Raw genomic sequence first — 48,194 nt, 5'->3', positions numbered from 1 at the left:
TGATTTATAAATGGGAACAAATCTATGCCGACGGCGCCTGGGCGGTCTTAGATGGCGAAACCAGCATCCAGATTGGTGAGGTCCAACAAAACTTCGACGAGGACAGCGACGAAGCCTGGACCGCCGTCCTATTCAAAATGCAGGAACCAGCCAGCCAATTCTACGAAGATGGCGTGCTCAATGAGGATGCCAGCATCGAAGGCGGAGAATCTGCCGGCTGGTGGGTGGAGATGGTCTACGACGAAGACGACGGCCAGTGGGTCATCGACTGGTTAGACGTCGATTCAGCATTCGATGAATAACCGCCGGGCGGCTACCCAAACTACCGGGTGGGTAGCCGTTCGCGATCATAAGAAATGTCGGTGTACCCGTGCGGTTGTGGTTTCCCATCTTCGCCCAGGGAGACGAACACGATTTTATCAATGCTCAAGATCACCTTGCGGGTAATCATATTGCGGACGACGGCGCGCATCGTCATCGAGGTACGACCAAAATGTGTGGCCTTGAGACCCATTTCGATCATGTCGCCTTGCGAGGCGGAGGCTACGAAGTTAATTTCCGACATCATCTTGGTCACCGCACGATGGTTTCCCATCTGCAGGATCGCATAGATCGCGGCTTCTTCGTCAATCCAGCGCAGCAGCGCACCGCCGAATAGGGTGCCATTGGCATTAAGATCTTCCGGCTTGACCCATTTACGGGTGTGGAAGTTCATGCCATCATCAAGGACACTGAACTGTTGGGTTTGGGGATGAATCGCTGAATCACTCATATGCCAAACTGTAGTTTCAGCCACCGCATATGGCGATAACCCCGCTCACAATTTGCGCTGACAGATGCAGTATTATTCTGCAGGCTTGCCGCCTGCTACCAGAGCCTCAAGCCGAGCCCCCAGACGCAGCAACTGGCCCTCGGTTCCCGCACGCCCGACCGCCTGAATAGACCACGACATACCGTTGTCATCGTCTTTGATCGGAATCGAGATGGCCGGTAGCCCCATCACGTTGATCATCGAAGTATATGGGGTGAACTTGCACTGGTATTCATAATCGTCTTGGCCTTGCATCGCCGAAAATGTTCCGACCGGCGGCGGGGTAAATGCCAACACCGGGGTCAGTACCACGTCATAGGCAGAAAACTGACGACGAGTATCAGCAGCCCAATCCGATAATTCAGCAACTGCGGCCTCATACTGTTCTTGGGTGCGCTCGTGGGCCTGTTTCAAAAAGTCCTGAGCCAGTGCCTCCATCCGGTCTTCGGCGCCCTCGGGGAGGGGAATGCGCGTTAGACCTTGAGTCCAGACCGTTTGGAAATTCTTATGGTAACCGCCGCGGTAAGAAAAGCTCATTTCCTCAATCGATAAGCCCTCTTTACTCAGCAGCGTCACCGCAAGGGTCAACGCTTGGACCGCTGACTGCGACAAAGTAATCTCAAGATCCGGCTGGAACGGGGAAGCCGTGGTGTAACCGATTGACAGGTCACCGGCTGATTCCCGACCCTGCTGGGCGGCGGCCAGATACCGGCCATTGGGCTGGGTCGGATCCACCAGCGCATCCATCAACAGCGCAGCGTCTTCGACAGTGCGAGCCAGCGGACCGGTAACCGACAGGTTTTTGACGCCGTCATTCTGCTCATCGGTTGGAATTGTGCCACGGCCAGGCTTAAGCCCAACAATGCCGGTGGCGGCAGCAGGAATACGAATCGACCCGCCACCATCGGTACCCGGGGCAACCGGCAACATCCCAGCCGCAACTGCGGCAGCAGCCCCACCGGAAGAACCACCCGCGGTCAGTTCCGGGTTTCGTGGATTGCGAGCCGGCTCGGAGATCACATTATCCGAGTGACACGACAGCGCGAACTCAGGCAGTGTGGTCTTACCGACCTGCACCACCCCGGCGGTATTCATATTCAACGAAATAGGATCGTCTTCAAGCTGCGGCTCGGTATCGGCGAATAACCTGGAGCCAAATGTGGTGACCATCCCGGCCACGTTGACCGTGTCCTTAAAAGCTAGTGGCAGCCCGTGCAGTGGCCCGACCACACCGGTGGCCGCATAGGCCTCGTCTAGCTCATCTGCACGAGCCAGCGCGGCGTCGTCATACACGGCCATAAAAGCACCCAGATCGGTGCGCTGGTGAATCACGGAAAGATAATATTCGGTGACTTGACGGGCAGTATAGGTACCGGCGGCAATCGCATCTCGCAACTGGCGTGCGGACAGCGAACCGAAAGCGTGATGTTCAGTCATGGATTCAACTGTATACGCCAACGGGTCGAATCGTGTGGCTTTTACTGGTAGCCAAGCATTTTTCTGGTTTACCATAGGCCCCATGAACGACTTTGAAACCCTCACCGTAGACCAAGTGCCCGACGACGCCAACATCCTCGATGTGCGTGATCCATATGAATTCGACGCCGGCCACATCCCTGGCGCCATCAATATTCCCTTAGACCAACTGCCCTTGCGCATCGAAGAACTGGACCCCGATACCGACTATTACGTCATCTGCCGCACCGGAGGCCGCTCCGCCCGAGCCACCCCGTACATGGAAATGCACGGTTACTCGGCCGTCAACGTTGCCGGTGGGTGCGGCGCCTGGCTGGAAGCCGACAAACCGCTGGTGTCCGAAACCGGGGCAGAACCAATCGTGCGCTAAAAGCACCCACGGTGTTTTCGGGTGGCTAAGATGGGCAGTTATGAAGTCGTTTGCGTATCTTGGCCCCGAGGGCACATTCACCGAAGCCGCCCTGAACCGGGTACCCGAAGCCGACGGGGCCCAACAAGTCCCACTCGGCTCGGTCATTACCGCGTTGAATCAGGTCCGCAGCGGCGAGGTTGACGCCGCCGTCGTCCCGATTGAAAATTCGGTGGAAGGCGGCGTAACCGCAACACTTGATGCGATCGCCTCGGGCGATGAACTGCACATTATCCGCGAAGTGCTCGTGCCCATTTCGTTCATGCTGGTCGGTCGCCCCGACGGGCCGCGAGAACTCACCGAGCTGCACAGCGTTGCCACCCACACCCACGCCTGGGCGCAAGTGCGCATCTGGGCCGAAGCCAATATTCCTAATGCCGCCTACGTGCAAGCCGCCTCCACGGCAGCCGGGGCGCACGGGCTACTGGACCACACGACAACCTATGACGCCGCAGTATGTGCCCCGCACCTGGCCAAGAAACTGGACCTGCCGATTCTGGCCGAGGGCATTGAAGACACCGCAGGCGCGGTAACCCGATTTGTGGTCGTAGCCCGGGCCGGGCGGCTACCCCAACCCACCGGATCCGACAAAACCTCACTGGTGGTTCCACTGCCCGAAGACCGCCCCGGCGCGCTGGTCCAAATTATGAACCAGTTCTCTACCCGCGGGGTCAACCTGTCGCGTATTGAATCTCGGCCCACCGGCGAATACTTAGGCAAATACTTCTTCTCAATCGACCTTGAAGGCCACCTGGCCGATGAACGAGTTTCTGCCGCACTGGCCGCACTGTACCGAATGTTCCCGGGCGTACGATTCTTAGGTTCCTATCCACGCGCCGAAGGCGTACCGTATGTGATTCCGGAATACACCACCGACGAGGCGTATCAGCGCGGCCGGGCCTGGGTGCGCAGCATCCTAGACTGGTCACCTACCGGTGACCAATGAAATTAGTACTGAGCGGTACTGTACTGAGCGGTACTGAACTGATTGGTGCTGTGCTGTTGGCGTTAGTTCTGTTGTCGTGAACTGTCAGTCGGTGGTGGCACGGGCACTCGCACTTGCAATGACCGCGGAATAGTCTCAGCTACGATTTGTTTGGTTTTGGGGATCGGATCCCCATCAATTTGAGCCACCAATGGTTCGTCAAAGACCAGCTTGCACTTCCGGGTGGGAAACGTTGTGACTCGAGCGGCTTTCTGTTTGGGTACAAGCGTTGCTGCAGCTACCTGAATCCAGTCCACCAGATTGCGCGGATCTAACAGGGCGACATCCAAAAGTCCGTCGTCGATAACAGCTTCGGGCACCATATTGATGCCACCGGTCAGAATCCCACAATTGGCAATCATCGCCGACCGAACCCGGTATCGTTTGGCCTCATCATCTTGTGGAACCACGGTCACCGTGTGCCGTTTGCCGCGCAACTTACGAACCCCGGCCTCGGTATAGGCCAGCCAGCCGGCGGCTGCCTTGAGCCGATCCGACGTCGAATGCATAATCTCAGCGTCAAAGCCGGCGCCAGCAATCACCGTGGACACCAAATGATCCTGGGCGCCATCCTCATACAGGATGTCCAAGGAGACAACATCGATCGGGCGCACCTGGCCGTTAAACGCTGTATAGACACATTCCTGAACATCACTAAACGGCAGATCCAAGTTCCGGGCCAATAAATTGCCGGTCCCCGTAGGAATAATCGCCATCTGCACATCCGTGCTGACCAGCACTTTTGCCGCGGCTCGAACCGTGCCGTCACCGCCGGCAATCAACACCAGCTGGGCGCCGTCGTCCACGGCCTGTTGCACAGCCGACAACCCGGAATCCTGGCTGTCAGTCTCATAAAACTTTGGCTCCGGTAACCCAAAGAGCCCGCAGGCTTGGACCACCAGGGGCAACACCTGATCTGAAGCCGCCTTTGACGGGTTATATACCAGCGCAACCCGATTCGGCACGCCCAAAATCGACGCCACCTGGGGTAACTCATAAGCGTGGGACAGCTGCCCGGACAGATCCCGGTTCACCGTCTCAGCCCGCTTGGCCCGGTCCAGGGCCCTTCGCCAGGCCACCAGGGCCACGATTGTGCCAATGACGGCGCACACGGCCACCACGAGCAGCACAATCGTTAACGGAGTCATGTCAACCAGTGTAGGTTACACTCGGCTCGGGTAGGCTAAAGCATGTGATTGACGTAAAGCATCTTGCCGAAAACCCTGAACTGTATCGCGCCTCGCAGCGAGCTCGTGAAGCCGACGAATCGCTGGTGGATCAGATCATCGACGCCGACGCCGCCCGCCGCGCCGCACTGCAGAATTTTGAGAACCTGCGTGCCGAGCAGAAAGTGCTGTCAAAAAAGATTGGCCCTGCCAAAGGCGAAGAAAAACAAGCCCTGCTGGACCAAGCCAAAGAGCTTGCCGCCAACGTCAAAGCTGCCGAGGCCGATGCTGACGCCAAGAACCAGCTGGTCGAAGACCTCAACAACGTATTCCCCAACCTTATTATCGAAGGCATCCCATCGGGCGGGGAGGAGAACTTCGAGGTCCTCAAAACCGTAGGGGAGTTGCCCGAATTTGATTTCGAACCCCGCGATCACCTTGAACTGGGCGAAATGCTGGGCGCCATTGACATGGAACGCGGGGCCAAAGTCTCCGGTTCGCGCTTCTACTTCCTCAAAGGTGTAGGTGCCCAACTTGAAATGGCACTCACCCAGATGGGCATGGCCCAAGCCGTAGAATCCGGGTTCACCCCGATCATCACACCGACCCTGGTGCGCCCAGAAATCATGAACGGCACAGGATTCAACGTCGAACACGATGACGAAATCTACCGCATCGAAAAAGATGACCTATACCTGGTGGGGACCTCCGAGGTCGCCTTAGCCGGCTACTATGCCGATGAAATTCTGGACCTGTCCGATGGGCCAGTACGCTTCGCCGGCTACTCAACCTGCTACCGTCGTGAAGCCGGCTCGGCCGGTAAAGACACCCGCGGCATCATTCGTGTCCACCAGTTCAATAAACTGGAAATGTTCATCTACACCACCCCAGAAGAAGCCGAAGCCGAACACGAGCGCCTGTTAGCCTGGGAAGAAGAAATGCTCGCCAAGATCGAGGTCCCATACCGGGTCATCGACACCGCCGCCGGTGACCTCGGCCCCTCGGCTGCCCGCAAATTTGATTGCGAAGCATGGGTTCCAACCCAAGACGCCTACCGCGAGCTGACCTCAACCTCAAACTGCACAACATTCCAGGCCCGGCGTCATAATGTTCGTCAGCGCATGTTTAACGACGACGGCGCCAAGGCCGGTACCCGCATTGCCGCAACCCTCAATGGCACCCTGGCCACCACCCGCTGGCTGGTCGCGATCCTGGAAAACCACCAGAATAAAGACGGCTCCGTGAACGTACCAACAGCCCTGCAACCATACATGGGCGGCAAAACCATACTGGAGCCCCTCGCCTAACGTTGCTGGCGGGCAGCAAGTCAGCAATCTCACCGCACAGCCCAATTCCCCAGCTGCCGGGAATTGGGCTGTTTGGTACCCAAACGACTCAACGGTCGCGCAAACTTGCCATATTTACCGTCAAGTTCAGCTCAATTCGCCATTGGTTCATCACAGCGTTGCCCAACATGGTTGACTAGAGTGCATGAAGAAAAAGATGGTCTGTTTAGACGTAGACGGCACGATCGTGGACTTCGATGGCCACATGTACCCAGAAGTGCGTGCCGAAATTATCAATGTCATGGAAGCTGGCCACCACGTACTGATCGCCACCGGCCGGGCATTTCACGCCACCTTGCCGATCATTCGGGACATCGGCCTGCACTGCGGGTACTCGGTGTGTTCCAACGGTGGGGTCTCACTGCGCCTCGACTCCGAACTCGAAGAAGGCTACGAGATCGTGGCCCGCAGTACCTTCGACCCGTCGTCCGTTTTAGAAAAACTGCGCGACCGTGTCCCAACCGCCAGATTCGCCATTGAGGACGACGACGGAAATTACTTATCAACCGAACGCTTCCAAGACTTTAGTTTCGGTGTTCAAGCAACCGGTGTGACATTCGAAGAACTGCAAGAAACCACGGCCGTTCGTCTCGTTGTCTTCTCTCAAGGCGACTCAACCCGCGAATTCGCCTCGGCCATCGAGTCGCTGGGCTTGCAAGGTATTACGTACTCCGTTGGCTATAACGCCTGGCTCGATGTGGCGGGTGCTGGCGTTTCGAAAGCTTCCGGGCTTGAATCACTGCGCCAGATTCTGCATGTTGACCCAGCCGACACTGTTGCCATCGGTGACGGTTTCAACGACGTAGAAATGCTGGAGTGGGCCGGCCGCGGAGTTGCCATGGGACAGGCCCCCATGGAAGTCAAACAGGTAGCCGACGAAATTACCGGCACCGTCCATGACGGCGGACTGGCCACGGTGCTCCGCACCCTGTGCTAAGCCGCACGCACCCTGCGCTCAATCGCAAAACGGGCCGACACACAGCAAACCGTGTGGTCGCCGTCATTGTTGTTACATGCCGCTATTGGATTGGATATTGACGGCGGCCTCGGCCTGTTCTAAAAGTAAAATAACTGCGCTGCGGACTTCATGTTCGGTGTTATATAAAGACCGCTTAATGGCTTGTGACACCGCTTGCACGGTCATCCCTAATTCTTGGGCTACACGACGCTGTTGACCGCGAACACCCGGTTCGAGCCGGTCCAAGACCGCCCATTCCGCCGCCGAACGCCGCGACACCACGTGACCAAGTAACTGCAAAACGCTTTGGACATGGTTACCCAACTGGGTTTGTTCGACACCGCGCGGAGGCTTGGCCGCCTCAATGCGCAATGACACCAGCTGACCTTGTTTTGCCGCAAGTGAAACAGCCAAGTCCGCGGCTCGCACACCCGGGCCGACGAGTTCGTCATCGCGCTCGGTTGCAGAACCTACTCCGATACCCACATTCCAGGTGCCCAACCGCATCGCATATAAGGCCATTTCAACCGCCGGAGACGCCGCAGTAAACACCTGGCGATAGACCAGCGGATCCGAGGAACGCGAAGCGGGCAGCTCGTCTCTAAGCAATTGTTTCAGGTCTTGGTGGAAATCTGACACGCGTTGTTCACTGGGTTCCGCGGAACGCTGGGTCATGGTCACAACAAACATGGTTCCATCTTGGCACGTCATAGCGGTCTTGTGCGACATAACTCAAGTGAAAGTGGGTGAGATGGCGAAAAAATTTTGTTGTGGAAAACGACAAAACGCCGCGAGAACGGATTCCCACGGCGTTTGACGTGTTGCAAAGCACACGAAATTTTTTGAATTATCTTGTGGCGAAATTGCTCAAAAACCATCCGATTTCAACAGATGGCAGCAGATTTTGGGCTGTTTTAACCCTTGAAACGATCGATAGAAGCTTGCAGTTCAGCTTCAGCCGCGGCACGGTCCTTCCACCCTTCGGCCTTGACCCATTTACCTGGTTCCAGATCCTTATAGCGGGTAAAGAAGTGTTCGATTTCCTTGATCAGGTATTCATCGATATCGTCAAGTTCCTGAATGTGAGCATAGCGTGGGTCATTTGGTACGCACAGGACCTTATCGTCGCCACCGCCGTCGTCGGTCATTGAAAAAATCCCGATGGGGCGTGCTTCAACGACCACGCCAGGCAACAGATCAAAGCCAGGCAAATAGACCAGCGCGTCCAACGGGTCACCATCTTCGCCCAGGGTGTTCTCAAAGAACCCGTAGTGAGTCGGGTATTCCATGGAAGTAAACAGAATACGATCCAGCTGCAAACGGCCGGTCTGTTCGTTAATCTCATATTTGACGCGCGAACCGGCAGGGATCTCAATGGTGACGTCGTGCTGCATTATTTCTCCATCTGTTGGTGGTAAGACTTGCCGAACCGAATGACTTGGGGCAAGCGTATGCTTGATCTAAGGTTATTACGTCCGCAGGTGAATAACCCAAATGTGCTCAAAGGGTGCAAACATTAAACAGGCTAACGCGAAACCAGTTGTTCAGGTGAAACCATGATGGCATCGAAACCGTCCGGACGGCGTGCCAAAATCGCTAGCTCAGCTCGACGCCGCTGGTTGCCTTGGATCCTGGGCATCGTGCTGGGAGTTGTGGCAGGCGGCGGGATGACCAAGGCCTATGCCCCACCCAATGCCGACGTCATCCGGGTGCAGGCTGCCGACTGGTACCACCACATGCGCGACCTCATCACCCCGGGAACACGCCCGGCACCTACCAAAACCTGGGTTGGCGAGCCAAAAATTTATGCAACCGACCCGATTGCGCTGCCACCTGAAAATACCACCGACCGTGATCAGGTGGCCGACGACGTCGACAAACTCATCAACGTCAACGCGCCAATCCCAGATACCGGCCAGCTCACCACCGCCCTGGACGAGGCTCGCGCCAACCTGGCCTTGAACCACCGAATGCTGGTGGTCGATGCCGCAACCGGCGCCACCTTATACGACGTCGGGGGTCAAGATGCCATCGTGCCAGCATCAACCCTCAAATTATTCACCGCCATCAATACCCTGCATCACCTGGATACCAGCCACCGGTTCACCACTTCAGCAACCTATGATCCAGCCCAAGGCGTCACCCTGATTGGTGGGGGAGACGGACTGCTATCCAACGGTGAAAGCACCGGCGAAACCGTTGGCTACGCGGGCCTTGCCGATCTGGCCAATAAAACCTGGGAAGCCATCCAACAAGACGTTGCCCAAAGCGGTGTCATCGACGTCCGGGTTGACGTCTCACGTTACGCACAGCCATTTACACACCCGACGTGGACCGAAGGCCTCATGACCGGCGGCTGGGTTTCACCCGTCTATCCGCTCAACACCTGGGGCGGATTCGTCACCGACCCACAACTGGCCAGTGAGGCCGTAGAAGACGGCGCCGCCTATGCCACGGCTGCCTTCGCCCAGCGTCTGACCGAAGCCGCCGCACAAGCCGGCTACGACGTCGAATTTTCCAATGCCGGGCGCACAACCCAACCAACCGAAACGGCACCGGTGGCCAGCGTGCAGTCTGCTACCCTGGGCGAACAGCTGCGATTTGCCATGAAACACTCCAATAACATGCTGTTTGAAATATTCGGGCGCGAAGCCGCACTGGCAGCTGGCGCAACCCCCGATTTCACCGGTTCCACCGCGACCACTATCACCACCCTGCAAGAGCTCGGCCTCGACGCCGAACACCTACACTTTGTTGATAACAGCGGACTGTCACCCAATAACCGGGCTACGCTTGATGCCACCGTGCAACTGTTTGACCTGATGCTGACCAATGAACAATTCCGCCCAATATTCCACACCCTCACGATCGCCGGCTTTGACGGAACCATGCGAAACCGCATGACCCAAGCACCATATTCGGGCGTGGTACGTTCCAAAACCGGCACACTGGAAGTGGCAAGCTCAAACGCCGGACTCACCGTGACCGCCGATGGCCGGACCCTCTGGTTTGCCATGAACACCAGTGGAGCCGACGGCGATTACGCGGCAGCCAGGGAAGAACAAGACCGCCTTGCCGAGGTACTAACCGACTGCGGATGCAGCAAGTGAGCAACGACGTCGTTGATCCAGTAGGGTTCAACGTGAAGGGACACAGTCATGCAAATCTTTAACCAAAAGGTGGCAGCATCCACCGGACGCAACCTCGTGCCGCCCGGCCCGCGAGTTCCCGCCACCGACGCCATCATTGAAACCGAAGGCCTCCGCGCCGCAGCCTACACGGCAGCCGAACACGTGGCGACGCTGAGTAAATTATCCGCAATTGAACACTGGGCCACCCTGCCAGTTGACGACGACGTAGAAATCCTGGTGGTGGACCGCCCCGGATGGATCACCGCGAACTCCCATTCACTACAGGTCATGCTCGAACCGGCATTCGACCGACTCAGCCAAGTCAGTGACAGCCTCATGAAGAGTCTCGGCTCAGACGTCACCGCGAGTTTCTCCGGCGCACAAGTGGGTGCGGTGTTAGCGTTTTTGTCCACCAAGATTCTGGGTCAGTTCGAACCCTATGTGGCCCAAGCTTCCGGAGGCGATGCCAAACCCCGGCTCATGCTTGTAGCACCCAATGTCATGATGATCCGGGATGAGCTCAAACTTGATCCCGAAGACTTCCGATTCTGGGTGAGTTTGCACGAGCTAACCCACGTGGCCCAATTTACGCAGGCTCCCTGGCTGGCACAACACATTTTGGACATCGCCACAGATTTTCTGCTCACAAATATCTTGCCGGAATCTGAAAACCAGCTCACTGCCGAGCAGAAGGCTACGAAGACACAAAAACTCGAGTCCCAAATAACCGGGGTCATGTCACTGCTTGAAGGCCACGCAAATGTCATCATGGACGCCGTTGATCGCAAACTTGTGCCCAGCGTACGAGTGATCCGTAAGCGCTTTGATGAACGCTCGACCAATCACAATTGGCTGGCACAATTATTGCGCAAACTCTTTGGCCTCGACGCCAAAGCAAAACAGTATAAGCAAGGTCAAGCCTTTGTTGCGGCAGTGATCGACCGTGTGGGTATTGAACGCTTCAATGTCGTCTGGGATGCACCCGAGAATCTTCCGTCGATGGATGAACTGACCGACGCGGATGCTTGGGTTGCCCGAGTCTTCAACTAGGTCACACTGTGAGTGTCTCACCACATGTTGACCCTCCAATGAGTGGGCCAGATGTTTGGCCACCTCGCACCGGGTGGCCTGCAGCTGTGCATAGGGGAGTTAAAGCCCTAAAAGCTATGGTGGATACGTGGTCTGTCCAGGATCATCAGCCCGTGCTGCTCGCCGTATCGGGGGGCGCAGATTCTATGGCCATGGCCGCGCTGGCGGCTGAAACGCAACGCACCACAGGGATCAGCTTCGGCGCACTCATTGTTGATCACCGCTTGCAGGCCGTTACCGAACAGGTCGCCGTGCAGGCTGCTCGGAGTTGTAAAACAATGGGTTTACAACCCGTGTTGGTTCAAAACCTGACCGTTTCCGCCGGACGTGACGGTATAGAGGCCGCAGCTCGGCAGGCTAGGTACGAAGCGTTTGTTCAGTGCGCTCATGACGTGCAGGCTGCTGGAGTACTCACCGCGCACACCGCGAATGATCAAGCCGAACAGGTGCTTTTAGGGATTGCCCGCGGTTCGGGCTTGCGGTCAATCGCAGGGATTCGCAAACAACGCACTCATGCATTGCCAGGCTACCCGCCCATACGGGTTGGCCGGCCGTTACTGGAACTTACCCGCGAAGACACCGAGCAGATTTGTGCTTGGGCAGGAATCCGGTATTTCAAAGATCCGATGAACTTGGACGAATCGATCGCCAGGATTCGGGTTAGGAACCATTTGCTGCCAACGCTGATGGATGCCACCACCGGCTTGGGGCCGGGCGTGTTTTCCGGTTTGGTCACCACCGCAACCTTGGCTGCTGATGACGCCGAGGTCTTAGAAGACATTGCCCAGAACACGTATCGCGAATTGGTGGTTGCAGAACCTCAGCAACTGAGCTTCCCTTTGAAAGCATTGCAGAGGTTATCACCGGCTATTTTGCGGCGAGTTGTTGCTATTGCAGTACAACATTTTGGGGCACCCCAGCCCAGCTTTGAGCGTTTAGCTGCCATTGAAGAACTCATTACCCCGCCGGTTGGTCGCGCGTCATCGGCCGGGCCGATCCAAGTGGAAGGTCATGTGAGCCTTTACCGGAAAAAAGCCGGTGAAGAATATGCAAAACTATTAGTCATCCCCTCAGACCCGAGGGACTAACCTGACCTCACGAGGAGTGATTATGAAGGCTGAAGACGTTGCAGGCGATTTAGAGTCCGTACTACTGACTCGCGAAGAAATTGATGACATTGTGCAAGACCTGGCAGTACAAATCGATCGCGATTACGAAGGCAAAGACATTCTGCTTGTTGGCGTACTCAAAGGTGCGTTGATGATCATGGCTGACTTGTCTCGTGCACTGCGCTCGAAAGTCACCATTGATTTCATGGCCGTCTCCTCCTACGGGTCAGGAACCAAGTCGTCAGGCGTTGTCCGAATCCTGAAAGACCTTGAAGAAGATCTCATGGGTCGCCACGTGCTCATCGTTGAAGACATTGTCGATTCTGGTTTGACCTTGTCATGGCTGAAGACCAACTTAGAATCGCGCGGCCCTGCCTCAGTGGAGATTGTCACGCTATTCCGTAAGCCGGAGGCCCTGGCGGTTGATATCGATGTGCGATATATCGGCAAGGATATTCCGAATAAATTCGTCGTCGGTTACGGTTTGGACTTCGACCAGAAATATCGCAACCTTGATGTGCTGGCTACGCTGGCCCCTCACGTCTACGCCTAAGTATATGTGGCTCTCCCGGTGATGCCATTGGATGCTACCACCGGGATACACGCATCGGAGAGTTACTCAGCCTCGATGTACATGGTTCCGAACCCAGATTGCTTCTGGGGTCGTTGGATTTATCAGAAATTCCGGAAACTGATCGTCATTGAGTCGAACGAGCACCTCGGACTGATGGATCACCATGTGATGGAAACGGCAGAGCATGACCGCGTTGTCTAATGACGTGCAACCACCGTTTTCCCAGTGTTGAATATGATGCACTTCGCAGTACATATGCGGCATATTGCAACCGGGATAAGCGCATCCACCGTCACGCAGAACCACTCCGCGATGAATATTGACGGGAAATGAACGTTGACTGCGGCCAACATCTAATGGTTCGCTTTTGGAATTGAGCACCGCAGGGATGATGGACGCGTTGCAGGCCATCATGCGCAACTGTGCCCAATCGAGATCCATCGCCTCATAATCGTATAATTCTGGAAACGGTTTTCTGCCCTCGATCAGTGCAGCGATTTCGCGCTGTACATGCACATCATCGGAACCGAAATCCAAATACTTACCAGCTAAATCGGAAAATTGCAGACCAACGGTCACCTCTGGCAGCACGTTCACCAAGCGACCAAGTCCCGGAATGATCACCCCGGAAGGTGTGATATCTTCCGGATGGACGTTTTCATGCTCCGAATTGGATGACGACTGGTCAACGTTATTGGAATGTTGGTTGATCTGGTCTTGGGCATTTCCGGCCGGCAAACTGGTCAGCACGATCCCCGTTTCAAGAATATCCAACAGAAAATGTGACCACCGTTGGGCAGGTGTGCGATTGTCATACAGCATGGGGATCTCGTATTCCTCATCAGCCGCCGTGATGCGTTCCGCACCTGACTTCCTTGAACCGTCGGGGTTCAGATGATCTTCGTCATTGATTCGTGAGATCTCTTTGCGCAGGTTATTGACCTGTCTTCGTAATCGTTCTAAAACGTTGCGATACTGCCATTTTGTAAGCACCCAATCAAGCCGAATATGATTATCACCCAGCGGCGAGACATACCGTAGGCCTTCCTCATACTGGCGCTGTTTGGGAGTCAAGCGGGTACCGGGTTTTGTGAACTGTCGGTTAGTGCATCGCTTGACCCGGTCGGCGAATTTTCGAACCTCATCCGGCCCGGCGTGCAACGCTTTGGCTAAGAGCTCGCCTTCTTTCGTGGCGACTAAACGATCCGCTTGCTCATCGGTGGCACCAGCACGTTTCGACGCGGCTCGAATCGACCGCAGGCGGTCGACGATGTAATTGGCAGAGGCTGGATCGATTTTACCATCGGCCATGGCTCGCTCGATTTTAGGTGCCCGCATTTTGGAAGCCCCCGGTTTTGTGGGATTCGCCGTGGCAATACGCAACCGACGTTCCACTTCCTTATTATCGATGCCGATGAGTCGAGCAATGAAATCTTTGGAATCCTTGAACGGACGCTTACCCTTGTGTGCCAGAGTTGCGCTGCGGGCATCGATGCTTTCGAACCAGCCTTCTAACAGAAATGCTAGGCGGCACTGGAAGTTATAAAATCGACGATGATTTTCCTCGGCGATCCGGCCGACATCTGCCAACGATAGGGCAGCGTCCTGGCCGGTGACGGCACCGCTGAGCTGCTCATCGGTGGTGACCTCAAGCCGGTTGATGATCGCCGATTGCAAAGCTAAAAGCTCGGCGCCGTCCATGGCGTCCAAGGCCTTGCCGTAGAGTTCTTCAACGCGTTGCATATTGGCGTCGTGGAGTTCAAAAAGCCGCTGTGACTCTAACGGCTCCGGCGCAGGCTGGGCGGCGGCGACGTCGTCGTCGGAAATATCCGGTTGCACTGGGACAGGCATACTCATCTGCACACCTCCTTTCATGAACTACTGTGTGACCCATAGTCTGGCCGAATTCGACAGTCCACGGGACCGCGCCTGAGCCAATTGTGGATAACTTGGGTCAGAATGCGGGGTTATCTCCACAGGTGGTCCTTCCACCGATTGCGAAAGGAAAAGAGACGTATGCAATTCATCGTGACGAAAGAGGTAGCTTTAGAAGGGTGAAAGCCAAGAACATCTTTAAAGGGCCGGTCATTTGGATCGTCCTTGCAGTCTTAGCGTTACTGCTCGTCGTGCCGGTGCTGTCGGGCTCGTCGTCGAGCCGTGTCGACACCTCGGTGGGAATCCAGTTATTGGAAGACAACAAGGCAAACCAGGCACTGTTGGACGACAATGACCACCGAGTCGAGCTCACGCTGCAAGAAGACTTTGTCCACGAGGACCGCAATCTGGGCACCCAGGTGCACTTCTTCTACTCGAAGGACCGTGCCGAAACCGTGGTCAACGAGATTGCCGCGGCCGATCTGGACGAATTCTCGGACCAGCCGGTGACCTCAAACTGGTTGCTGTCGATGCTGGGCTTCTTGATCCCGTTCATTATTATTGCCTTGTTATTCTGGTTCTTGCTGTCCCGTATGCAGGGTGGCGGCAGCCAGATGATGAAGTTTGGCAAATCCCAGGCCAAACTGATGTCCAAGGACAACCCACAGGTCACGTTTAAAGATGTTGCCGGTGCTGAAGAAGCGGTTGAAGAGCTTCAGGAAATCAAAGAATTTTTGACCGAACCCGATAAATTCAAGGCCGTGGGCGCCAAGATCCCAACCGGCGTGCTGTTGTATGGGCCGCCCGGAACCGGTAAAACCCTGATCGCCCGAGCGCTCGCGGGTGAAGCAGGTGTGCCGTTCTACACGATTTCGGGTTCGGATTTTGTGGAAATGTTTGTTGGCGTCGGTGCTTCTCGTGTGCGCGACCTGTTCACCGAGGCGAAAAAGAACGCGCCAGCCATTATTTTTGTTGACGAAATTGATGCGGTGGGTCGTCACCGTGGCGCCGGAGTTGGTGGCGGTAATGACGAACGCGAACAAACCTTGAACCAGTTGCTGGTGGAAATGGATGGCTTTGATGAAAATGCCAACGTCATTCTGATCGCGGCAACCAACCGTCCCGATGTGCTGGACCCAGCCCTGCTGCGTCCGGGCCGTTTTGACCGGCAGGTGCCGGTGGAAGCGCCGTCACTGGAGGGGCGCCTGCAGATTTTGAAGGTCCACTCGCGGGGTAAACCGTTAGTTGAAGACATTGACTTATACGGTCTGGCGCAGCGCACCCCCGGTTTTTCGGGGGCGGATCTGGCCAATGTGCTCAACGAAGCAGCACTGTTGACGGCGCGTTCGAATGCGCACCTGATTGATAACCGTGCCATTGACGAAGCGGTTGACCGGGTCATGGCTGGCCCGCAGAAACGTACTCGCTTGATGAACGATCACGAACGCAAGGTCACGGCGTATCACGAAGGTGGTCACGCGCTGGTTGCTGCCGGGTTGAACCACTCGGCACCGGTGACCAAAGTGACGATTCTGCCGCGCGGGCGGGCCCTGGGGTACACGATGGTGGTGCCCGAGGAAGATAAATACTCGGTGACCCGTAATGAGTTGCTCGACCAGTTGGCTTATGCCCTGGGTGGTCGTGTGGCCGAAGAGATTGTCTTCCACGACCCATCCACCGGTGCCTCCAATGACATTAACAAGGCCACTGAGACGGCCAAGAAAATGGTGACCGAATACGGTATGTCTGCGCGGGTCGGGACCGTGAAACTTGGTTCCGGTGACGACGAACCATTCCTTGGTGGGCGCGGCATGGGTGGTGGCCGAGACTACTCGGATGAGCTCGCCTACGTCGTCGATGAGGAAGTTCGTGGTCTGTTGGATAACGCGCACGCTGAGGCCTACTGGGTGCTCAACGAAAACCGCGACATCCTGGACACGCTCGCCGCGCGGCTGCTGGAACACGAAACGCTGAATCGTTTTGAACTGGCTGAATTATTTGCCGATGTGCGCAAGTATAAGCCGCGCGATACCTGGTTATTCCACGAGGATCGTCCGGTCTCGGATATCCCACCGGTGGATATGCCGGCCGGGACGGCCACTGATAACATGTCACATCCGGAGGCTGTCCAGCAGGCTGGTCAGTCGCAGCATAGTCATCAGGCACACACCGAGGGTGCTGTCCCGTATGATGACGGCGCAGAATCTTCTCGCGGCGACCAGGAGTAGCGAAACATGATTGACCAACCTCGAATCGAAGCGGCGGTTCGTGAAATCTTGCTTGCCGTGGGTGAAGACCCCGACCGTGAGGGGCTGGTAGAAACCCCGGCACGGGTGGCCAGGGCCTATGGTGAGTTCTTTGCTGGGCTGCACCGCGATCCGGCCGAAATCTTGGGCACCACATTTGATATTTCGCACGACGAAATGGTGTTAGTCAAAGATATTGAGTTCTACTCGATGTGTGAACACCACCTGGTGCCATTCCACGGTCACGCCCACATCGGCTATATTCCCTCGGTTGAGGGCAAGGTGACGGGGTTGTCGAAACTGGCGCGCCTGGTGGACCTGTATGCACGCCGTCCACAGGTTCAAGAACGCCTGACCACACAAATTGTTGAAGCCCTGGTCGAACATTTAAACCCCCAGGGTGCCATCGTGGTGCTCAGTGCTGAGCACATGTGCATGTCAATGCGCGGTGTGCAAAAGCCGCACGCCAAGACGGTCACCTCGGCGGTGCGTGGCCAACTGCGCGAGTCCTCGACCCGCAATGAGGCGATGAGCCTGATCATGAACGCTGGCGTACACTAAACCCGGGGCCACAATCTTGAAGTACGAATAACAAAACAGGAAGGATTCCCATGTCTATTGGAGCTGTCCCAGGAACCGGTCCGGCCACGGGCCCACTGTCGGTGGTGCGCAAAGCCAGCCGCAAAACCTTTGCGGATTTGCCAACCGACCGCACCCTGGTCATGGGGATCCTCAACGTGACGGATAATTCATTTTCCGACGGCGGAGAGAACTTTGACACGGCCAAGGCGATTGATCATGGGCTGCGCATGCACTATGCCGGGGCCGATATTATCGACGTCGGCGGGGAATCTACGGCCCCGGGTACCCAGGAGGTCTCCCCGGCAGAAGAACAACGCCGTATCATCCCGGTTGTTGAAGCGCTGATTAAAGCCGGCGTCTACGTGTCTGTTGATACCCGCCACACCGACACGGCACGTGCCGCGCTGGAACTGGGCGAAGTGATGATCAACGACGTGTCGGGGCTGAACTACGAACCCGAGATGCCCAAACTTATTGCCGAAACCGGTGCCCGCTATATTGTGATGCACAACCGCGGCAACTCCAAGACCATGGACGGTCTGGCCCACTACGAGGACCTGGTGCGCGAGGTGGTGGCTGAAACCCAGCAGATCATTGACGCGTTCCTGGCAGCCGGGGTCACCAAAGAACAGCTGATTGTTGATCCGGGCCTGGGCTTTTCCAAGGCCGGCGACCAGAACTGGCAGCTACTGAACAACCTGGACGACTTCCAGGGGCTGGGGTACCCGGTGCTCATTGGTGCCTCACGAAAACGCTTTATCGGCTCGATGCTGGCCACCAACGCGGCTAAACCGGTTGAACCCCGCCAACGCGACCACGCCACCGCGGCCATCACCACCCAGGTTGCCGAAGCCGGGGTCTGGGGTGTGCGCGTGCACTCGGTGATCCCAAATCTGGACGCCGTGAAAACTGTGGCAGCCCGCCAGGCGGCAAGCTAACCCATGGCGACTATCAGCCTGACTGGTCTGCGGGCCCGCGGCTACCACGGCGTGCTCACCGCCGAGCGCGTCTCGGGCCAAGTGTTCCTGGTGGACCTGAACCTGGATGTTGACATTGCCGAAGCGGCAGAAACCGACGACGTCGCACACACTGTCAACTACGCCGAAGTTGCCGCCGTCGTGGAAGCCCTGATTACCGGCACACCGGTGAACCTGATTGAAACACTGGCGGTGCGCATTGCCGAGACCGTCCTGGCGGACTTTGCCCGGGTGCGTGCGGTGACCGTGACCGTCAATAAACCGCAGGCCCCGATCCCCTCGGATTTCCAAAACGTTGCGGTTACCGTTACCCGGCAGCGCGACGCCTAGGAACCCCATGTCTGATCTGCCACGCCGCCTGCTGACTGCCCCGGCACAACCGGTGCCGGCAGTGATTGCGTTGGGATCGAATCTGGGCGATTCACAACAGATCCTCGCCGACGCGGTGGCTGCTTTCGGCGGCCACGAACATATTCGTGTCACGAAGGTGTCCCCGCTGGCACAAACCGCGCCCGTTGGGGGAGTGGAACAACCTGATTTCCTCAATCAGGTGCTGCTGGTCGATACCACGTTGGCACCCTGGGCGCTATTGCAGTTTGGTCATGAACTAGAACATGCCGCCGCCCGCGTGCGTGATATTCGCTGGGGTCCGCGCACCCTGGATGTTGATGTGATCGCCTATGACGACGTCGTCTCCGAACACCCAGAGCTCATCTTGCCGCACCCGCGAGCCCACGAGCGCGCCTTTGTGCTCACCCCGTGGTCCTGGGCGGATCCCAATGCCCGCTTGCAGGGGCGACCGGTCGTGGAATTAGCTGCGGCCGCCGACGACGCGGCAACCGTAATACAATTTGAGCCAGAACCACCCCCGGCCTCAGGACGCGACCCAGGAGGACACAACGTATGACATCAATGCGTGTCAGCCGAGTCTTCCTCGTCATCCTTGTTGCCATAGCCCTCGGGTGGCTGGGCGCCCTATACTCGGCGGAATCGGGGTGGCCCACCCCGTCGCTGGGTTACCCCTCGATCATTACCCTTGCCGCGGCCATTGTGCTGGAACTCATCCTGGGCATCCGGGTGCTCCGCGACCGCGAACGGCCGGTTGCTGATCGGATGAACCCGGTGGCCGCGGCCCGCACCCTTGTGCTCGCCCAAGCTGGCACCTATGCTGGGGCAGCAATCGGTGGCTGGCACGTGGGCATCCTGGTGCACCGGCTGCCACAAGCCGGGTTTGGGCCCGCCGTCGTCACCGAATCCATTGCCCAAGTCATCACGGCGTTGATCCTGGTGATCGTAGGTTTTATTGTGGAACAATGGTGCAGGATCCCGCCGGAGGACTCCGATGGCAATGGGAACCACAACCGCAGGCCCCCAAATACCTCGGGCGCCCAACCCACGGTGCGACGGGCCGACCCCGTTGAAAAACCCGAACCATAATTTCCGTTCCCAACAGATTGCCGGCATGTATCACGAACAGCTGCCCTACCGCAGGGTCTCCCCAAAATTGATAGTGCTGCGCCAAATCTACAATGCGCTGGGCTTCGGCATCCCGATCATCGCCGTCATGATCGGGATGAGTATTCTGCACGCCACCACAGAATTTTTCACCCGCTTCGCACTGGCCCCACTGCTCTACGCCGTCCCCGCGGCTCTACTGGTCACCGGCATCGTGTTTGTTTTCATTATTCCCCGCCAGGTGAAAGCCCTGGGCTACCTGGAAAATCGTGACGATTTACTGTTGCGCCGCGGCATCTTATTCCGCCACCAGGTGGCGGTGCCATACGGGCGCATCCAGTACGTGGATATTCGCCAGGGCCCGTTACAACGCGCCTATGGGATCACCCAGATTGTCATCACCACCGCCGGGGGCGGCACCGCGGCAACCTTTGAAGGCCTGCCCCTGGAAGAAGCCGAACGCCTGCGCGACGACCTCACCCAGCGCGGCTACCAGCGGCTGGCAGAATTGGGCGCATCATGACTCACCAGCATCCTGGCGCACCCGATGAACAGTTCGACGACGTCGCACACAACTGGCGACGTGTGCACCCGATTTCGCCGTTTATCCGGTCTTGGTCTGTCCTGCTGATCTTCGTGTATATCATCATGAACTTCTCGGTCCAGGAGCTCCAAGGGGTTATCGAAGCGTTCAGCCTATCCGTGGTCCAGTCGCTGCTCATCCTGCTGGGCGTGGTCGTGGCCATTTTGGTTGTGGCGGCCGGCTTGTACGCGATCTCCTGGCGGTTTTACCAATTCCGGATCACCACCGACGCCGTTCAACTGCACTCCGGGGTCATTTTCCGTCGACGCCGCTATATGCGCCTGGACCGGTTGCAAGCCGTGGATATCGTGCGCCCATTTTTTGCTCGAATCTTTGGGCTGTCGAAACTCTCCCTGCACGCCGCCGACGGGGCCGAAACCACGCTGACCCTGGAATATGTGCGCGAAGCCGAGGCCGAAAACCTGCGCCACGAAATTCTCTACCTGGCCTCTGGCGCCCAAGACGACCCGAAACTCGACCCAACCACGCCCGGGCCAGCCGACGCCAGCGCCCCAAGCCCCGCCGCGCAGGCCCCCGACTACCCCTACACCGACTATCTGGGCCAGTACGTTGAGCACAACCCCCACGGTGTTGCAGAACGTGTGGCCAACCCGCACACCACGCGCACCGGGCAAGCCCCAGGGCAAGTAGATTCGCGAGAACTGCTCACCATCCCCTTTGGGCGGGTCATCGGTGCTGCCCTGCTCACCGGGGCGGCCACCGGGGCATGGACGGCGGTATTCGGCGGTGCGACCACCGGGTTTTTCATCTGGTTGGGCTCACGCAATGATGCCGAACCAATGGCCATCCCGCTGGGCGTGCTGATCCTGTTGATCTTCCTCGGGGTAGCCCTATTCACCACCGCAATCACCGCATTCAACCAGGTCAACACCAACTTCAACTTCACCGCCAAAACGTCCAGTTCGGGGGTGCGCGTCACCTCGGGCATGTTATCGACGTCGTCGCACACCATCCCACCCGGACGCATCCAGGCCATTCAAATCACCCAGCCGCTGGCCTACCGTTACTTCGGGTGGTACCGCATCCAGGTAACCGTCGCCGGCTACGGACTCACCGACACCTCAACCACCGTGCTACCCGTAGGCACCTTTGACGACGTCATTATCATGCTCTCCGTACTCGCCCCGGACCCCGGGGTGGAATACGCCAACGACATGATCTATACGGCGTTGAAAGGTACCGCCGACGACGACGGCTTCACCCGCGTGCCCTCCCGCGCCCGCATCTGGCAGCCGATCGCCGGGCGCCGTCACGGCTATACCACCACACCCACCTTATTGCTCATTCGGTTTGGGCGACTGCGACGCAACCTGGCAATGATCCCGCACGAACGGCTCCAACAATCCTCGATCTACCAAACCCTGTCAGATAAATTATCGGGCACCGTATCCGCCTGGTTTGTCACCCCGCCCGGGCCCGTGCGCACACACCTGCGCAACCAGGAACCCGCCGTGCTGGTGGACCTATTCTTTGCCGAAGCCGAGATCGCGGCCAACGCGCGCCGGATGAGCGATAAGAACCAGTGGATGGCCCCAGACGAACTCGAAACCTTCGAAAAGGCCGCGGCAAAAGCTACCTCGGCACAGGAGGGCGCATGAAAGCCTTCCCAACAGCTGTAGAATTCCGCCCGGTCAGCCCACGCCTGACCACCTACCGGCAGCTGGTAAACATCATCAGTCTGGTCTGTTTTGTTACCCTATTTACGGTTGCCGCACTGATCTTTAATGCTCAGGTCGATCCGAACTTCTGGCACGGCTTGTCCTTTATCCCCGCCGTCTGGACCCTACTGTGGGACCTGGGACTCATGATCGTCACCCCCTACCAGGTGCGTATTCACGGCTGGGCCGAACAACCCGATGACCTGCTGATCCGCGCCGGCGCCGTCTTCCGCAAATACGCGGCAATCCCGTACGGGCGGTTACAGTTCGTGGAAGTCAGCCAGGGACCTCTGCAACGCAAATTCGATCTGGCCAATGTCACCATCACCACCGCCGGTTCCAACACCACCATCTACGGGGTGCCCACCCAACAGGCCACCAGGCTGCGTGACGATCTCACCCAACGCGGCTACGCCCGCCTGGCCGGACTCTAAAACACGTTGTAGAAAGGACCGCACATGAGCGTTGACGAACCCCTGACCACCGGTGCCATCGGCCGACCCAACCGCCTAGGCATCGGCATCATCGGGGCCGGACGCGTCGGCGCCGTCCTGGGACTGGCCCTGCAACAAGCAGGCCACACGATCACCGCCGTGCACGCGGTATCCGAAGCCTCGGTAGCCCGCGCCGAAGCGCTGCTGCCCGATGCTCCCATCCTGGACATCCCCGATATTTTGCGCCGCTCCGAAGCCGTCATTTTTGCGGTGCCCGACGACGTCCTGGAAGAACTCGTCTCAGGGCTTGCTGCCGCCGGACATATTCAAACCGGTCACCTGCTGGTGCACACCTCGGGGCGCTATGGCACCCAGGTGTTGCACTCGGTGCGCGAACACGGCGCCATCCCGGTGGCCATTCACCCGGCCATGACGTTTACCGGCACGTCCCTGGACGTGGACCGGTTACATAACACCGCATTCGGGATTACTGCTGATGCGGTGGTCGCCCCCATCGCCGAGGCGCTGGTGGTGGAAATGGGTGGCATCCCGGTCACCATCCCGGAAGCCGCCCGACCCGTGTATCACGCCGCAATGGCGCACGCCTCGAACCACCTGGTCACCATAACCGCCCAGGCACAAGCAATGCTGACCGCAGCCGGTATTGACCAGGCCCCCAAATTGCTGGGCAATTTGATGTCGGCCAGCTTAGAAAATGCGTTGACCAACGGCGATCAAGCACTCACCGGGCCGGTCTCGCGCGGCGATAGTGGCACGGTGGCCCAGCATCTCGAGTCGCTGAAGACCCTGGAAGATCCCGACCTTTATGAAACCTATCGAGCCATGGCACAAGCCACCGCCCGGCGGGCCCATAGCGCTGGATTTATCACCGCGGCGAAGCTCGAAGAACTGCTAGAACTCTTAGACGCCTAAGGCATCACGTTGACGCCGGGCATCTTCTGCCCAGAAGATATCGGTGGCATCCAAGAGCCTTCATATCGGGTGTTGACCTGTGGGCAGTTCGGTTGCTGCTTCGGGCTAGACTATGTGGCGTGACCGACCAACAAGCCCTCTTGGCAACCACAACCACTGATGTCAAAATCCTGATTGCTGACAAAGTCGCCGAACTCATCGCTGCCGGTAACCCGAACCCGACGGTCGGGTTAGTCCCGACCATGGGCGCATTACATGATGGACACGGTGCGCTCTTTAAGCAGGCGCGAGCCGAAAACGACCTGGTCATCGCCTCGATCTTCGTGAATCCACTGCAATTTGATCAGCCCGAAGATTTCGAACATTATCCGCGCACCCTTGATGCCGATCTGGAACTGGTGACACGTTATGGCGGAGATATCGTGTTTGCCCCGGCCACCGAGCACATGTATCCCGGCTTTCCTGACGCCCCACAAATTCGGGTCTCGGCAGGGCAGATGGGCAGGGTTTTTGAAGGTGCCTCCCGGCCCGGCCACTTCGACGGAGTCTGCACGGTGGTCGCAAAGCTCTGGAATATCCTCATGCCACCGGCCCCGGCGGTTTTCCGCAGCTACTTCGGACAAAAAGATGCCCAACAGTTGGCCATCGTGACTCGTATGGCTCAAGATTTGAATATTGACGTCGAAATTCGCCCGGTGTCACTGGTCCGGGCACCAAGTGGTTTGGCGCTGTCATCGCGCAATGTTCGGTTAGACGACCACGGTATGGAAAAAGCCCTGGGGTTATCGCAGGCCCTCCATTATCTTGCCGATCTGGCAACGCGAGGTGAACGTTTAGATATTTCGGCTGCCAGAGACATCGTTCGAGCCCAAGAAAACGTAGAATTAGACTATTTAGAAATCGTCGATCCGACCACCCTCCAGCCCCTGACCGCACAGCAATTAGCAATGCCTTTAGAGCGAGAAGCACTTGCCTTGGTCGCGGCATGGGTTCCCCCGGTTCGACTCATCGATAATATGTTGTTAGCGCCACAGGCTACCAATTAGATACCGGCACGATCTTTGAAGGAGACGCGTGACAACCACAGCCCCACAACCGACGCAGGATCTATATCGGCACGTGAACGGTGATTGGATGGAAAACAACACCATTCCAGCTGATCGTGGCACCTACGGCGCCTTTATGGAGTTGCACGACCAGTCTGAAATCGCTGTTCATGACATTTTAGAATCAGCTGCCAAAGAGCTGTCCAAGAAGCAGCGCAAGCATTCATTTCATGCTGGACACTCGGATGAGGGTGCCAAACTTCGTATCGGTGCGCTCTTTACGGCGATGATGGATGAAAAGACCATTGAGGCACTGGGTGTCACCCCGTTGTGGGAGACGCTGGATAAAATCTCTGAAATTGAAACTCCCCAAGAGTTTTTGAAACTCACCGGCAAATTGCAACGCAAAGGCATTGTGGGCGGTCCGGTTGGAGTCGGCGCGATGCCAGACGCCGGAAATCCGGATCGAGTGCTGTTGCATTTGATCCAAAGCGGTCTGGGTTTGCCTGACGAATCGTATTATCGTGAGGAAAAACACGCCCACGTCGTGGACGCCTACCGTACCTATGTTGAAAAACTGTTTTTGCTTTCTGGTATTGCACCAACCGAAAAGCGTGCACACAAGATGGCAAAACGTGTGTTGGAACTGGAAACCAAGATAGCCGAGCAGCACTGGGACATCGTCAAAGTCCGGGATGCGGTCAAACGCTATAACCTGTTTACCCGTAAAGAGTTGCTGAAGAAATTCCCATCGGTCATCCACTGGCTGAAGGGCATGAAAATGGCACCCGGTCAGAAACACGATAACCGTTCGGAAGAAATCGTGGTGTGGCAGCCAGACTTTTTCACCGGATTCGAAGAACTCTTGCAATCGGAACCGACAAAATCCTGGCGCACCTGGTTGAAACTGCACTTGCTGTCTTCCCACGCCCCTTACCTGTCGAAGGACTTTGTCGAAGCTGATTTCGAATTCAACAAGGTTCTCACCGGAACCGAAGAACTCCGCCCTCGCTGGAAACGCGCAGTGGCTTTGGTGAATTCCACCCTGGGTGAAGACGTCGGTCGTCTCTATGTTGCCCGGCACTACACCGAATCCCACCGGGAACATATGGATGAACTGGTTGATGCTTTGCAGCAGGCTTACCGTCAGTCCATTTCTGAACTGCCGTGGATGAGTAAGAAAACCCGCAAGAAAGCACTCGAGAAACTCTCGAAGTTCAATCCGATGGTTGGTTATCCGGTCAAATGGCATGATTATTCAGATATCAAGATGAATGCCACTGACCTGATTGGCACTTTGGACCGTATCTCCGAACACGAGTTTGAAGACAACCTCTCCAAGATTGAAGACGGTCCAGACCCAGAAGAGTGGCACATGAGCCCTCAGACGGTCAACGCCTACTACTCACCATTGGAAAACGCGATTGTGTTCCCGGCTGCCATTCTGCAGCCACCATTCTTCTCGCCTGAGGCTACTCCGGCGCAGAACTTTGGTGGCATTGGTGCGGTCATTGGTCACGAAATTGGTCACGGTTTTGATGACCAAGGATCCCAGTATGACGGCGATGGTGCGCTGAATAACTGGTGGACGGATGAAGACCGTGAAGCGTTTACCGAACGCACCCGGTCATTGGTTGACCAGTACAAAGTTTTGGCCCCCTCGGAGGCACCCGAGCACAGCGTCAATGGCGAACTCACCCTGGGTGAGAACATTGGGGATCTTGGAGGCCTTGGCATCAGCCATAAAGCCCTGTATCTCTATCTGGAACAGAATCCAGAAGCTGTCAAGGCTCAAGGACTGGACCCCAAGGATCCCGAAGATCGCAAGACCATTGACCGGCAGTTCTTCGAATCCTGGGCTTCCGTTTGGCGCCAGCTGATTCGTCCCGAGGCTGCCATCACCCGCGTCTCGACCGACCCTCACTCGCCAAATGAGTTCCGGGCCAACCAGGTCGTCAAAAACCTCGATGCCTTCCACGAAGCCTACGAAACCGAACCCGGTGATTCTATGTGGCTTGATCCAAAGGAACGCGTCACCATTTGGTAAATCTCATGCAGCATGATTGATCTTGGGGCCGGTCCACCATGACCGGCCCCAAGGCTTTCATGCGACAGCTTCGGTGTCAGCCTGCTGGGTGACCACATAACTGTTGTGTACCAGTGCACCAACGATGACACCGAACACCATGCCAAGAGCCGCCAGACCCATGACGCCGATCCCATCCCAGTCGACGCGTGGCACAATCATCCCAACCGGCACGATCACCAGCATCAGCGTCGTCACAGCACGCTGATTAACACATGAGCCCCGTTGATTGCGATGTAAAAGCATCCCAAACCCGACCATCGGTATGAGGAATATCGCCGCCCATCCGATCTGTGCTGGTAGTTCCAATAAACCCATGGTCATTAGGGCGATCGCACAAGTCACGCTGAGACTCACCACTGGAAATATGGTCGAATTCCACACTGTCTGAACTGTCATCGACCTCCTCTATCAATCCTAAAATTCTGCCATTGCCTTATCCCGACATCTCCACCGTAGGCCAGGTGCAAGCTTTGCGACATCACCGATTATGCGATTGTGGATAACTCGGTGGCAGAATCCCAGAGGAGCTCACCGGCGCACAGCATATTCGCGGATCGTCATTGTGCCAGTCGAGGATCGGAAACTGGTTCGAGGCTATCTCGAGGCGTAATTGTGACTGAACGGTAGACGTCGGGCATGCTGCGTGCAATGATGCAACCATGAGCTTTGATCCATATCAACGGTTACCAAAACTGCACGACATGACCCTGACGAGTCAGGACTTCACCGACGGCGGCCGGTTGCCGAACCGATCGGTCATAGAAGAACTCGGTGGCAAAGACGAACTGCCCCAGCTGAGCTGGTCCAATATTCCCGAAGGGACCAAGACTTTTGCCCTGACCTGCCTGGACCCAGATGCTCCCACGGGTTCCGGGTTCTGGCATATGTCCGCGTTCAATATCCCCGCCTCGGTGACCTCGATTCCCGGTGGTGCCGTCCGCTGGGACACCATCGACTGGCAGGCCTTCGGGGTTACTGGTCAGGGCCAGGGCCCGATTTTTGTGGGTAACTCGCGCAACGTGGCTGGTTTTACCGGTTCCCGTCCGCCGGTTGGTCACGGGGATCACCGGTATATGTTTGTCGTCCACGCGGTGGATACTGAGATCGCGCTGGGCCCCGATGCCACACCAGAACAGGTGGGTATGAACTTGTTTCATCATGCGATCGGCCGGGGTCGCATCACCGGTATATTCGGACGCTAACCTGCCAAAAGGACGGCGCCTAAGTACCGGGAAGGAGCGGATGGTCTGGTCGTATTGGGTAGTGCATTGATTTCCCATTCGCTTGAGCAGCTCCCGTGGCTTGGCTACATCAAGGCCCTACCAACGGGCGGCTGAAGTGCACGCTCCGGTCTTGGGCCTTTGCCTGGGTGCAGCATCAGGAAGCACCGCTATCGAACAGAACGCAATCGACCCGCAAGCTCGGCACAGGGTGCCAGCTTGCGGGTCGATTGCTTTAGACCGTGACTTTTCGGCTTAGGCGTCGATGGTCTGGCGGTTCTGGGTGCGTGTTTCGGCCAGAATGTCGGTGATGACGCTCAGGCCTTCTTTGAGGAGGTCTTCGCCAATGACAACCGGTGGCAGGAAGCGCAGGACGTTGCCGTAGGTTCCGGCGGTCAGGGTGATGACCCCTTGTTTGCGTGCGGCGACGGCGACTTCGTTGACCAGGTCGGCCAGTGGGGCCTTGGTCTCTGGGTCGACGAATTCAACGGCCATCATGGCACCGCGGCCACGGATGTCTCCGATGCGGGCGTCGTCCTGCTGGGCCGCAGCGAAGTGTTCGGTGATGATTTCTTGGATCCGTAGAGCTTTTGCGGTCAGGTTTTCTTCTTCCATCACGGCAATCGATGCCAGACCGGCTGCCACGGCAACGGGGTTCCCGCCGTAGGTGCCGCCCAGGCCACCGGCGTGCACGGAATCCATGAGTTCGGCGCGCCCGGTCACAGCAGACAGCGGCATACCACCGGCAATACCTTTGGCCATGGTGATTAGGTCGGGCTCGATACCCTGGGTTTCGGAGGCGAACCAGGCGCCGGTACGAACAAAACCGGTCTGGACTTCATCGGCAATGAACAGCACGCCGTTGGCGTGGCACCATTCAATGACTTTGGCCAGGAAACCTTCGGCGGGCTCGATGAAGCCACCTTCACCCTGAATGGGCTCCATAATCACGGCGGCCAGGTTGTTCGCGCCGATCTGGATTTCCAGTGCTTCGATGGTGCGTGCTGCGGCCTCTTCGCCGGTCAGACCGTCACGGAATGGGTAGGAGCCGGGCACTCGGTACAGTTCGGAAGCAAATGGTCCGAAGGAATCCTTATACGGCATGTTTTTGGCGGTCAAGCCCATGGTCAAGGTGGTACGACCGTGGTAGGCGTTATCGAATGCGGCAATGGCCTGTTTGCCGGTGTAAGCGCGGGCCACTTTGACGGCGTTCTCAACGGCTTCGGCGCCCGAGTTCAACAGCACGGTGCGGGTCTGACCGGAGATTGGGACGATTTCGTCGAGCTTCTGGGCCAGCTGGGCATAGGACTCATAGGGGGTGACCATAAAGCAGGTGTGGGTGAAGTTCTCCACCTGTGCTTTGACGGCTTCGACAACTTTTGGATGTGAAGCACCCACGGTGGTCACCGCAATACCGGAGCCTAGATCAATCAGCCGGTTGCCGTCGACGTCTTCAACAATGCCGCCCTCGGCGCGGGTTACAAATGCCGGGGTTGAGGGGCTGACAGCCTTGGGAACGTAGGTTTCCAGGTGTTCACGCAGCTGGCGGGCTTTGGGTCCGGGCAGTTCGGTGAGGAGTTTGCGAGACTGTTCCAGTGGTTCACGCGTCATAACGGAGTCCTTTGGGGATTCAAATACGAATAGGGATCAGTATCATTATCGAACATCCCGGCTATGTTCGGCCAATAGATTCTCGTCATTGTGGGTATGCTTAACCGTTATGGATGAACGGTTGCTCACGGCGTTTTTGACCGTGGCGGAAACACAGAATGTGTCGGTGGCTGCCGGCCAGTTGAATATTACCCAACCGGCCCTGTCTCGGCAGTTACAAAAACTGCAGCGCCACCTGAAAGTTGACCTGCTGCAATCGCACCATTCGGGTGTCGCATTGACTGCCGCCGGGGAGGAATTCCTGCCGGTGGCTCAACAAGTTGTCAACGAAATCCGCAAAGCCGAAGCATTTGCTCGCATGTTGGCCACCGGGCGTTTCTCCGAAATCACTTTCGCAGCACCCGGTACCACCCTGATCGACATTGTGATCCCGTTTGTGGCAACTCTGGATTCCTCCGAGTTGCATTCCCACGTGATTGAAACCCCACTGGCGGCGTCGTTGGAACAAGCCGTCAACACCGCGGATCTGGTGATCATGCCCTCGGCGCCGCCCAAGGAATTCGCCTCCATCGCACTGGTTGAATTACCGGTGTGGGCCTATGTTGCCCCGGGGCATCCGTGGGCTGAGCGAGATGAGATTGCCCTGGAAGAACTTGTCGAAGACCGGGTGGTCGTGACGACCACGGACTTTATGTCCCGTCGCGTGCTGGATGGTGCCGTCGACGTCGCCGGGTTGACGGTGCCACAGATTGTCGAAACGAAATCCGGCCGGGTTGCCCAGGCGCTGGTGGCGGCCGGCAATGGGGTGGCGGTTGTCACCGAGGACGCCTATTTTGGGCTCAAACCGGCCAAGATTGTGTCGAATGGCAAGATTTTATCGGTGTGGTTGCACGCCGGATGGCGGGCTGATCATTACGCCTACGACGACGTCCAAGCACTCGCCGCGCGCCTGGCCAGATTTGCCCAGGCCCGGTATCCGGGACTCACCCCGGGGCCGATCGATCCCAGCGCAGGTTTGCCACGGTGAGCCAGGGGCGATTAAAGGGCCAAAACCGGACATAACGACGTCGTCGTCGGCCTCTGGGGGCTAGACTGTAGGGCGTGAATACGACCAACACCTCTGAAACGAAGACCACCGTTGACGCCGTTGAGAACACGCGAGATCAACGAAAGGTCCGCCAGGCCAAACGCCAAGAGCTGCTTGACGCGGGCCAACAGGCCTATCCGGTTGCTGTAGAGCGCACCCATACGCTGGCTCAGATTCGCAATAAGTACCCGGATTTAGCCCCCGGTGCGGAAACCGGCGAGATGGTTTCGGTGGCTGGACGCGTCGTATTCCAACGCAACACCGGAAAGCTGTGCTTTGCCACACTGCAGGAAGGCGGCGAGACCGGTGAACATCCGCGCCTGCAGATCATGTTGTCACAGGCCAAGGTCGGTAAGGAATCGCTGGATGCTTATAAGCATCTGGTGGATTTAGGCGACCATATTGCGATCACCGGTGAGGTTATTACTTCCAAGCGCGGTGAATTGTCGATTATGGCTGACACCTGGACCATGGCTTCTAAGGCGCTGCGCCCACTGCCGGTATTGCACGCCGATCTGGCCGATGAGACCCGGGTGCGTCAGCGCTATGCGGATCTGATCGTGCGTCAAGAGGCCGCCGAAATGGTGCACAAACGTGCCGGAGTTGTCCGTGCGATTCGACGCACCCTGGAAGATCAGGGCTTTATTGAGGTTGAGACCCCGATTCTGCAGTTGATTCACGGTGGCGCCCAGGCTCGACCATTTGAAACGCACCTGAATGCATTTGATCAGAAGATGACCCTGCGCATTGCCACCGAGCTGTTTTTGAAGCGCGCTGTGGTAGGCGGTATCGATAAAGTTTTTGAAATCGGTAGGGTCTTCCGGAATGAGGGTGTGGACTCAACGCACTCGCCAGAATTTACGATGCTGGAAGCCTATGAGGCGTATTCGGATATGTATGGCATGGCCGAACGCATTCGCGAAATCATTCTGGCTGCCGCCAAATCCGCCGGTGTTGAAAGCGAACTGATCACCCCAGAGGGCAAGACCATTGTGCTGGATGGGCAGTGGGCTTGGAAAGAATTCTATCCGGCCGTTTCAGAGGCTGTTGGCCAAGAGGTTACCCCGGATACCAGCGCACAGGACCTGTTAGCACTGGCCAAGGCCAATAACCTTGATATCGACCCTGCCAAACATCACAACGCTGGGGAACTGGCGCTGGAACTGTTTGATGAACTGGTTGAGCCAAACTTGGTGCAACCAACCTTTATCTACCACTACCCGCAAGCTGCCCAGCCGCTGGCTCGCCCACACCGTGATGACTCACGTATGGTTGAGGCCTGGGATTTGATTATTGATGGCTTTGAAGTTGGCACCGCATTCTCCGAACTGGTGGACCCGGTTATCCAACGTGAACGTCTGACCTCTCAGTCCGAGGCTGCAGCTGCTGGCGATGAAGAAGCCATGCAGTTAGACCACGACTTCCTGCGCGCACTAGAATATGGTGCCCCACCAACCGGTGGCCTAGGTATGGGCGTGGACCGGTTGGTCATGCTGTTGACGGGAGCTGGAATTCGTGAAACTATTTTGTTCCCGCTGCTGAAGCCAGAAGGCGACGACTAAGGAGACACCGTGGACGTATTCATGGATTACTTCGAAGTCCTGGCCCCATCATTTGGGCTGTTCTTCATCTTCTGGTTGGTCATGCGCTCGCTATTCCGCGGTGATTCGGGCGAGCGTGATGCACGCCGCGACGCCGAAGAACGTGAAGCCCAAGCCTGGGCCGAAGCGCAGAAAGCCCAGCAGCGTGGTGATGACGTCGACGGGGTCATTGAAAAGCTTTAACTGTCGGAATAACGCGGCGCCAAACCTGGTTATCCTAGACCCCACCAATTACGTTTGTCTGAAAGGATACGGTTTGTGCAAATTTACCCCTGAGTCGACTAGACTCAGCTTTGGGAAAAGATGGCACATTTCCTTCGCCCAGCAGTGAACAGCAGTCTCAATACAATTTATAACTCAGTACGATCAGACCTATAGCCAGCAAGGAGCGTGCCTATGTTTGAAAGATTTACCGATCGGGCCCGACGAGTCGTAGTGCTTGCGCAGGAAGAAGCGCGCATGCTCAACCACTCGTACATCGGTACCGAGCACATCCTGCTCGGGCTGATCCACGAAGGTGATGGCGTTGCAGCCAAAGCCCTACAATCCCTTGATGTTTCTCTGGGCGCAGTGCGCGAACAGGTTCGAGAAATCATCGGCCAGGGTCAACAAGCCCCATCCGGCCACATACCATTTACCCCGCGTGCCAAAAAAGTTTTAGAACTATCGCTGCGTGAAGCACTGCAGCTGGGTCACAACTACATTGGCACCGAGCACATCCTGCTGGGTCTGATTCGTGAAGGCGAAGGCGTTGCCGCCCAGGTTCTGGTCCAACTAGGTGCTGACCTGAACCGTGTTCGCCAGACTGTTATCCAACTACTGTCCGGCTACCAGGGCTCCGGCGAGTCAGAAGGCAAAGAAACCGCCGGCGTCTCAGGGTCCGGACAAAGCCAGGGCCAGCCAGCCGGTTCGGTCGTGCTGGACCAGTTTGGTCGCAACCTGACTGCTGCGGCACGTGAATCCAAACTAGATCCGGTTATTGGCCGTTCCGATGAAATGGAACGCGTCATGCAGGTGCTTTCCCGTCGCACCAAAAATAACCCGGTGCTGATCGGTGAGCCAGGTGTTGGTAAAACCGCCGTCGTCGAAGGTCTGGCACAGGCCATTGTGCGCAATGACGTCCCAGAGACGCTAAAAGACAAGCAGCTCTACACCCTGGATCTGGGTTCGCTGGTTGCAGGTTCCCGTTACCGTGGTGACTTCGAAGAACGCCTGAAAAAAGTACTCAAAGAAATCCGCACCCGCGGTGACATTATCCTGTTCATTGACGAGATCCACACCCTGGTTGGTGCCGGTGCCGCAGAAGGTGCCATTGATGCCGCCTCGATTCTCAAACCAATGCTGGCTCGTGGTGAACTGCAAACCATTGGTGCAACCACCCTGGACGAATACCGCAAGCACATTGAAAAAGATGCGGCCCTGGAACGTCGTTTCCAACCAATTCAGGTCGATGAACCGTCAGTTGAAGACACCGTAGAAATTCTGCGCGGTCTGCGTGACCGATACGAGGCACACCACCGTGTGTCGATCACCGACGAAGCCCTACAGGCAGCAGCCACCATGGCTGACCGCTACATTTCGGATCGTTTCCTCCCGGATAAGGCTGTTGACCTCATTGATGAGGCTGGTGCTCGGTTGCGCATCCAGCGCATGTCGACCCCGCCTGAGATCAAAGAATACGATGCCCGCATCGAACAGGTTCGTCAGGAGAAAGAGGCCGCCATTGACGGCCAAGACTTCGAAGGTGCCGCCTCACTGCGCGATAAAGAGCAGCAACTCCAAGACGAGCGCAATACCAAGGAACGCCAATGGCGCGAAGAAGCAGCCACCGGCATTGCTGAGGTTGACGAAGATCTGATCGCCGAAGTGCTGTCTAAGTCCACCGGTATTCCAGTCTTCCGCCTGTCGGAGACCGAAGCCGAGCGGCTGCGCAATATGGAAGACGAACTGCACCGTCGCGTTATTGGTCAGGACGAGGCCGTCAAGTCCTTATCGCGTGCGATCCGTCGTACCCGTGCAGGCCTGAAGGATCCAAACCGTCCAACCGGTTCGTTCATCTTCGCCGGCCCCACCGGTGTTGGGAAGACCGAATTGGCTAAGACTTTGGCTGAATTCCTCTTCGGTGACGAAGAAGCCCTGATCACCCTGGACATGTCAGAATTCCAGGAAAAACACACCGTCTCGCGGCTCTTCGGTGCCCCTCCGGGTTATGTTGGCTACGAAGAAGGTGGCCAGCTGACCGAACGGGTTCGTCGTCGGCCATTCTCCGTTGTGCTGTTTGACGAAGTTGAAAAAGCCCACCAGGACCTGTTCAACTCGCTGCTGCAGATTCTGGAAGAAGGCCGTTTGACCGACTCGCAGGGTCGCGTCGTGGACTTCAAGAACACCGTGATCATTATGACCACCAACCTGGGTACCCGCGATATCTCGCGTGGCGTGCAGACCGGTTTCCAATCGATCTCAGACACCCAGACCGGTTATGAGCGCATGAAGGCTACCGTTCAGGAAGAACTACGTCAGCACTTCCGTCCGGAGTTCCTCAACCGTGTGGACGACGTCATCGTCTTCCCACAGCTCACCAAAGACGAGATCGTGGAGATTGTCGACCTATTTGTGGCCTCCCTGCAGGATCGTTTGACCGAACAGAACCTGAGCATCGAACTCAACGATGCCGCTAAGGAACTGTTGGCCACTCGCGGTTACGACCCATCCATGGGTGCCCGCCCGCTGCGCCGTACCGTGCAAGACATGCTCGAAGACAAACTGTCTGAGAAACTGCTCTACGGTGAAATCCCAGCGCACTCACACATCGCGGTGACCACCTCGGGTGAGGGCAAGGACGCCATCTTGGAATTCGAGATCATCAAGAAAACCGAATCCATCGAAGCCCCACCAGAACGTGAGGCCATCGAAGCAGGAAGCGACAGCTAACCGCATACAATAACCGATAAGCGCCGGCATCCTCTTATAAGCAGGGTGCCGGCGCTTATCGTCTGTGCCAAGAGTCTTAGGACGCCGCACTACGGGTCCGAGCCCCGACTACACTGTGTGGGCCACCATTTCGAGGATGTGGTCGGCGAGTTCGGCAGGACGTTCAAATACGACGGCGTGGCCTGCGTCGATGGTGACAAACTCAGCATCAGCAATTGCTTCGGCAAGTTGTAGCTGATGGCGGATCGGCACCATGATGTCCTGTTGGCAACCAACCACCAGGGTGTGAGCTGAGATACGACCCAGCACCCCGGCGATGCTAATGCGACGGTTGAGCTCCATCTGCTTGGCATCAAAGGCGGTTGTGGACTGCATATTGGCTACGATGCCCTCTACCTGCTCATCCGATATGGAGGCAAGGTAGGTGCCGCTGAACGCTGCCAGTACTTTAAACTGTGCCAATGCTTCAGGATCTGTTTCGGCAAGACGTGTCGACAACTGGTTTCGCAGTAGCTGCTGGTTATCGGTTTTCACCCACCCGGAAATAAGCACCAGGTTGCTGATCAGCTGCGGCTGTTGTGCGGCAACCAAAGATGCAATGACCGCCCCGAGTGAGTAACCGACCAGGGTGATCCGATGCTCATGCAGACGTAATTGGTCAATAACACCAAGAACCTGATCCACCAGTTGTTGGGTCTCCAAGGTTTCAGTGTCTGGATCGGTCCAATCCACCCCAACGACGCGATGGTACTGAGCTAACATCGGATACAGGTGAGTGTAGTGCGTGTCGGTGGTTCCGCCGGTGCCGTGGACCAAGACGATCACCTCGTTGCTGCCATAGTCGTCTTGGGAATCAACAAAACTGACTTCGAGGAATTCTGTGGTGTCGGTGGCCATGGTCCTCCTAGGAACGATCAGAAATGGTGACTTGGAGTGCTCGCATTGTCGATGCAGCGTATCCGGAGCCGAATAACAGCACGTGAACTAATAGTGGCACCAGTTGGAAAACCGGGATGCGTTGTTGCCAACCGGCTGCTAGTGGAAAAATCTGTTCGTAATGTCTCATCACGGCAGGACCAAAACCACCAAAAAGGTGCATCATGGCGATGTCCTGTTCTCGATGACCCCAATGACACGAAGGATCAACGAGCCAATTCGCACCCGCAGCATCGATCACGCGATTTCCGGCCCAGAGATCTCCGTGCACCACGGTCGGGGGTTCTTCAGGACCAAGATGGTGCGGTCGAATAGCGTTTACCAGTTCAGCAGCCTCAGCTGCCAGGAGTCCGGTGCGTATCGCCTGCTGTGTTAGCGGCAGGATACGGTTGAGAACCAACGACTCATATAATGTTGACGCCGGTTGCAAATCGATCGGTACAGCACCTAAAAACCAGTGCGAAACACCATCCAGCGTACCGAATTGTTGTCCCGGTACAGCCGAGCGCTGACCGGCCAAATGAAGCTGAGCCAGTTGTTGACCGAACTCAGCCTCCGTATCAGTGGTTGTTTGTGCTGGCCCACTGGTGTCAATGAGTTCAAGAATCAGCTGGTCGGCGGTCACCTCAAAGACCCTGGGCACTCTGGCACCCAGTGCGGCCAGGGCTTGTAGTCCGGCGGCCTCAAAAGCAAAGAACCCTTCGGGCGCGCCGGTCAGTGCTTTACGGAAAGCCGCAGTGCCATCGTCAAGGCGAATGATCGAGGTCCTACCGGTTGGGCTCATTTGCCGCCGTAGCGTTGCAGAACGGTTGCCAGACTGTTTTCCTGAACAGCTTGGACGAGACCACGCGCGGCGTCTTCAATTTGGTCATACATGGCGATGAAAGCATCCTCTGGATAGCCATACGGGTCGGGAACGTTGGCAATGCCGTCTGATTCGACCGTGGAGGCGAAGGCGCCAAAACGTACGATCTTGGCGCGCTGGTCACCGTTTTTGGTCAGGGCGAGAATATTTTTCAGGTTGGAATCATCCATGGCTAGTACCAAGTCGACTTCGTCAATGTGTTGCGCGGTGATTTGCGCTGCCACAGAGCTGAACTCATATCCACGTTCGGTGCCAACTTTGCGAGTCAAATGGTGAGCGTCTTGTCCAATGTGATAGTCGGATGTACCTGCAGAGCGCACGTCGGCGTCGATGCCAGCTTTGGACAACTCATGGATTAGCACAGACTCGGCAGCAGGGGACCGGCAGATATTTCCAAGACAAACAGTCAAAATCTTCATACCTCCCATTGTCCCGGTCTGACATCAGGTTTTGCCATCTATGTGCCCAGATGTCGGCAACCGGCGAAGTTGTTGACCCGAATTGTGCTGAGGACGGAGAGATTTTGCATCGGTTCGCTGACAAATACGGACAACCAGTACAGTGGGTGGAATGGACATTCGTATCCGCCCGGCCCGGACCTCTGATATTTCGATCATTCGTTCAATGGTTCAACCACTTGCAACCGAGCGCGTGCTGTTAGATAAAGACAAGGTCTCCTATTACGAGGCGGTTCAAGAGTTTCTGGTTGCAGAAAATACCGACGACGAAATTCTGGGGTTTGGTGCGCTCCACGTGATGTGGGAGCACCTGGCAGAAGTTCGTACCTTAGCCACCGCCGATGAGCACCAGGGCCGCGGTGTCGGTGGCGTGGTCCTCAACGCACTGTTAGACAAGGCCGAGGATCTGGGCGTCCAGCACGTTTTTTGTCTGACTTTTGAGACCTCATTTTTCCAACGCCATGGATTTGAAATCATGGAAGACCAGTCAGTGCTGGACCCTGAGGTGTTCAATCAATTGCTGCGTTCCCCAGATGAAGGAATTGCAGAATTCCTCGATCTGGCTCGCGTAAAACCCAACACGTTGGGCAACACGCGCATGATTATTGATCTGGATAATCGCCGCAGCTAACGCGCTCGGGAGCGATGATCCCTCAGTTGGCACAGCTTCTGGATGTTTGTTTGGCTACCATGTCGGGGATTGTGGAGCGGTTGGAAAACCAGCATATGGTCAAGCGCGTTCCTGATCCCCATGATCAACGGGTCCGCCGGGTCCTGGCCACGTCATTGGGTCGTGGGACGATTCGTAAGCTGATGAGTTCTCATCAGGAGCTTGAATATGCTCAGCTTGACAAGTTGGCTGTAGCAGATTTGGCTGCTCTGGTGCAGGGTGTCCGTGCGGTAGCCAAAGTCATGCAGCGTAGCCAATAATTTCAGTTTTCGGTGCTCGGCAGGGTTAGAACCTCATTTTTTAGGGTTGCTAACCCGTCAGCAATTAACCCGTTGAGGGCACGATTCCATTGCGCATCTTCGGGAATATGTCGACCGAGTCGGCCGGTTGCCTCCACGGTAGCTTGTAAGCGTACGACGTCGATGGCTCCTTGAGCGCGCAGCACACCCATTATTGCCCCGCGGACTTGCCGGTCTGACCCATTCCACGACTGGGTCTTAGCCACGGTGGTAGGCGCTGGCTTACCGGCTGTAACCCAGGCGCACTGATGCATTACTGGGCATTGTTGGCATTTGGGTGCCCGCGCAGTGCAAATTAGCGCGCCCAGTTCCATGGTGGCCACATTCCAGGTGTTGGCTTGGTCAATACCGTGTTGCGTTGTGGTATCGGGCATCAGCGCGGCGGCCAGTCGGCGTTCGGCTGCGGTCAGGCTTGGGGCGGCGGCACCGTCGCCAGTAAATATTCTGGCGTGCACCCGGCGCACGTTGGTATCAATCACGACTTCCGGTATCCCAAATGCGAATGAGGAGACGGCGGCTGCTGTGTATTCCCCAATGCCTGGCAGGGCTATGAGTTTTTCGGGATCGGCGGGTAGTACGCCGTCATGGTGTTCGACTACCGCTTTGGCTGTTTCGTGTAGTCGCAGCGCCCGGCGCGGGTAGCCCAGCCGTCCCCACATGATTAACACATCGGCCGGTTCCGCTGCGGCGAGTTGGGCCGGGCCCGGCCAGCGTTGCATCCAGGCCAACCAGGGCTCCCATACTCGTGAAACCTGGGTTTGTTGCAGCATCACCTCGGAGACTAGTACGCCCCAGGCGGTGGTGTCTGGTTGTCTCCAGGGCAGTTTTCGGGCGTTTTGCGTGTACCAGTCGAGAATGCGGGTGCGCACCTGGTGTATGTGGGTGTCGTTGAGTTGGTGGGTGGCAGATGACATGGACACCATGGTAGTGCCAGGCGCATTTTGTTAGTGTCCATGGCTAAACTTGGGATTATGTCTGATCAGCAACTTCCCCCGCAGCAGCCACGTCCTCGTAAGATTCCACCGCATATTTTGCGCCGTCGGCGCATTGTTGCGGTGATTATTTTGTGCATTCTTCTTGGCCTGATCGGTTGGGGCATTTGGGCTTTGATTGGTTTGTTCTTGCCTGGTGACGACGATCAGGCGGTTTCCCAGCCGCAGCCTACGGTTACTGATACCGTTTCGCCGTCGCCGGAGGAATCTGGTGGGGGTGATGACGGGCAGGGTGTTGTTGCCTGTGATCCACAGATGCTGACGGTTACCGGTGGTACTGATCAGGAATCATATGGTCCTGATGAGATCCCGGAGTTTACGTTGACGGTTACGCATGATGGTGATGTGCTGTGTGATGCTTCTCTGGGCTCGGATCAGCAGAGTTTTGTGGTTGCGGATGCTGATGGTGAGTTTGTGTTCTCTACGCGCGCCTGCCAGGTGGATCCGCAGGAGCAGGTTGTGGAGATGGAACCGGGTCAGTCTGAAGAGGTCAGTTTCGAGTGGGAGCGAGTTGGTACCGATGAGGGCTGTGAGACGATCGTTGAGGATGTTGAGCCCGGTGAGTATCAGTTGGTTGTTGCCATGGGGGAGCGCGAGGCTGAGCCGGTTAGGTTCGTCCTTGAAGGGGACTAGTTTTCCCACACGTCGTCGGGACTGAGTTTGATGACGTCGGCGAGTTTCTGACTGGCTGATGGTCGCGGTGGTGGCCGGAAGGCCGGGTCGAAGAGAGCGGTCATGGCGTCACCTAGCGAATCGGTTTGGACTACACGCATGCCTTGCGGGGTGGTTAGTTCGTTTTCTTTTGGCACGATGGCGTGTTTGAATCCCAGTCGGAAGGCTTCTTTGAGGCGGCGTTCCATACCGGTTACCGGGCGGAGTTCGCCGGCTAGTGAAATCTCGCCGATCACCACTGTGCTGCGGGGGAGTGGGGTGTCACTGCGCGACGATAAGATGGCGGCAGCCAGGGAGAGGTCGGCGGCTGGTTCGTGCACGGTTATGCCCCCGACTGTGGAGGCGTAGACGTCCTGGTTGGTCATATCGATTTTGAAATGCCGTGACAAGATGGCCACGACCGTATTGAGGCGGGACTGGACTAGCCCGGTCACTACGCGTCGCGGTGAGCCGCCGCCACTGGTGGACACTAGCGCTTGGACTTCAGTCATCAGTGGGCGGTGCCCATCCATTGCCACGGTGATTGCCGTACCGGGCGCCGGGGTGGCAAAGGTGTTGATAAATAGCCCGGAGGGGTCATCGATTGATTCGATACCGGAATCGCGCATGGAAAAACAGCCGACCTCGTCGGTGGAACCGTAACGGTTTTTGACCGAGCGAATAAAACGCAGCTGGGAGTGGCGGTCACCCTGAAATTGGCAGACGACGTCGACGAGGTGTTCCATGGTGCGCGGTCCGGCAATGCTGCCTTCTTTGGTTACGTGGCCAACCAGAATGGTGGCGATATTGTGGCGTTTGGCCAACCGAATAATGCTGGCGGTAACTTCTTGGATCTGCATTCGTCCGCCGGGTGTGCCATCAATGGCCGATGATTGTATGGTCTGCACCGAGTCGATGACCATAAAATCCGGCAGAATCTGTTCGATCTGGCCTAATACCTGGCCAAGATCTGTTTCTGCACCCAGCATCAGGTTGTTGTGTAGCGCGCCGATGCGTTCGGCCCGCACACGTACTTGGGCGGCAGATTCTTCACCGGTCAGATACAGTGTTTTGCGCTGTTTGCCTTCGGCGGTTCGGGTTGCGGCAACATGTCCGGCGATATCCAGGGCCATCGTGGACTTGCCGATACCTGGCTCACCGGCCAGCAGGATGACAGCACCCGGGACCAAGCCGGAGCCGAGCACACGGTCGAATTCTGAGACTCCAGTCGGAAAACTCTCAGCGTGGGAGGCATCAACTTCGGTAATGGGCTGGGCCAGCTCGTCCACGGCCACCTGAGCTGACGGGGTACGTGTGGTGGCCGGGGTAACCCCGGCTTCTTCAATGGTGCCCCACGCTTGGCATTCGCCGCAGCGTCCCGTCCATTTTGCGGTCATCCAACCGCATTCGGAACACTTATAGGCCAGTTTGGTCTGTGATTTCGCCATGCCGCTAGCCTACTGGCTGGCAGGGACACGATAAAGGAACTATACGTTGGGCAGATAGTTGGACGCTTCGTGATGATCCGAGCCGGTGGCCTCAATGAAATCGACCATCATCGGTCGGCACATCATCACTAAAGCCTCACCGTGTAGGGTGTTGGCCCCTAAATTGTGCGGGGTAAGTTTTGTGGTTGCCGCTCCCAACGCATTTCGCGCCACGGATAACGATCGGTGTCGTCCCGGAGCCACCGGTTCAGCAACAGAGCGTCCAAGAATACCTATCGCATCAGCGGCGTCAGAAAACCACGCGGACATACGTTGTAAATCGTCGCCTTTTGGGCTCTTGGTATCGAACTCATCGATTACCGTAATCACCCGCCGAGCAATGATGCGTAGCGAACGGACTGCAAGGTCTGTCTTTTCCAAGGTGCGCGACATTTCTTGAAGATCTTGACGGGCTGAACGTTGCGTAGGGGAGTACGTGGCAGTCTGATCGGCCCGGGATAACTCTGCACGAACCGAATCAATTTTAGACTGTAGCCCGCGGGCCTCAATGAGCGCTACCCAGCTGCTGCGGGAGTCTTGTTCTTCTAGAGCACTGGATAATTCTCGCAGCGTTGCGGTGATGGAAGTGAATAATTCGCGCATCCCCGCGACAGCTTCTTTTCGAAATGACACCGGCATCAGCATAGTGATCGCAATAGCGATGACCCCACCGATAACGGCATCCACCGAACGGCTCAGTGGGCCCTCGATGGGAATGGGCAATAGCACCACCAGCACCGCCTGGATGGACATCTGGGTGGTAAAGATGACTCCAGCATCGATGAAACGGGCGAGGATAATCGTGACAAAGACTACGATGACGCCTTGCCAATAGCCCTGTCCAAGTAAGGCCTGTAACGTATCACCGACCAGTATGCCTAATGTCACACCGATTGCTACTTCTAGGGCTTTGCGAATGTGGGGGTCGCGTCCAAAACCTAGGGAAATTAGTGCCGACGTAGCCGCAAAATACGGCTCGCTATGCCCAAAAATTATGGCCGCGAAAGCATATGCTGCTACTGCCGCAATGGCCGATGTTGCTGCAGGAATGAGTGCTTTTCGGGCTCGCCATGCACCCGAGCGGAATCTTGAGGAGAAGAATTTTTTGACCTTCTGCCAACCACTGGGTTCCGGGGTTACCGGTAACGGGGTTGTATGCATGCGTTCAGCCATGCTCATATCCTACGAGTTGAATGAAAAATGGTGAAAAACGCGGCGCTGCTAAACGTTAACCCTCCGTTCATCTTTCGACAGCCAGCAGGTTACCTAGTCTGCGTAGCTTCTGTGAGTAGTCGGGCCACCAAGCCAAAAATCCTTCCGGCCCAACGTACTGACTCACGACAATCTCGAAAGAGGAAAACACCAGTGAAGTTTTCTCGTTTTTACCGCTCCGCTGCTATCGCATCCGTAGCCGCTCTGGCTCTGGCAGCTTGCTCGTCTGACGACTCTGCTGATGAAAATGCCGGTGGTGACTCCGGTGAACAGGCCTCGGCCGAAGTATCGGGGAACCTGATCGGTGGTGGCGCCTCATCGCAGGAAGCCGCCATGACTGCTTGGACCTCCGGTATCACCGAAGCTCACCCAGATCTGACTGTGCAATACGACCCGGTTGGCTCCGGCTCTGGTCGTGAAGGCTTCATCGCCGGCCAGTATACTTTTGCGGGCTCTGACTCAGCGATGGACGCCGAAGAACAAGAGCAGGCATGCGGTTCCGGTAACGTATTCCACGTACCTTCCTACATCTCACCAGTTGCTGTGGCCTTCAACCTCGAAGGTGTCGACACTCTGAACATGAACCCAGAAACCATCGCCAAGGTATTTGCAGGCGAAATCACCTCCTGGGACGATGCAGAAATCGCTGAGCAGAACGAAGGCGTAGAACTGCCAGCAACCGATATCACCGTTGTTCACCGCTCCGATGACTCCGGTACCACCGAAAACTTCACTGACTACCTCAACGGTGCAGCAGGCGATGTTTGGACATGGGAAGCTGCCGATGCATGGCCAGAAGAACTCACCGGTGAATCTGCACAGCAGACTTCTGGTGTTGTTTCCTTGACCACTGACACCGAGGGGGCCATCACCTATGCGGATGCCTCCCAGATCGGTGACCTGTCCACAATTGCTGTTGGTGTTGGTGACGACTACGTCGAGTACTCGGCTGAAGCAGCAGCTTCAGCTGTTGAAACCGCCGAAGAAGACCCAGAGGCTGAAGGTGCTCGCATCCTCGATCGCAGCACCGAAGAAGAGGGTGTCTACCCGATCGTCATGATCTCCTACCACATTTTCTGTGACACTTACGATAACGAAGAAATGGTAAACCAGGTCAAGGCCTTTGGGAACTACGTCATTTCCGAAGACGGTCAGGCCGCTGCTGAAGAATCAGCCGGTTCCGCACCAATCTCGGAGACTATTCGCAGCGAAGCTACCGAGCGCATCGATGCGATTACTGTTGCTGGCTAAGCCAGGAAATTAGCTTTCAGTAGCTGATACCACCGCTTGGCACCACAGGCGGTGGTATTGGCATGAAAGACACTTTTATTCATAAAACGTTACAGGAGTACAACGTGACAACCACATCCCCGCGCACCAAGCCACCAGCGCGTAATACCACTTCCGCGGTGGGGGATAAAGTCTTCAAAGGCATGTCGTGGACCGGCGGCGTGATCATTCTGGTCGTGCTGGCTTTCGTGGCCCTCTTCCTGCTGATACGATCCCTGCCGGCTATTGCTCCCGATACTTTCGGTCCGGGTGCTGACGAGGCTATAGATTTCTGGTCTTATGTCTGGCCACTCATGGCCGGAACGATCATTGTCTCCGCCATCGCACTCTTACTGGCTACCCCAATCGCCATAGGCGTTTCACTGTTCATCAGCCACTACGCGCCACGTCGCTTCGCTAACACCATCGGGTATATTATCGACCTGCTGGCCGCTATCCCCTCCGTTGTCTACGGTGCCTGGGGCATGCTCGTACTGGCACCGCTCATGGTGCCCCTATACCAGTGGTTGCACAACAACTTAGGATTCATCCCACTATTCGCCGGTGACCCATCGACCACCGGTCGAACCATTATGACCTCCGGCGTTGTTCTTGCCGTTATGGTCTTGCCGATCATGACCGCCCTGTGCCGCGAAATCTTCCTTCAAGTGCCACATCTGCAGGAAGAAGCAGCACTTGGCCTTGGTGCGACTCGTTGGGAAATGATCAAAATGACCGTTTTCCCTTTTGCTCGTGCCGGCATTATCTCCTCGATCATGCTCGCCCTTGGACGCGCACTCGGTGAAACCATGGCCGTGACCATGGTGCTGTCCCCAGGTGCTTTCTCCTGGTCGCTGCTCACCTCGGGGGTCAACGCAACAATTCCATCGGAAATTGCACTAAACTTCCCAGAAGCCTTCGGTCAACGACAGTCCGAACTGATTGCAGCGGGACTGATGCTGTTTGTGATCACCCTAATCGTCAACGTCATCGCAAGGGCGATCGTCAACAGTCACGCGAAGAAAGCTGAGGGGATGTCATGAGCTCCCAAATTCATTCGCGTACCAAAGTCACGACCCCAGTCCCGCCATCACAGGACCCGAACGGCGAAAAGAAACCACAAGAGATGACGCCAAAAACTCACAAATCCCGGTTGGACTCCCTGACCGCCAACCGGAAACCATCTTGGACCTGGATGGTTGCAGCTGCCGGGTCTCTGCTGGTTTCGGCCATTATGACCATGCTGCTGTTTGAAACTTTCAGCATCATTGGCTTCGTCCTCATCGCGGGCCTGCTATACATCGCATCGATGTATATTGCCAGCCGAATCATGGAAGATCGACTGAAAGCCATAGACGAATTCTGGCGTCACCTAATCTGGACTGCATTCCTCATTGCACTGATCCCACTGATCTCCGTCATTTGGTCTGTGGTATCCGAAGGTCTCCCCACCCTGATAGCCCACCCAGGGCTGTTGACCACAGACATGCAGGGCGTAGTGGGTGCAGACGACATCGCCACCCAGACTGACGGTGCCCCACTACAAGGCGGTATTCTGCACGGCCTGGTCGGCACCGTGATGATCACGATCCTTGCCAGTGTCATTTCGATTCCGGTCGGCCTATTCGCCTCGATTTATCTGGTCGAATACTCCAACCGAAACGTTTTCTCCCGCGCAATCCGCTTCTTCGTCGACGTTATGACCGGTATCCCCTCGATTGTTGCCGGTCTGTTCGCCTTTGCTGGTCTGAGCTTGCTCATTGAACTGATCGTCGGCGATTCCCCACAGGCACTGCAATCGGTCAAAACCGGCTTTGCTGCAGCACTGGCACTGAGCGTGTTGATGATCCCGGTTGTCGTTCGATCCACAGAAGAAATGCTCTCGGTGGTCGCCGATGAACTGCGCGAAGCATCCTACGCCCTGGGCGTGCGTAAATGGCGCACCATCATGAAAGTCGTACTGCCGACCGCAATGTCGGGTATCGCATCCGGAGTCACTCTGGCCATTGCCCGGGTAACCGGTGAAACCGCACCGATCCTGGTAACCGCAGGCTATGCGGCAACAACCAACTGGAACCCGTTCTCCGAGTGGATGACCGCCCTGCCGGTGTACATTTACCGCCAGCTGGTCAACCCAACCGCACCGGCTGCAGGTGACCCATCAATGGCACGTGCCTGGGCGGGTGCCCTCGTGCTGATCGTCATCGTCATGGGCCTGAACCTCGCCGCCCGTGCAATCGCTAAATACTTCGCACCCAAGACCGGCAAATAAGCTCGGTTCTGGGTTACTCAACTAAAGGAAAGATTCTCATGGCAAAAAGTATCGAAGCCATCGATCTCAATTGCTACTACGGCGATTTCTTGGCCGTCAAAGACGTCAGCATCAAAATTGCGCCACGTTCCGTGACCGCTTTTATCGGCCCATCTGGCTGTGGCAAAACCACTTTCCTGCGCACGCTGAACCGCATGCACGAAGTCACTCCGGGTGCTCGCGCCGAAGGCCAGATCCTGTTGGACGACGAAAACATCAACTCCTCCGACGTCGATCCGGTTCGTGTCCGGTCAACCGTGGGCATGGTTTTTCAGCGCCCGAACCCTTTCCCAACCATGTCGATCCGTGAAAACGTGTTGGCCGGTTATCAGCTCAACGGCATCCGCCTGTCGAAATCAGAGTCCGAAGCGATCCTAGAGCGTTCCCTGACCGGTGCCAACCTGTGGAACGAAGTCAAGGACCGCCTGGATCGTCCAGGTGGTGGCCTGTCGGGTGGTCAGCAGCAGCGCCTGTGCATCGCCCGCACAATTGCCATCGAACCAGAAGTCATCCTTATGGATGAGCCAGCTTCCGCGCTGGACCCAATCTCAACCCTGGCGATTGAAGACCTCATTCACGAACTGAAAGAGGACTACACCGTCGTCATCGTCACCCACAACATGCAGCAGGCTGCACGTGTCGCCGATAAGACGGCGTTCTTCAACCTGCAGGCCATCGGTGAACCAGGCATGCTCATCGAATACGACGACACCACCACCATCTTTAATAACCCATCCAACGAGCAGACTGAAGCCTATATTTCTGGACGCTTCGGCTAAAACACGCCAGCAACCACCGATGCGGTGAGGTTCTTTACTTCAAAGAACCTCGCCGCATCAGTGTTTTAGCACAGAGTTTGTCACCGCATAATTCATCCCGTTCAAAGTCCTGACCTATCATTGCTGTGGGGACGAGCACACTGGAGTTAATCATCAGTGGAATCGCTTGATCAATGGCGCAAAAAGTGTGTATGGTTCGCATTGACTGGCCCACTTAGGAATGCGAAATCCCGGCCTGCGAACAGGCCGGGATGCTCAAGCTTACGATGCCGGGCCGGGCACGCCTCACGGCGTGTGGCCGCTCGAAGCGGCTAATGATTTGGAGCCCGGGGGTACCGCAACCCGACATCTGTAAGTCACTCTATCTGGCTAACGCAGAGATAAGCAAGAGACGTTCACATGGCGGTCAATTCCGCATTATTTCGCCGTTTTCATTGACCTTTCGGGCAACTCGCGGTATAAGAGAGCTGGCTTTCAATGCGATTTCGACCAACAGCACAAAGTCAAAGATACGCGGCCACTACAGGCCAAGAAGTTACGGTCGTAAATCCCCACCGTCAGCTGGGCCGAGGGCACATTGCAAGATTTATGTGCACCTTGTGCTGACACATATTCGTGATTGTCAGGCCCTCCCGGAAGCCGAAGACATGAGCACGCCGCGGCCTGCCTTACCCGTGTAGCAAGTTGCTTCCTCACTCGAGAAGTTTGGGTCATCACTGTATAAAGTGACGTCCTCACTGTATAAAGTGATGGCCTCAGTGTATAAACTGACGCTGTCACTGAACAAAGTGACGTCCTCACTGTATAAACTGGCGTCGTCACTCTATAAATTGACCTCCTCACTGTCGAAACTGAGGCGATC

The 48,194-nt window shown here is 56.6% G+C and carries 47 protein-coding genes; 33 read left to right on the top strand and 14 right to left on the bottom strand.

Annotation, left to right across the window (positions count from 1 at the left end):
* Window positions 1-302 (top strand): DUF6318 family protein (locus tag K8V32_RS11185; RefSeq protein ID WP_303907322.1); only part of this gene is annotated, 302 nt, incomplete at its 5' end.
* A 20-nt stretch (window positions 303-322) separates the two neighbouring features.
* On the opposite strand, the gene K8V32_RS11180 is transcribed toward K8V32_RS11185, so the two are convergent.
* Window positions 323-772, bottom strand: coding sequence for an acyl-CoA thioesterase (locus K8V32_RS11180; protein WP_303907319.1), 450 nt, complete (start codon window positions 770-772; stop codon window positions 323-325).
* A gap of 72 nt (window positions 773-844) precedes the next feature.
* A complete protein-coding gene (locus tag K8V32_RS11175) occupies window positions 845-2,248 on the bottom strand; it encodes an amidase (RefSeq protein WP_303907317.1) in 1,404 nt (467 codons plus the stop codon).
* An 82-nt stretch (window positions 2,249-2,330) separates the two neighbouring features.
* On the opposite strand from K8V32_RS11175, the gene K8V32_RS11170 reads away from it, so the two are divergent.
* Window positions 2,331-2,657, top strand: a complete 327-nt coding sequence (locus K8V32_RS11170) for a rhodanese-like domain-containing protein (protein ID WP_303907314.1) — start codon at window positions 2,331-2,333, stop codon at window positions 2,655-2,657.
* Between the two features lie 40 nt (window positions 2,658-2,697).
* Window positions 2,698-3,642 (top strand): prephenate dehydratase, encoded by a 945-nt coding sequence (gene pheA / locus K8V32_RS11165; RefSeq protein ID WP_303907311.1) that lies wholly within the window; start codon window positions 2,698-2,700, stop codon window positions 3,640-3,642.
* 62 nt (window positions 3,643-3,704) lie between these two features.
* On the opposite strand, the gene K8V32_RS11160 is transcribed toward pheA, so the two are convergent.
* The gene (locus K8V32_RS11160) at window positions 3,705-4,829 is read right to left on the bottom strand and encodes a diacylglycerol/lipid kinase family protein (RefSeq protein WP_303907308.1); all 1,125 of its coding nucleotides are present in this window, start codon (window positions 4,827-4,829) and stop codon (window positions 3,705-3,707) included.
* 44 nt (window positions 4,830-4,873) lie between these two features.
* Between K8V32_RS11160 and serS the strand changes: the two genes are divergently transcribed.
* Window positions 4,874-6,154, top strand: a complete 1,281-nt coding sequence (serS, locus tag K8V32_RS11155) for a serine--tRNA ligase (protein WP_303907304.1) — start codon at window positions 4,874-4,876, stop codon at window positions 6,152-6,154.
* A gap of 184 nt (window positions 6,155-6,338) precedes the next feature.
* Window positions 6,339-7,130 carry an HAD family hydrolase gene (locus tag K8V32_RS11150; protein ID WP_303907301.1) on the top strand — a complete coding sequence of 264 codons (792 nt, stop codon included), beginning with the start codon at window positions 6,339-6,341 and terminating at the stop codon, window positions 7,128-7,130.
* Between the two features lie 72 nt (window positions 7,131-7,202).
* On the opposite strand, the gene K8V32_RS11145 is transcribed toward K8V32_RS11150, so the two are convergent.
* Together K8V32_RS11145 and K8V32_RS11140 are read right to left on the bottom strand one after the other, a co-directional pair.
* Window positions 7,203-7,880, bottom strand: coding sequence for a hypothetical protein (locus tag K8V32_RS11145; RefSeq protein WP_303907298.1), 678 nt, complete (start codon window positions 7,878-7,880; stop codon window positions 7,203-7,205).
* A 185-nt stretch (window positions 7,881-8,065) separates the two neighbouring features.
* Window positions 8,066-8,545: an inorganic diphosphatase gene (locus tag K8V32_RS11140; protein ID WP_303907295.1), complete on the bottom strand. Its 480-nt coding sequence runs from the start codon at window positions 8,543-8,545 to the stop codon at window positions 8,066-8,068.
* A 162-nt stretch (window positions 8,546-8,707) separates the two neighbouring features.
* On the opposite strand from K8V32_RS11140, the gene dacB reads away from it, so the two are divergent.
* From dacB to hpt, 4 genes are all read left to right on the top strand, one after another.
* Entirely contained in the window at window positions 8,708-10,261 is a 1,554-nt protein-coding gene (gene dacB / locus K8V32_RS11135) for a D-alanyl-D-alanine carboxypeptidase/D-alanyl-D-alanine endopeptidase (protein WP_303907292.1), read from the top strand.
* Between the two features lie 48 nt (window positions 10,262-10,309).
* On the top strand, window positions 10,310-11,332 hold the full coding sequence (locus K8V32_RS11130; protein ID WP_303907289.1) for an Rv3626c family coenzyme F420 biosynthesis-associated protein: 1,023 nt from the start codon (window positions 10,310-10,312) through the stop codon (window positions 11,330-11,332).
* A gap of 116 nt (window positions 11,333-11,448) precedes the next feature.
* The gene (gene tilS, locus K8V32_RS11125; RefSeq protein ID WP_303907286.1) at window positions 11,449-12,459 is read left to right on the top strand and encodes a tRNA lysidine(34) synthetase TilS; all 1,011 of its coding nucleotides are present in this window, start codon (window positions 11,449-11,451) and stop codon (window positions 12,457-12,459) included.
* 22 nt (window positions 12,460-12,481) lie between these two features.
* The gene (gene hpt, locus K8V32_RS11120; protein WP_303907283.1) at window positions 12,482-13,033 is read left to right on the top strand and encodes a hypoxanthine phosphoribosyltransferase; all 552 of its coding nucleotides are present in this window, start codon (window positions 12,482-12,484) and stop codon (window positions 13,031-13,033) included.
* Between the two features lie 66 nt (window positions 13,034-13,099).
* Here the strand turns inward: hpt and K8V32_RS11115 are convergent, their stop codons facing one another.
* On the bottom strand, window positions 13,100-14,911 hold the full coding sequence (locus K8V32_RS11115; RefSeq protein ID WP_303907280.1) for an HNH endonuclease signature motif containing protein: 1,812 nt from the start codon (window positions 14,909-14,911) through the stop codon (window positions 13,100-13,102).
* Between the two features lie 197 nt (window positions 14,912-15,108).
* On the opposite strand from K8V32_RS11115, the gene ftsH reads away from it, so the two are divergent.
* From ftsH to K8V32_RS11055, 12 genes are all read left to right on the top strand, one after another.
* The gene (gene ftsH / locus K8V32_RS11110; RefSeq protein WP_303907277.1) at window positions 15,109-17,157 is read left to right on the top strand and encodes an ATP-dependent zinc metalloprotease FtsH; all 2,049 of its coding nucleotides are present in this window, start codon (window positions 15,109-15,111) and stop codon (window positions 17,155-17,157) included.
* 6 nt (window positions 17,158-17,163) lie between these two features.
* Window positions 17,164-17,736 (top strand): GTP cyclohydrolase I FolE, encoded by a 573-nt coding sequence (gene folE, locus K8V32_RS11105; RefSeq protein WP_303907274.1) that lies wholly within the window; start codon window positions 17,164-17,166, stop codon window positions 17,734-17,736.
* A gap of 50 nt (window positions 17,737-17,786) precedes the next feature.
* Window positions 17,787-18,695: a dihydropteroate synthase gene (folP, locus tag K8V32_RS11100; RefSeq protein ID WP_303907271.1), complete on the top strand. Its 909-nt coding sequence runs from the start codon at window positions 17,787-17,789 to the stop codon at window positions 18,693-18,695.
* A gap of 3 nt (window positions 18,696-18,698) precedes the next feature.
* The gene (gene folB / locus K8V32_RS11095; protein ID WP_303907268.1) at window positions 18,699-19,064 is read left to right on the top strand and encodes a dihydroneopterin aldolase; all 366 of its coding nucleotides are present in this window, start codon (window positions 18,699-18,701) and stop codon (window positions 19,062-19,064) included.
* A gap of 7 nt (window positions 19,065-19,071) precedes the next feature.
* Window positions 19,072-19,641, top strand: a complete 570-nt coding sequence (folK, locus tag K8V32_RS11090; protein WP_303907265.1) for a 2-amino-4-hydroxy-6-hydroxymethyldihydropteridine diphosphokinase — start codon at window positions 19,072-19,074, stop codon at window positions 19,639-19,641.
* A complete protein-coding gene (locus K8V32_RS11085; RefSeq protein ID WP_303907262.1) occupies window positions 19,638-20,171 on the top strand; it encodes a DUF3180 domain-containing protein in 534 nt (177 codons plus the stop codon). Before folK ends, K8V32_RS11085 begins: the two co-directional genes overlap by 4 nt.
* Window positions 20,083-20,712, top strand: a complete 630-nt coding sequence (locus K8V32_RS11080; RefSeq protein WP_303907259.1) for a PH domain-containing protein — start codon at window positions 20,083-20,085, stop codon at window positions 20,710-20,712. Before K8V32_RS11085 ends, K8V32_RS11080 begins: the two co-directional genes overlap by 89 nt.
* Window positions 20,709-22,391, top strand: coding sequence for a PH domain-containing protein (locus tag K8V32_RS11075; RefSeq protein WP_303907256.1), 1,683 nt, complete (start codon window positions 20,709-20,711; stop codon window positions 22,389-22,391). The genes K8V32_RS11080 and K8V32_RS11075 overlap by 4 nt, the downstream gene beginning before the upstream one ends.
* Window positions 22,388-22,885: a PH domain-containing protein gene (locus K8V32_RS11070; protein ID WP_303907253.1), complete on the top strand. Its 498-nt coding sequence runs from the start codon at window positions 22,388-22,390 to the stop codon at window positions 22,883-22,885. The genes K8V32_RS11075 and K8V32_RS11070 overlap by 4 nt, the downstream gene beginning before the upstream one ends.
* 24 nt (window positions 22,886-22,909) lie before the next feature.
* Window positions 22,910-23,818, top strand: coding sequence for a Rossmann-like and DUF2520 domain-containing protein (locus tag K8V32_RS11065; protein WP_303907250.1), 909 nt, complete (start codon window positions 22,910-22,912; stop codon window positions 23,816-23,818).
* Between the two features lie 119 nt (window positions 23,819-23,937).
* Entirely contained in the window at window positions 23,938-24,864 is a 927-nt protein-coding gene (gene panC / locus K8V32_RS11060) for a pantoate--beta-alanine ligase (RefSeq protein WP_303907248.1), read from the top strand.
* A gap of 28 nt (window positions 24,865-24,892) precedes the next feature.
* Window positions 24,893-26,911 carry a M13 family metallopeptidase gene (locus tag K8V32_RS11055; protein WP_303907245.1) on the top strand — a complete coding sequence of 673 codons (2,019 nt, stop codon included), beginning with the start codon at window positions 24,893-24,895 and terminating at the stop codon, window positions 26,909-26,911.
* A 57-nt stretch (window positions 26,912-26,968) separates the two neighbouring features.
* On the opposite strand, the gene K8V32_RS11050 is transcribed toward K8V32_RS11055, so the two are convergent.
* Window positions 26,969-27,349, bottom strand: a complete 381-nt coding sequence (locus K8V32_RS11050) for a hypothetical protein (protein ID WP_303907242.1) — start codon at window positions 27,347-27,349, stop codon at window positions 26,969-26,971.
* A gap of 263 nt (window positions 27,350-27,612) precedes the next feature.
* Between K8V32_RS11050 and K8V32_RS11045 the strand changes: the two genes are divergently transcribed.
* The gene (locus K8V32_RS11045; protein ID WP_303907239.1) at window positions 27,613-28,155 is read left to right on the top strand and encodes a YbhB/YbcL family Raf kinase inhibitor-like protein; all 543 of its coding nucleotides are present in this window, start codon (window positions 27,613-27,615) and stop codon (window positions 28,153-28,155) included.
* A 273-nt stretch (window positions 28,156-28,428) separates the two neighbouring features.
* Here K8V32_RS11045 and gabT read toward each other — a convergent pair whose 3' ends face one another.
* Window positions 28,429-29,784, bottom strand: coding sequence for a 4-aminobutyrate--2-oxoglutarate transaminase (gene gabT / locus K8V32_RS11040; protein WP_303907236.1), 1,356 nt, complete (start codon window positions 29,782-29,784; stop codon window positions 28,429-28,431).
* A gap of 109 nt (window positions 29,785-29,893) precedes the next feature.
* Here gabT and K8V32_RS11035 point away from each other — a divergent pair, with 109 nt between their 5' ends.
* The 4 genes from K8V32_RS11035 to K8V32_RS11020 all read left to right on the top strand — a co-directional run bounded on the left by K8V32_RS11035 (window position 29,894) and on the right by K8V32_RS11020 (window position 35,403).
* Window positions 29,894-30,811, top strand: a complete 918-nt coding sequence (locus K8V32_RS11035) for a LysR family transcriptional regulator (RefSeq protein ID WP_303907233.1) — start codon at window positions 29,894-29,896, stop codon at window positions 30,809-30,811.
* A gap of 74 nt (window positions 30,812-30,885) precedes the next feature.
* Entirely contained in the window at window positions 30,886-32,433 is a 1,548-nt protein-coding gene (gene lysS, locus K8V32_RS11030; protein WP_303907230.1) for a lysine--tRNA ligase, read from the top strand.
* A gap of 9 nt (window positions 32,434-32,442) precedes the next feature.
* Window positions 32,443-32,655: a hypothetical protein gene (locus K8V32_RS11025; RefSeq protein WP_303907227.1), complete on the top strand. Its 213-nt coding sequence runs from the start codon at window positions 32,443-32,445 to the stop codon at window positions 32,653-32,655.
* Window positions 32,656-32,868: 213 nt separating this feature from the next.
* Complete coding sequence (locus tag K8V32_RS11020; RefSeq protein WP_303907224.1) at window positions 32,869-35,403, top strand: ATP-dependent Clp protease ATP-binding subunit; 2,535 nt, start codon at window positions 32,869-32,871, stop codon at window positions 35,401-35,403.
* 108 nt (window positions 35,404-35,511) lie between these two features.
* Here the strand turns inward: K8V32_RS11020 and K8V32_RS11015 are convergent, their stop codons facing one another.
* Genes K8V32_RS11015 through K8V32_RS11005 form a run of 3 tightly spaced genes read right to left on the bottom strand, consistent with a single transcriptional unit; the run spans window position 35,512 to window position 37,623 of the window.
* Window positions 35,512-36,300 (bottom strand): alpha/beta fold hydrolase, encoded by a 789-nt coding sequence (locus tag K8V32_RS11015; RefSeq protein WP_303907221.1) that lies wholly within the window; start codon window positions 36,298-36,300, stop codon window positions 35,512-35,514.
* A gap of 7 nt (window positions 36,301-36,307) precedes the next feature.
* Window positions 36,308-37,123, bottom strand: a complete 816-nt coding sequence (locus tag K8V32_RS11010) for a fructosamine kinase family protein (RefSeq protein ID WP_303907218.1) — start codon at window positions 37,121-37,123, stop codon at window positions 36,308-36,310.
* Window positions 37,120-37,623 carry a low molecular weight protein-tyrosine-phosphatase gene (locus tag K8V32_RS11005; RefSeq protein ID WP_303907215.1) on the bottom strand — a complete coding sequence of 168 codons (504 nt, stop codon included), beginning with the start codon at window positions 37,621-37,623 and terminating at the stop codon, window positions 37,120-37,122. The genes K8V32_RS11010 and K8V32_RS11005 overlap by 4 nt, the downstream gene beginning before the upstream one ends.
* 151 nt (window positions 37,624-37,774) lie before the next feature.
* On the opposite strand from K8V32_RS11005, the gene K8V32_RS11000 reads away from it, so the two are divergent.
* Window positions 37,775-38,293, top strand: coding sequence for an amino-acid N-acetyltransferase (locus K8V32_RS11000; RefSeq protein WP_303907213.1), 519 nt, complete (start codon window positions 37,775-37,777; stop codon window positions 38,291-38,293).
* Between the two features lie 26 nt (window positions 38,294-38,319).
* Complete coding sequence (locus tag K8V32_RS10995; protein WP_303907211.1) at window positions 38,320-38,592, top strand: MarR family winged helix-turn-helix transcriptional regulator; 273 nt, start codon at window positions 38,320-38,322, stop codon at window positions 38,590-38,592.
* Window positions 38,593-38,594: 2 nt separating this feature from the next.
* Here the strand turns inward: K8V32_RS10995 and K8V32_RS10990 are convergent, their stop codons facing one another.
* A complete protein-coding gene (locus tag K8V32_RS10990) occupies window positions 38,595-39,545 on the bottom strand; it encodes an iron-sulfur binding domain-containing protein (protein WP_303907207.1) in 951 nt (316 codons plus the stop codon).
* 57 nt (window positions 39,546-39,602) lie between these two features.
* Between K8V32_RS10990 and K8V32_RS10985 the strand changes: the two genes are divergently transcribed.
* The gene (locus K8V32_RS10985; RefSeq protein ID WP_303907203.1) at window positions 39,603-40,256 is read left to right on the top strand and encodes a hypothetical protein; all 654 of its coding nucleotides are present in this window, start codon (window positions 39,603-39,605) and stop codon (window positions 40,254-40,256) included.
* Here the strand turns inward: K8V32_RS10985 and radA are convergent.
* On the bottom strand, window positions 40,253-41,722 hold the full coding sequence (gene radA, locus K8V32_RS10980; RefSeq protein WP_303907200.1) for a DNA repair protein RadA: 1,470 nt from the start codon (window positions 41,720-41,722) through the stop codon (window positions 40,253-40,255). The two genes, K8V32_RS10985 and radA, sit on opposite strands and share 4 nt — an antisense overlap.
* Before the next feature lie 39 nt (window positions 41,723-41,761).
* On the bottom strand, window positions 41,762-42,934 hold the full coding sequence (locus tag K8V32_RS10975) for an FUSC family protein (protein ID WP_303907198.1): 1,173 nt from the start codon (window positions 42,932-42,934) through the stop codon (window positions 41,762-41,764).
* A 192-nt stretch (window positions 42,935-43,126) separates the two neighbouring features.
* Between K8V32_RS10975 and K8V32_RS10970 the strand changes: the two genes are divergently transcribed.
* From K8V32_RS10970 to pstB, 4 genes are all read left to right on the top strand, one after another.
* On the top strand, window positions 43,127-44,224 hold the full coding sequence (locus K8V32_RS10970; protein ID WP_303907195.1) for a phosphate ABC transporter substrate-binding protein PstS: 1,098 nt from the start codon (window positions 43,127-43,129) through the stop codon (window positions 44,222-44,224).
* A 62-nt stretch (window positions 44,225-44,286) separates the two neighbouring features.
* Window positions 44,287-45,285, top strand: a complete 999-nt coding sequence (pstC, locus tag K8V32_RS10965) for a phosphate ABC transporter permease subunit PstC (RefSeq protein WP_524536735.1) — start codon at window positions 44,287-44,289, stop codon at window positions 45,283-45,285.
* A gap of 83 nt (window positions 45,286-45,368) precedes the next feature.
* Window positions 45,369-46,514: a phosphate ABC transporter permease PstA gene (gene pstA, locus K8V32_RS10960; protein WP_303907325.1), complete on the top strand. Its 1,146-nt coding sequence runs from the start codon at window positions 45,369-45,371 to the stop codon at window positions 46,512-46,514.
* A 38-nt stretch (window positions 46,515-46,552) separates the two neighbouring features.
* Entirely contained in the window at window positions 46,553-47,332 is a 780-nt protein-coding gene (gene pstB, locus K8V32_RS10955; protein ID WP_303907188.1) for a phosphate ABC transporter ATP-binding protein PstB, read from the top strand.
* Window positions 47,333-48,194 lie beyond the last annotated feature (862 nt).

The organism is Enteractinococcus helveticum (genome assembly GCF_020742345.1).
Classification (GTDB): Bacteria; Actinomycetota; Actinomycetes; order Actinomycetales; family Micrococcaceae; genus Yaniella; species Yaniella helvetica_A.
Note: the sequence above shows the minus strand (reverse complement) of the source record. Positions and strands in the feature narration are given on the sequence as shown.

Excerpts from the sequence above, each read along its gene's own strand:
- K8V32_RS11180 (WP_303907319.1), bottom strand. The coding sequence starts at position 772 with ATGAGTGATTCAGCGATTCATCCCCAAACCCAACAGTTCAGTGTCCTT.
- K8V32_RS11175 (WP_303907317.1), bottom strand. The coding sequence starts at position 2,248 with ATGACTGAACATCACGCTTTCGGTTCGCTGTCCGCACGCCAGTTGCGA.
- K8V32_RS11170 (WP_303907314.1), top strand. The coding sequence starts at position 2,331 with ATGAACGACTTTGAAACCCTCACCGTAGACCAAGTGCCCGACGACGCC.
- pheA (WP_303907311.1), top strand. The coding sequence starts at position 2,698 with ATGAAGTCGTTTGCGTATCTTGGCCCCGAGGGCACATTCACCGAAGCC.
- K8V32_RS11160 (WP_303907308.1), bottom strand. The coding sequence starts at position 4,829 with ATGACTCCGTTAACGATTGTGCTGCTCGTGGTGGCCGTGTGCGCCGTC.
- K8V32_RS11150 (WP_303907301.1), top strand. The coding sequence starts at position 6,339 with ATGAAGAAAAAGATGGTCTGTTTAGACGTAGACGGCACGATCGTGGAC.
- K8V32_RS11145 (WP_303907298.1), bottom strand. The coding sequence starts at position 7,880 with ATGTCGCACAAGACCGCTATGACGTGCCAAGATGGAACCATGTTTGTT.
- K8V32_RS11140 (WP_303907295.1), bottom strand. The coding sequence starts at position 8,545 with ATGCAGCACGACGTCACCATTGAGATCCCTGCCGGTTCGCGCGTCAAA.
- dacB (WP_303907292.1), top strand. The coding sequence starts at position 8,708 with ATGATGGCATCGAAACCGTCCGGACGGCGTGCCAAAATCGCTAGCTCA.
- K8V32_RS11130 (WP_303907289.1), top strand. The coding sequence starts at position 10,310 with ATGCAAATCTTTAACCAAAAGGTGGCAGCATCCACCGGACGCAACCTC.
- tilS (WP_303907286.1), top strand. The coding sequence starts at position 11,449 with ATGGTGGATACGTGGTCTGTCCAGGATCATCAGCCCGTGCTGCTCGCC.
- hpt (WP_303907283.1), top strand. The coding sequence starts at position 12,482 with ATGAAGGCTGAAGACGTTGCAGGCGATTTAGAGTCCGTACTACTGACT.
- K8V32_RS11115 (WP_303907280.1), bottom strand. The coding sequence starts at position 14,911 with ATGAGTATGCCTGTCCCAGTGCAACCGGATATTTCCGACGACGACGTC.
- folE (WP_303907274.1), top strand. The coding sequence starts at position 17,164 with ATGATTGACCAACCTCGAATCGAAGCGGCGGTTCGTGAAATCTTGCTT.
- folP (WP_303907271.1), top strand. The coding sequence starts at position 17,787 with ATGTCTATTGGAGCTGTCCCAGGAACCGGTCCGGCCACGGGCCCACTG.
- folB (WP_303907268.1), top strand. The coding sequence starts at position 18,699 with ATGGCGACTATCAGCCTGACTGGTCTGCGGGCCCGCGGCTACCACGGC.
- folK (WP_303907265.1), top strand. The coding sequence starts at position 19,072 with ATGTCTGATCTGCCACGCCGCCTGCTGACTGCCCCGGCACAACCGGTG.
- K8V32_RS11085 (WP_303907262.1), top strand. The coding sequence starts at position 19,638 with ATGACATCAATGCGTGTCAGCCGAGTCTTCCTCGTCATCCTTGTTGCC.
- K8V32_RS11080 (WP_303907259.1), top strand. The coding sequence starts at position 20,083 with ATGGGAACCACAACCGCAGGCCCCCAAATACCTCGGGCGCCCAACCCA.
- K8V32_RS11075 (WP_303907256.1), top strand. The coding sequence starts at position 20,709 with ATGACTCACCAGCATCCTGGCGCACCCGATGAACAGTTCGACGACGTC.
- K8V32_RS11070 (WP_303907253.1), top strand. The coding sequence starts at position 22,388 with ATGAAAGCCTTCCCAACAGCTGTAGAATTCCGCCCGGTCAGCCCACGC.
- K8V32_RS11065 (WP_303907250.1), top strand. The coding sequence starts at position 22,910 with ATGAGCGTTGACGAACCCCTGACCACCGGTGCCATCGGCCGACCCAAC.
- K8V32_RS11050 (WP_303907242.1), bottom strand. The coding sequence starts at position 27,349 with ATGACAGTTCAGACAGTGTGGAATTCGACCATATTTCCAGTGGTGAGT.
- K8V32_RS11045 (WP_303907239.1), top strand. The coding sequence starts at position 27,613 with ATGAGCTTTGATCCATATCAACGGTTACCAAAACTGCACGACATGACC.
- gabT (WP_303907236.1), bottom strand. The coding sequence starts at position 29,784 with ATGACGCGTGAACCACTGGAACAGTCTCGCAAACTCCTCACCGAACTG.
- K8V32_RS11035 (WP_303907233.1), top strand. The coding sequence starts at position 29,894 with ATGGATGAACGGTTGCTCACGGCGTTTTTGACCGTGGCGGAAACACAG.
- K8V32_RS11020 (WP_303907224.1), top strand. The coding sequence starts at position 32,869 with ATGTTTGAAAGATTTACCGATCGGGCCCGACGAGTCGTAGTGCTTGCG.
- K8V32_RS11015 (WP_303907221.1), bottom strand. The coding sequence starts at position 36,300 with ATGGCCACCGACACCACAGAATTCCTCGAAGTCAGTTTTGTTGATTCC.
- K8V32_RS11010 (WP_303907218.1), bottom strand. The coding sequence starts at position 37,123 with ATGAGCCCAACCGGTAGGACCTCGATCATTCGCCTTGACGATGGCACT.
- K8V32_RS11005 (WP_303907215.1), bottom strand. The coding sequence starts at position 37,623 with ATGAAGATTTTGACTGTTTGTCTTGGAAATATCTGCCGGTCCCCTGCT.
- K8V32_RS11000 (WP_303907213.1), top strand. The coding sequence starts at position 37,775 with ATGGACATTCGTATCCGCCCGGCCCGGACCTCTGATATTTCGATCATT.
- K8V32_RS10990 (WP_303907207.1), bottom strand. The coding sequence starts at position 39,545 with ATGTCATCTGCCACCCACCAACTCAACGACACCCACATACACCAGGTG.
- K8V32_RS10985 (WP_303907203.1), top strand. The coding sequence starts at position 39,603 with ATGTCTGATCAGCAACTTCCCCCGCAGCAGCCACGTCCTCGTAAGATT.
- radA (WP_303907200.1), bottom strand. The coding sequence starts at position 41,722 with ATGGCGAAATCACAGACCAAACTGGCCTATAAGTGTTCCGAATGCGGT.
- K8V32_RS10975 (WP_303907198.1), bottom strand. The coding sequence starts at position 42,934 with ATGGCTGAACGCATGCATACAACCCCGTTACCGGTAACCCCGGAACCC.
- pstC (WP_524536735.1), top strand. The coding sequence starts at position 44,287 with ATGAAAGACACTTTTATTCATAAAACGTTACAGGAGTACAACGTGACA.
- pstA (WP_303907325.1), top strand. The coding sequence starts at position 45,369 with ATGACGCCAAAAACTCACAAATCCCGGTTGGACTCCCTGACCGCCAAC.
- pstB (WP_303907188.1), top strand. The coding sequence starts at position 46,553 with ATGGCAAAAAGTATCGAAGCCATCGATCTCAATTGCTACTACGGCGAT.